The organism is Arthrobacter sp. N199823, assembly GCF_002929705.1.
Classification (GTDB): domain Bacteria; phylum Actinomycetota; class Actinomycetes; order Actinomycetales; family Micrococcaceae; genus Specibacter.
The window spans coordinates 230,687-288,357 of the sequence record NZ_PJIN01000001.1; the positions used below are offsets into that span (position 1 = coordinate 230,687).

General features: G+C 59.5%; 44 protein-coding genes. 24 read left to right on the plus strand and 20 right to left on the minus strand.

Annotation, left to right across the window (positions count from 1 at the left end):
* Nucleotides 1-6 precede the first annotated feature (6 nt).
* From CXQ93_RS01030 to CXQ93_RS01045, 4 genes are all read left to right on the plus strand, one after another.
* Nucleotides 7-855 carry a TetR/AcrR family transcriptional regulator gene (locus CXQ93_RS01030; protein ID WP_181035999.1) on the plus strand — a complete coding sequence of 283 codons (849 nt, stop codon included), beginning with the start codon at nucleotides 7-9 and terminating at the stop codon, nucleotides 853-855.
* Nucleotides 856-893: 38 nt separating this feature from the next.
* Nucleotides 894-1,622 carry a hypothetical protein gene (locus tag CXQ93_RS01035; protein WP_104108637.1) on the plus strand — a complete coding sequence of 243 codons (729 nt, stop codon included), beginning with the start codon at nucleotides 894-896 and terminating at the stop codon, nucleotides 1,620-1,622.
* 151 nt (nucleotides 1,623-1,773) lie between these two features.
* Entirely contained in the window at nucleotides 1,774-4,740 is a 2,967-nt protein-coding gene (locus tag CXQ93_RS01040; RefSeq protein ID WP_104108638.1) for a glycoside hydrolase family 2 TIM barrel-domain containing protein, read from the plus strand.
* Nucleotides 4,741-4,850: 110 nt separating this feature from the next.
* The gene (locus CXQ93_RS01045; RefSeq protein ID WP_104108639.1) at nucleotides 4,851-5,672 is read left to right on the plus strand and encodes an SDR family NAD(P)-dependent oxidoreductase; all 822 of its coding nucleotides are present in this window, start codon (nucleotides 4,851-4,853) and stop codon (nucleotides 5,670-5,672) included.
* Nucleotides 5,673-5,702: 30 nt separating this feature from the next.
* Here the strand turns inward: CXQ93_RS01045 and idi are convergent, their stop codons facing one another.
* The 8 genes from idi to xylA all read right to left on the minus strand — a co-directional run bounded on the left by idi (nucleotide 5,703) and on the right by xylA (nucleotide 16,489).
* Nucleotides 5,703-6,251 carry an isopentenyl-diphosphate Delta-isomerase gene (idi, locus tag CXQ93_RS01050; RefSeq protein WP_104108640.1) on the minus strand — a complete coding sequence of 183 codons (549 nt, stop codon included), beginning with the start codon at nucleotides 6,249-6,251 and terminating at the stop codon, nucleotides 5,703-5,705.
* Nucleotides 6,252-6,283: 32 nt separating this feature from the next.
* The gene (locus CXQ93_RS01055) at nucleotides 6,284-7,393 is read right to left on the minus strand and encodes a thermonuclease family protein (protein WP_181036000.1); all 1,110 of its coding nucleotides are present in this window, start codon (nucleotides 7,391-7,393) and stop codon (nucleotides 6,284-6,286) included.
* 67 nt (nucleotides 7,394-7,460) lie between these two features.
* On the minus strand, nucleotides 7,461-9,275 hold the full coding sequence (locus tag CXQ93_RS01060; protein WP_146073124.1) for a hypothetical protein: 1,815 nt from the start codon (nucleotides 9,273-9,275) through the stop codon (nucleotides 7,461-7,463).
* A gap of 191 nt (nucleotides 9,276-9,466) precedes the next feature.
* The gene (gene mmsB / locus CXQ93_RS01065) at nucleotides 9,467-10,669 is read right to left on the minus strand and encodes a multiple monosaccharide ABC transporter permease (protein ID WP_104108643.1); all 1,203 of its coding nucleotides are present in this window, start codon (nucleotides 10,667-10,669) and stop codon (nucleotides 9,467-9,469) included.
* A gap of 4 nt (nucleotides 10,670-10,673) precedes the next feature.
* Entirely contained in the window at nucleotides 10,674-12,221 is a 1,548-nt protein-coding gene (mmsA, locus tag CXQ93_RS01070) for a multiple monosaccharide ABC transporter ATP-binding protein (protein WP_104108644.1), read from the minus strand.
* A gap of 92 nt (nucleotides 12,222-12,313) precedes the next feature.
* Entirely contained in the window at nucleotides 12,314-13,432 is a 1,119-nt protein-coding gene (chvE, locus tag CXQ93_RS01075) for a multiple monosaccharide ABC transporter substrate-binding protein (protein ID WP_104108645.1), read from the minus strand.
* 404 nt (nucleotides 13,433-13,836) lie between these two features.
* Nucleotides 13,837-15,294, minus strand: coding sequence for a xylulokinase (gene xylB, locus CXQ93_RS01080; protein ID WP_104108646.1), 1,458 nt, complete (start codon nucleotides 15,292-15,294; stop codon nucleotides 13,837-13,839).
* A 4-nt stretch (nucleotides 15,295-15,298) separates the two neighbouring features.
* On the minus strand, nucleotides 15,299-16,489 hold the full coding sequence (gene xylA, locus CXQ93_RS01085) for a xylose isomerase (RefSeq protein WP_104108647.1): 1,191 nt from the start codon (nucleotides 16,487-16,489) through the stop codon (nucleotides 15,299-15,301).
* A gap of 333 nt (nucleotides 16,490-16,822) precedes the next feature.
* Here xylA and CXQ93_RS01095 point away from each other — a divergent pair, with 333 nt between their 5' ends.
* From CXQ93_RS01095 to CXQ93_RS01115, 5 genes are all read left to right on the plus strand, one after another.
* Entirely contained in the window at nucleotides 16,823-18,046 is a 1,224-nt protein-coding gene (locus CXQ93_RS01095) for an ROK family transcriptional regulator (RefSeq protein ID WP_104108649.1), read from the plus strand.
* A gap of 504 nt (nucleotides 18,047-18,550) precedes the next feature.
* Nucleotides 18,551-19,534: an ABC transporter permease gene (locus tag CXQ93_RS01100; protein WP_104108650.1), complete on the plus strand. Its 984-nt coding sequence runs from the start codon at nucleotides 18,551-18,553 to the stop codon at nucleotides 19,532-19,534.
* Between the two features lie 2 nt (nucleotides 19,535-19,536).
* On the plus strand, nucleotides 19,537-20,463 hold the full coding sequence (locus CXQ93_RS01105) for an ABC transporter permease (protein WP_104108651.1): 927 nt from the start codon (nucleotides 19,537-19,539) through the stop codon (nucleotides 20,461-20,463).
* Nucleotide 20,464: 1 nt separating this feature from the next.
* Nucleotides 20,465-22,567 (plus strand): ABC transporter ATP-binding protein, encoded by a 2,103-nt coding sequence (locus CXQ93_RS01110; RefSeq protein ID WP_104109146.1) that lies wholly within the window; start codon nucleotides 20,465-20,467, stop codon nucleotides 22,565-22,567.
* Between the two features lie 100 nt (nucleotides 22,568-22,667).
* Nucleotides 22,668-24,392, plus strand: a complete 1,725-nt coding sequence (locus CXQ93_RS01115) for an ABC transporter family substrate-binding protein (protein ID WP_104108652.1) — start codon at nucleotides 22,668-22,670, stop codon at nucleotides 24,390-24,392.
* Nucleotides 24,393-24,455: 63 nt separating this feature from the next.
* Here CXQ93_RS01115 and CXQ93_RS01120 read toward each other — a convergent pair whose 3' ends face one another.
* Together CXQ93_RS01120 and CXQ93_RS20565 are read right to left on the minus strand one after the other, a co-directional pair.
* Complete coding sequence (locus CXQ93_RS01120; RefSeq protein ID WP_104108653.1) at nucleotides 24,456-25,067, minus strand: PH domain-containing protein; 612 nt, start codon at nucleotides 25,065-25,067, stop codon at nucleotides 24,456-24,458.
* A gap of 74 nt (nucleotides 25,068-25,141) precedes the next feature.
* Entirely contained in the window at nucleotides 25,142-25,309 is a 168-nt protein-coding gene (locus tag CXQ93_RS20565; RefSeq protein ID WP_181036001.1) for a hypothetical protein, read from the minus strand.
* A 357-nt stretch (nucleotides 25,310-25,666) separates the two neighbouring features.
* Here CXQ93_RS20565 and CXQ93_RS01125 point away from each other — a divergent pair, with 357 nt between their 5' ends.
* From CXQ93_RS01125 to CXQ93_RS01160, 8 genes are all read left to right on the plus strand, one after another.
* Complete coding sequence (locus tag CXQ93_RS01125; protein WP_219817308.1) at nucleotides 25,667-27,199, plus strand: alpha-N-arabinofuranosidase; 1,533 nt, start codon at nucleotides 25,667-25,669, stop codon at nucleotides 27,197-27,199.
* Between the two features lie 207 nt (nucleotides 27,200-27,406).
* The gene (locus CXQ93_RS01130) at nucleotides 27,407-28,354 is read left to right on the plus strand and encodes an aldose 1-epimerase family protein (protein WP_104108655.1); all 948 of its coding nucleotides are present in this window, start codon (nucleotides 27,407-27,409) and stop codon (nucleotides 28,352-28,354) included.
* Nucleotides 28,355-28,459: 105 nt separating this feature from the next.
* The gene (locus CXQ93_RS01135; protein ID WP_104109147.1) at nucleotides 28,460-29,467 is read left to right on the plus strand and encodes a LacI family DNA-binding transcriptional regulator; all 1,008 of its coding nucleotides are present in this window, start codon (nucleotides 28,460-28,462) and stop codon (nucleotides 29,465-29,467) included.
* A 142-nt stretch (nucleotides 29,468-29,609) separates the two neighbouring features.
* Nucleotides 29,610-30,947 carry an extracellular solute-binding protein gene (locus CXQ93_RS01140; RefSeq protein ID WP_104108656.1) on the plus strand — a complete coding sequence of 446 codons (1,338 nt, stop codon included), beginning with the start codon at nucleotides 29,610-29,612 and terminating at the stop codon, nucleotides 30,945-30,947.
* A gap of 72 nt (nucleotides 30,948-31,019) precedes the next feature.
* A complete protein-coding gene (locus tag CXQ93_RS01145) occupies nucleotides 31,020-31,958 on the plus strand; it encodes a carbohydrate ABC transporter permease (RefSeq protein ID WP_104108657.1) in 939 nt (312 codons plus the stop codon).
* Nucleotides 31,959-31,961: 3 nt separating this feature from the next.
* On the plus strand, nucleotides 31,962-32,858 hold the full coding sequence (locus CXQ93_RS01150) for a carbohydrate ABC transporter permease (protein WP_104108658.1): 897 nt from the start codon (nucleotides 31,962-31,964) through the stop codon (nucleotides 32,856-32,858).
* 64 nt (nucleotides 32,859-32,922) lie between these two features.
* Entirely contained in the window at nucleotides 32,923-34,461 is a 1,539-nt protein-coding gene (locus CXQ93_RS01155) for an alpha-N-arabinofuranosidase (protein WP_104108659.1), read from the plus strand.
* A 138-nt stretch (nucleotides 34,462-34,599) separates the two neighbouring features.
* Nucleotides 34,600-36,114: a SulP family inorganic anion transporter gene (locus CXQ93_RS01160; protein ID WP_181036002.1), complete on the plus strand. Its 1,515-nt coding sequence runs from the start codon at nucleotides 34,600-34,602 to the stop codon at nucleotides 36,112-36,114.
* A gap of 33 nt (nucleotides 36,115-36,147) precedes the next feature.
* Here the strand turns inward: CXQ93_RS01160 and CXQ93_RS01165 are convergent, their stop codons facing one another.
* From CXQ93_RS01165 to CXQ93_RS01175, 3 genes are all read right to left on the minus strand, one after another.
* On the minus strand, nucleotides 36,148-36,948 hold the full coding sequence (locus tag CXQ93_RS01165) for a TspO/MBR family protein (RefSeq protein WP_104108660.1): 801 nt from the start codon (nucleotides 36,946-36,948) through the stop codon (nucleotides 36,148-36,150).
* A 114-nt stretch (nucleotides 36,949-37,062) separates the two neighbouring features.
* Nucleotides 37,063-37,542: a DUF6941 family protein gene (locus tag CXQ93_RS01170; RefSeq protein ID WP_104108661.1), complete on the minus strand. Its 480-nt coding sequence runs from the start codon at nucleotides 37,540-37,542 to the stop codon at nucleotides 37,063-37,065.
* Nucleotides 37,543-37,673: 131 nt separating this feature from the next.
* Nucleotides 37,674-40,196, minus strand: a complete 2,523-nt coding sequence (locus CXQ93_RS01175) for a sigma-70 family RNA polymerase sigma factor (protein ID WP_104108662.1) — start codon at nucleotides 40,194-40,196, stop codon at nucleotides 37,674-37,676.
* A gap of 241 nt (nucleotides 40,197-40,437) precedes the next feature.
* Here CXQ93_RS01175 and CXQ93_RS01180 point away from each other — a divergent pair, with 241 nt between their 5' ends.
* Nucleotides 40,438-40,857 (plus strand): hypothetical protein, encoded by a 420-nt coding sequence (locus tag CXQ93_RS01180; protein WP_146073125.1) that lies wholly within the window; start codon nucleotides 40,438-40,440, stop codon nucleotides 40,855-40,857.
* Nucleotides 40,858-40,887: 30 nt separating this feature from the next.
* On the opposite strand, the gene CXQ93_RS01185 is transcribed toward CXQ93_RS01180, so the two are convergent.
* Nucleotides 40,888-41,847, minus strand: a complete 960-nt coding sequence (locus CXQ93_RS01185) for an RNase H family protein (protein WP_104108664.1) — start codon at nucleotides 41,845-41,847, stop codon at nucleotides 40,888-40,890.
* Between the two features lie 166 nt (nucleotides 41,848-42,013).
* On the opposite strand from CXQ93_RS01185, the gene CXQ93_RS01190 reads away from it, so the two are divergent.
* The gene (locus CXQ93_RS01190) at nucleotides 42,014-42,700 is read left to right on the plus strand and encodes a DUF6308 family protein (RefSeq protein ID WP_104108665.1); all 687 of its coding nucleotides are present in this window, start codon (nucleotides 42,014-42,016) and stop codon (nucleotides 42,698-42,700) included.
* Between the two features lie 144 nt (nucleotides 42,701-42,844).
* Here the strand turns inward: CXQ93_RS01190 and CXQ93_RS01195 are convergent, their stop codons facing one another.
* The gene (locus CXQ93_RS01195; protein ID WP_104108666.1) at nucleotides 42,845-43,747 is read right to left on the minus strand and encodes an NAD(P)-dependent oxidoreductase; all 903 of its coding nucleotides are present in this window, start codon (nucleotides 43,745-43,747) and stop codon (nucleotides 42,845-42,847) included.
* Nucleotides 43,748-43,784: 37 nt separating this feature from the next.
* Complete coding sequence (locus tag CXQ93_RS01200; protein ID WP_104108667.1) at nucleotides 43,785-45,254, minus strand: four-carbon acid sugar kinase family protein; 1,470 nt, start codon at nucleotides 45,252-45,254, stop codon at nucleotides 43,785-43,787.
* 160 nt (nucleotides 45,255-45,414) lie between these two features.
* On the opposite strand from CXQ93_RS01200, the gene CXQ93_RS01205 reads away from it, so the two are divergent.
* Together CXQ93_RS01205 and CXQ93_RS01215 are read left to right on the plus strand one after the other, a co-directional pair.
* Nucleotides 45,415-46,119 (plus strand): FadR/GntR family transcriptional regulator, encoded by a 705-nt coding sequence (locus tag CXQ93_RS01205; protein WP_104108668.1) that lies wholly within the window; start codon nucleotides 45,415-45,417, stop codon nucleotides 46,117-46,119.
* A gap of 656 nt (nucleotides 46,120-46,775) precedes the next feature.
* Nucleotides 46,776-47,552, plus strand: a complete 777-nt coding sequence (locus tag CXQ93_RS01215; protein ID WP_258068509.1) for a hypothetical protein — start codon at nucleotides 46,776-46,778, stop codon at nucleotides 47,550-47,552.
* Nucleotides 47,553-47,811: 259 nt separating this feature from the next.
* On the opposite strand, the gene CXQ93_RS01220 is transcribed toward CXQ93_RS01215, so the two are convergent.
* Nucleotides 47,812-48,864: a hypothetical protein gene (locus CXQ93_RS01220; RefSeq protein WP_258068510.1), complete on the minus strand. Its 1,053-nt coding sequence runs from the start codon at nucleotides 48,862-48,864 to the stop codon at nucleotides 47,812-47,814.
* A gap of 77 nt (nucleotides 48,865-48,941) precedes the next feature.
* A complete protein-coding gene (locus CXQ93_RS01225) occupies nucleotides 48,942-50,597 on the minus strand; it encodes an NERD domain-containing protein (protein WP_104108671.1) in 1,656 nt (551 codons plus the stop codon).
* Between the two features lie 242 nt (nucleotides 50,598-50,839).
* Between CXQ93_RS01225 and CXQ93_RS01230 the strand changes: the two genes are divergently transcribed.
* Both CXQ93_RS01230 and CXQ93_RS01235 read left to right on the plus strand, forming a co-directional pair.
* On the plus strand, nucleotides 50,840-51,943 hold the full coding sequence (locus CXQ93_RS01230; protein ID WP_258068511.1) for an HNH endonuclease: 1,104 nt from the start codon (nucleotides 50,840-50,842) through the stop codon (nucleotides 51,941-51,943).
* A 750-nt stretch (nucleotides 51,944-52,693) separates the two neighbouring features.
* A complete protein-coding gene (locus tag CXQ93_RS01235) occupies nucleotides 52,694-53,482 on the plus strand; it encodes a glycosidase (protein WP_258068512.1) in 789 nt (262 codons plus the stop codon).
* A gap of 53 nt (nucleotides 53,483-53,535) precedes the next feature.
* Here the strand turns inward: CXQ93_RS01235 and CXQ93_RS01240 are convergent, their stop codons facing one another.
* Nucleotides 53,536-56,046, minus strand: a complete 2,511-nt coding sequence (locus tag CXQ93_RS01240) for an excinuclease ABC subunit UvrA (RefSeq protein WP_181036003.1) — start codon at nucleotides 56,044-56,046, stop codon at nucleotides 53,536-53,538.
* Between the two features lie 197 nt (nucleotides 56,047-56,243).
* On the opposite strand from CXQ93_RS01240, the gene CXQ93_RS01245 reads away from it, so the two are divergent.
* The gene (locus CXQ93_RS01245; RefSeq protein ID WP_104108673.1) at nucleotides 56,244-57,212 is read left to right on the plus strand and encodes a site-specific DNA-methyltransferase; all 969 of its coding nucleotides are present in this window, start codon (nucleotides 56,244-56,246) and stop codon (nucleotides 57,210-57,212) included.
* Here CXQ93_RS01245 and CXQ93_RS01250 read toward each other — a convergent pair.
* Complete coding sequence (locus tag CXQ93_RS01250; protein WP_104108674.1) at nucleotides 57,190-57,588, minus strand: hypothetical protein; 399 nt, start codon at nucleotides 57,586-57,588, stop codon at nucleotides 57,190-57,192. The two genes, CXQ93_RS01245 and CXQ93_RS01250, sit on opposite strands and share 23 nt — an antisense overlap.
* Nucleotides 57,589-57,671 lie beyond the last annotated feature (83 nt).

Genomic DNA, 57,671 nt, shown 5'->3' on the forward strand with positions numbered 1-57,671 from the left:
GGGGGTGTGAACACTCGGCCCGCAGCACCGCATTCCAGTCTTCCGGAGCACCCACGCGCCGGGGCCGAATGCGGGCGTGTGTATTCCGGGTTGCAGCCCGCAGAGCGGACTCGGGAACGGTACCAGAAATTCATAGACGCCGGCATTGAGCTGTTTGGCACCGTGGGCTATGCCTCGGCCAAAATCAAGACCTTGTGCCATTGTGCGGGGCTGAGTGAGCGCTACTTTTACGAGTCCTTCGATTCCCGCGAACAGCTGCTGACCGAGGTGTATGAGACGGTGTCCACCGAGCTCATGGTCCAGGTGACCGAGGCCTTGTCAGATCCTGAGGCCAACCCCAAGGATGCCATCCGCGCAAGCCTGGCCGCCGTGGTCAACTTCATGCTGGGCGATCCCCGCCATGCCCAAATCATCCTCGTGGAAATTGTTGGGGTTTCCGAAGAGCTGGAAGCAAAACGCCACCAGGCCATGAGCAATTTTGCAGGCCAATCGATGGGTGCCCTGTTGATACTGGCCGGGATCAAAGCGTCCGTGGTTAAGCAGCTACTCGGCGGGGACCTGGGCAGTCACGGTGGCGGTAGCAACCCCGGTGACAGTGCAGGAGCGCGTCTGCAGGCCGTTGACCCGAACCACCCCCTTGCCGAGGCGCTGGAATTTGCCCGCCTGACGTCCATCTCCATGGTGGGTGGGGTGAACAATATGCTGCTGGACGCCGTGATTGGCGGAACTACCACTAACTCAGAGCGCATCATCGAGGTCTCTTATCAGTTGCTGTGCAACGCCTCCTCCGGGATCAGGGCATTGTCTGGCACCGATGCAACTGCTGCTGCTCCGAAAGTAACCCCTGCAACGTAACTATTGGTTGCATAGCGGCAAAGTGACACGATGGAACCATGACCTTCCCTGAACTCTTTGCCGGTTATTGGTGGTTACTCTTCCCGCTGGGAGGTATGGCGGCCGGCGGCTTCAAGGCCTTGTTTGCATCCCGTGAACGTGCGCAGGAACGCGCCCATGCACGCCAGATCGAGATGTACAAACTCCAGCACCCGGAAGCGGCGGCACTGGATCCTGCCAACCGCCAGCAGCCGTTTGCGAATACCGTCAGTCTGGCCAAGGACGGGTATTCAGAAGCTGATGTTGCCAGGGTCAAGGGTGAACACGATTCCGTCAACAAGCGGTGGCTCAGCTATGAGTTGGACGTTGGCAAGCTGATCGACTTCCCCATGATGAGCGATGTCCGCCAGCCGTTGACCGTTGCATTCTTACGGGCCAAGCGCGACGCCGATGCTCTCCGCCCTCTCGAAGGCGATGAGATCTCTGCCAAAAGCCGTTGGGACGATTACCGCAACGCCGTGAACGCCTTCGCCGTGGCCTTTGATATCGCGGAAAAAGAAGCCCACAGGATCAAGGACTCTGCGTTCAATGATGGGGAACGCCAGCGCCTTGGCACTGCGCGCAAGCTGGTGAACATTGCCGAGGATGACGCCGCCAGCCCTGCCGAGCGTCAAACGGCCTATAAGCGGGCACGCAAGGAACTCGACGGTCTGATCGTTCTTCCGGACGTCACCATCGCCTCGCTCGAACAAAAAGTGGCCCGCATGCTTGACGGCACCGCAGGCTAACAAACGTCTCTCGCGGTGCGTCGCCGCGCTCATTCTCCTCCCACAGCAAGGATCCGAACCCGTGAACGCCCCGAGCACCGCCTCCACTGTTAGCGCTAACCTACCCTCTGCACTGACCGCCAACCTGGCCGAGCACCCCTAAGAGAGCGTTATGGACCTGAAAAATCCAGGTCCTGGCACTGGCGGGATCCGTCCGCGCGCGCACGTGGAGACTGGCTTGCCCACTCTCTCGCTCAATGGCGACTGGCGCTTTCATTACGCACCAACCCTGGCTGCGGCCCCTCTGGGTGTTGAGTCCGAGACGTTCGACGACGCAGCCTGGGACACGCTGACCGTCCCCTCGAGCTGGAACTTCCATGGCTACGGCGCTCCCGCCTATACCAACGTGCAGTTCCCTTTCCCGTTGGATCCGCCGTACATGCCGGATGCCAATCCGGTAGGAGATCATCGCCTCCACTTTGATGCAGGGGATCAGTTCCTCAACGGCGCCATCTTACGGTTTGATGGTATCGATAACGCTGGAACGATCTGGCTCAACGGAGTGCTGCTGGGCACCACCCGCGGATCCAAGCTGCTCCAGGAGTTCGATGTCAGTGAGGTGCTGCGGGCCGGTAAGAATCTGCTGGTGGTGCGAGTGTCACAATTTAGTGCCTCCAGCTACTTAGAGGACCAGGACGCGTGGTGGCTGCCGGGGATCTTCCGCGACGTGACCTTGCTGGCCCAGCCGGCCAGCGCCGTGCGGGATGTTTTTGTCCACGCGGGCTTCACCCCCAGCAGCGAGGGGACTGGTACCGGCACCTTGCGCGTGGAACTTGATCCACCGCTACCGGGAACCGTCGTGGAGATTGCCCAGCTGGGCTTTTGCGAGACCCTTTCGTTTTCTGAGGCCTCGGCAGAGGCCTCAGCGGAAAACGCCGGCAGCGTAGCTTCCGCCAGCACCGCGGGAACGTCACAGACACTCAACGTGAGCGGTGTGGAGCCTTGGAGCGCCGAATCGCCCACCCTCTACCAGCTGCGGATCACCACGCCTGTGCAAACCCTGAGCCTGAACGTAGGCTTTAGGAGCATCACAGTGGAGGACGCGCAGATCAAACTCAACGGCGAGCCACTGCTCTTTAGGGGCGTCAACCGGCATGAACACAACCCGGATCTGGGCTGCGCCGTTCCGCAGGAGCAGGTGCTGCGTGAGCTGCACCTGATGAAACAACACAACATCAACGCCATCCGGACCTCCCACTACGCCCCGCATCCATTCCTGCTGCACGCCGCAGACCGGCTGGGCTTCTACATCATTGACGAGTGCGACTACGAAACGCACGGCTTTGAACATGGTGATTGGGCCGGCAATCCCAGCGCTGAACCGCAGTACCGGGACGCCCTGCTGGACCGTATGCAGCGTCTGGTGGAGCGGGACAAGAACCACCCCTCGATCATCATGTGGTCGTTGGGTAATGAGGCAGGTAAGGGAGCCAATCTTGAGGCCATGGCACAGTGGACCAAACAGCGCGACCCCGAGCGGTTGGTCCACTATGAGGGTGACTGGGCCTGCCCCTACGTGGACGTGTATTCACGCATGTACGCCGCCCCTGCCGAAGTAGAGCTGATCGGCCGCCAACAAGAACCGCCCCTGGAAGATCCTGAGCAGGACAGCCACCGGCGCACCTTGCCGTTCATCCTCTGCGAATATGTGCACGCCATGGGCAATGGGCCCGGTGGCCTGCAGGAATACCAGGACTTGTTCGATAAATACCCGCGGCTCCAGGGAGGCTTCGTGTGGGAATGGATGGAACACGGCATCCGCCAACACACCCTGGACGGAGAGGCCTACTTTGCCTTCGGAGGCGACTTTGGCGAAAGGGTCCACGATGGGAACTTTGTCATTGACGGCTTGGTGTCTGCGGATTTGGAGCCGCGCCCGGGCCTGTTGGACTTCAAAAAGGTAGTGGAACCGCTGAGCCTGATCATAGATCAGCACTGGCAGAGCCTGAGCGTTCGCAACAAGTATGACTTCCTTGATACCTCTCATCTTTCGTTCATCTGGAAGGTTGAGGGGACCGAAGGTTGCGTGGCACAAGGCACGCTCGAGGTGCCCGTGACAGCGGCGGGTGAGGAGTCCGCCGTCGTGCTTCCGGCGGAGCTGAGCGGCCTCTTGGGGGAACAACGAGTGGTTTTGATCAGTGCAGTGCTCGCCGCCGAGCAACCGTGGGCGCCATCCGGGCATCAGATCGCGTGGGGGCAGCAGGGGCAGGTTGCCGCGCCGCTTCCTGAAGTGATGGCTGATGGGCACGCAGAGGTACAGGGGCGGAAGGTGCACTTTGGACCAGCCGTATTTAGCCTGGACACGGGGGAGCTGAGCGAGTTCAAGGGCGTGCCGCTCAATGGCCCGCGGCTGACCGTGTGGCGCTCGCCTACTGACAATGACAACGGCAGGAATTGGGCGCTGCCGGGCGCTCCCCGTGATGCGGACACGTGGATTGCTGCCGGCCTGCCGTTACTGGAGGGCCGTTTGCAATCGATGGAGCACGGCGGCGGGAAGCTGACGGTGCGGGTGCGCTACGGTACGCCAATTCTCCGGCACCATGTGGATGTTGAGTATGTGTGGAGCACCGACGGGCTCAGTCTTGAGCTGGCGGCCACGGTGGAGCCGGGGCCGGGATGGGGCGTAAGTTGGCCGCGCGTCGGCTTTGATTTCGAGTTGCCGGGCGAGTTTTCACAGGCGTCGTGGACCGGATTCGGGCCGGGACAACGGTACCCCGACACGGGTATGGCTGCGCGGCTGGGCTGGTTCAGTGCCTCCATTGAGGAACTCCAAGTACCGTACGTGCGGCCGCAGGAGAACGGGGCGCGGGCGGGAGTCTCGTACTTGCAACTGGCGGCACCCGCGGCCGGGCAGAGCATCACCTTCCAGAGTGAATCGATGGCATTCACGCTGCGTCCGTGGTCCCAGACTGTGCTCACGGCGGCCAGACACACGCCGGATTTGGTGGCTGATGGCATGAGCCACCTGACGCTGGATGCAGCAGTGCAGGGAATTGGCACGGCGTCATGCGGACCCGGCGTGCTACCGGCCTACCGCTTGGCACCGGGAACGGTGAGTTTCACAGTGGTGCTGTCCTAAACGGGTTCTGTCCTGAACGGATGCTGTCCTGAACGGATGCTGGGCAGCTCTTACCCAGCAACGCTTCAGCGTCCGGGGGTATGCTGACACAAACTTCTAAGGGGTCTTTTATGAAACGAACAGTAGTCATCACCGGTGCCAGCGACGGGATCGGGGCGGCAGCGGCAAAAATGCTGGCGTATCCGGGGGACACCTTGGTTTTGGTGGGACGCTCGCCGGAGAAGACCCGCGCCATCGCGGAGGAACTGGACGCCGACTATTCTCTGTGCGATTTCAGTGAGCTAGAACAGGTACGCGCGCTAGCTGCCTCACTTGCACAGAAGTATCCGCGCATTGATGTCCTGGCAAACAACGCCGGCGGCATCATGGCGGACCGGGAAGAAACCGTGGACGGGCATGAGAAGACGTTTCAGGTGAACCACCTGGCCCCGTTCCTGCTCACCACCTTGCTCATTGACAATTTGGTGGCTAGCCGGGCCACCGTTATCAATACCTCAAGTGCGGCGCACAAACTGATGGCGAAATTCGACATTGACGATCTGGACGCTCGCAAGCACTACAGTCCCAGCACGGCCTATGGCAACGCCAAACTCGCGAACATCTTGTTCACCAAGGAGTTGCAGCGCCGCTACGGGGACCACGGCATTAACGCAGCTGCCTTCCATCCGGGCGTGGTGGGCACCAATTTTGCCGCCGAATCAACTCCCCTGATGAAGCTTGGCTACGGACCCATTGCCAAGCGCCTGCTGCTCTCTCCGGAACAAGGTGCAGACACGTTGCTGTGGCTAGCCACCACAATCCCCGGAGTTGTTTGGACACCGGGGGAGTACTACGCCAAGCGCAAAATAGCCAAGACGAGCCGGCAGGCGCAGGATCCCGCGTTGGCCGTGCAATTGTGGGAGCACAGTGACGCCATGGTGACGGCGGTCTAGAGCCTCAAGCTAAAGCTTTACGCTAAAGGCTCACGCCTGGAGGTGACCTCCGGTATACACGCCTTCGGCCAGCTGCTGGACGAGCCAGGGGCTGAAGGCAAAAGGTGTGGCCGCCACCGCTTCTTCAACGTCCACAACGTCGGCCCAAGCCCAGTCACTGACTTCGGCGGGGTTGGGCGCGATGGTGGCATCGCCGCTGAACACGGCGGTGAAGACGGGGCAGATCTCGTTCTCCACAATGCCGGAGGCGTCAACGGCGCGGTAGCGGAAATCCGGAAGTGCCGGCTGTATGTCGGTGACCACAAGGTTCAGTTCGACGGCGGCGCGGCGGATGATGGCGTCCTGGAAGGACTCCCCGGGTGCAGGGTGGCCACAGAAGGAATTGGTCCACACGCCCGGCCAGGTCAGCTTGGACAGCGCCCGGCGGGTCAGCAAGGTGCGGCCCTGAGCGTCCAACAGGTGGCAAGAAAAAGCAAGATGAAGGGGCGTCTGCTCGGTATGAACCAGCGCCTTATCTGCGGTGCCGATCTCCGCTCCGCTTTCATCTAGCAACCTGACCAGCTCAATCTCTTGACCCATGATGGGCACAGTTCCTTCCGCTCGCAGCATTTCTAACAGGGCCGATATGTCTTTCCCCCGGGCGCATAGCACCGAGGACCAGTGTATCCGGGGTAGCCGCCACCTGAGTCTTGCGCAGGGGGTTCGTAGACTGGCGGGACATAGACAGGAGGTAGATTCCTGATGCGCTCGGCTTCGGCAGCAGCCTCTGCGGCGGCCGCAGCTTCAGCTTCAGCTTGAGCTTTGGCTGCTGCGGCAGCTTTCGTGACCCTGGCCGCTTCCTCTTTTTGCGCCTTGGCATCTGCGGCTTTCTTCTTGGCCGCCACTTCTGCTGCGGCTTTCTTGGCTGCAGCCTCGGTCTCAGCTTTCCGCAGTGTGGCCTCCGCCGAAGTGAGAGACGTCAGATTGGACTCGGCCTGCTCAACCTTTGTTGTCAGGAGCCCGATCTCAGTTTCTAACTCGATGGCGGTGTACGCGGACCATCGGACAGTATTCGCGCCGCTCTTACCAGCCAACAGTAAAGCCTTAACGGACTTGGCTGTTGCTATGGCTGCAGCGGCAACTGTCATGACAGATCCAGTGGCCGCAGCAGTAGACCTAGGTTGGGCAGCAATTGCCGTCTCCAAGGCGGTGGTTGATGCAGCAAGTTGGCCAGGCAAAGTGCACTGAACCTCGGGATCATAAATACCCCTCGAGCTGGCTTTTGCCTCTTTCTCCGCATCTTGAACTGGGGGAAGGAACTTTGAGTTCTTCCCGAAGACGACGGCCGTGCCGAATCCAGCTCTGGCGATTTCGGCGCTGACAAATTCGTCGACGGAAGTGAATACTGCTGCCAGCGTCCGGTCATATTGGTCTGTTCGTTCGACGTCGTACATCAATTTGATCGGCGAGTCGACGGGAAGTAAGCCGCGGAGAAATTCGGTGGCTTCCTCGCCAAGGCATTCAGGCGGGGTAGTCGGATCCTTGGTTTCAGGGGTGTCGATGTTCAGCAATCTGATGGTCTGGTTCTTGCCGTTCACAGAGGCTACCAAGGTATCACCATCGGTGATGGAGACTACTTTTCCGGTGTCTGAATTCTCATTTGTGCAGGCTGTGGTGCTGAGAACGAACGCGGCAGTGAGCCCCATACTGAGCAGCAGTCTTCTTCCAGCGAAACTATTCATGAGTGCTATTGCAACATCACGCCCCATCAATCACGGGAGCCGTAGGCGGCTCGGTCAATAGGATAGTTTACGGTTTAACCACGTCGTGCGGGACCACGGCATGGAGCTCCACACCGCCTGCCTGTAACTTCCAGTAGTGCAGCCGCAGCGCCCCCGCTGTCCCCTTCTCAACATACAAGCGCCAACACACGTCATCGCCACGCAGGGTGGGCTGCGCTTGGGCACCCTCATTGAGCCGCAACATGTGCGGTTCCCGCTTGCGCAGCGGACCCTGCCAGTCGGCCACCAGATCCACCACGGCCCGCAACGTCTTGGTGCGCTGATGCTCCGTGAGCATTCCCCACGAGTCCAAAAACAGTGGACTGACACTGAATTTTCCCAGCGGGTACAAGGACTTTTCGGCAGCCGGAACCACTCGTGCCCAGACTTGCTGCAGCTCAAAGGTGAATTGCTGCGCCGGATCCATGAACAGCGCGTCCAGCGAGTTTTCGGTCCGTGAGGCTGCCGATCGGCGCTGTTGGCGCAGCTGAACCAGTGTGGCTTTGGCCTTGGCCAGCTCTGTCTTGAGCGCCTCCACCTGATGGGTTGCCATGTTGTGTTCGCGCGCCAGCTCGGCGGCCGCCCGCCGCTCATCCTCCAGCTGGTCCTGGAGCGCCCGCGCCACCTTGTCAATGGCACCCTGCCGTTTCGCCGCAGCCATTAACTCGGCAATGGTGTGGCGGGCCGATTCCAATTGCATCTGCGTGGTTTGCAGCGCGCTCCGCCGAGCAGCAGGGGTGAGTAAGGATTCTGGCTGAGCCGGTTCCGCGTCGGAGGATGTGGATTCCTCGCCATCGTCCGGGTTCGCGGGGGTTGGGGAGGAAACGGGTGAGCGGTTGGTGAAGATAGAGGCATAGGGCCTCTCCAGATCGAGCCAAGGTGGGCCACCGCGAAGGAGTGGCGGCGTCAGGACGGCCGGTTCGTCGTCGTCCACGTCCAGCATGGACAACACTACGGCACCGTTATGGTAGAGCACCCGCACCCGGACCACCTCGCCCTCGGTTAGGAGGTCAACGGCAGAGTCCAGGTCATTGGAGGAGATGTGTTCCACACCAATGGGGAACTCGCTGCCGGGCCACAATTGAACCGTGGCATGGCGGGGGAAGACGGATTTGATGCGAGCCAACGCCACATCGCCGTGACTGTAGACGGTGACGGGGGATGGGCGGGGGAGCAGGAGCGCTGCGATGTTGAGAACGTGCGTGGCCGGATCCAGTGTGCCGGAGAGTCTCTGGCCCTTGGCCATCAGCCAGTCCAGCGGGATCCCCGGCAGCAGGTCTTCGCTGCGAATCAGTGCCTGTTCGCCGCTGGGAAACAGCTCAACCATGGCCCTGTCCTCGGCCGGAAAGCCCTTGACTACGGCCTCAGAAATCACGCTGATGGGCGCGGTGATGGGCCGGGGCGCCTCAAAGTGTTGAGCCGCGAGGACCTCATTCTCAAGTTTTTGGTACAGCTGCGGCAACGCAGAGGGATGGTGCGGCACGTGCGGGCCAGGTACCCGTTCCAGCCAACGCTCGCCATGGGGATAGACCCGGGCACCCGTGCCGAAAATGTGCAGCTGTGCAGGCAATCGGTCTTGCAGATGGCGGGTTTCAATCCCGTTGCTCACCTGGATGACGCGGGCTTCAGCTCCCAGCCGGACCGCCAGCGCCGCCGCATCGATATGAAAGCCCGCATCTGCCCTGCGGGAGATGACAAGCACCGTTTCATTACGCAGTGGATCCAGCAGCTCACGAGCCAGGGCGGCCCCGCCCATGGTCACAACCTCAGGGGTATCCGGCTCGCTCGGAAGGGACGGCGCTGCCTGCGAGAGCCGATTCCTGTTCTTCTGTGCAGGCATCATGGCTCCTTTGCCATCGGAAAATCCGGATCGTGTTAGTGACCCACCCTACATCCCGGCAGCCAGGGGAACTTGTCAAAGCCGTTTGAGTTACGCCAACACTGTAACAACCACAAATGGCCCGTAGCAGCCGGTAGTTGTTCGCACAGAATCTGGCGAATTTGTACCGGCGGCTACGGGCCGCAGTGCAGAGACTAGCGGGCGGAGCGCCTCTTGTTGAAGATATCGAAGGCCACAGCCAGCAACAGCACTAGGCCCTTGATGGCCATCTGCCACGCAGCATCGACGGACAAGATGGACAAGCCCATGTTGAGAACACCCATCACCAAACCACCAATGACAGCCCCCACCACCGTGCCTACACCGCCTTGAACCGCTGCGCCACCAATAAAGACGGCGGCAATGGCATCGAGCTCATAGTTCTGGCCGGCCGAGGCCACTGCGCCACCGGCGCGGGAGGTTGCCACGACGCCGGCAATAGCCGCCAGGACACCCATATTGACGAAGATGTAGAAGTCAACCCACTTGGTCTTGACGCCACTCATCATGGCTGCAAAACGGTTGCCACCCATGGCATACACGTGGCGGCCAAAGACGGAATGGTTGAGCACAAAGCTGTAGAACAAGACAATGAAGGAGAGGATGATCAGAATAATCGGAGTTCCGCTGTAGTCGGAAAGCGTCCAGGCGAACCACAAGATCGCCACAGCTGCGATGACCAGTTTCACGGTGAAGGAAAAAGTGGATTCCCTGGGGAGGCCCAGCTTGCCCACGGCAACACGGGAACGCCATAGCTGAACGCCCAAGGCCAGAACGGCCAGCACTCCAAGGAGCAGTGTCAGAACGTCGCGTCCGGAACTTTCGCCAAAGATGCCCGGTAGCCAGCCAGCGCCGATCGCCGTGAACTGATCGGACAATCCGCTAATGGTGCCACCCGTCAAGAGGACAAGGGTCAGGCCGCGGAAAAGCAGCATCCCGGCCAGCGTGACAATGAAGGCCGGTATGCCCACGAAGGCCACCCAGAATCCCTGCCAAGCACCAACCAAGGCACCGACCACAATGGACAGGGCAACCGCGGCCCACCAAGGGAAGCCCCATTGGTCCATGCTGATGGCGGCGACGGCGCCAACCATCGCCACGACGGAACCAACGGAAAGGTCAATGTGCCCGGCGATGATGACAATGACCATTCCGACGGCGAGGATCAGCACGTAGGCGTTCTGCTGGATCAAGTTGTTCACATTGCCTGCCATGAGCAGGCGGCCGTCGGTCAGGTACTGGAACAGTATGACGATGATGCCGAGGGCCCCGAGGATGCCGTATTGGCGGAGGTTGAAAGGAATCCGCGCGGATTTAGTGGCTGCAGGCTTTTTACCTGCTTGAAGTGTGGTGCTCATTGGGTCAGTCCTTTCCCATGGTCATGTATTTCATCAGGCCTTCTTGAGTAGCCTCGGCTCGTGCCATTTCGCCGGTTAGTCGGCCTTCTGAGATTGCCAGGATCCGATCGGAGAGACCCAGTAGTTCCGGTAGTTCGGAGGAGATCACAATGACAGCCTTGCCCTGCGCGGCAAGATCGTTGATGATGCCGTAGATCTCGTACTTGGCTCCAACATCGATGCCTCGCGTTGGCTCATCCAGAATCAGGATGTCTGGACCGGAGAAGATCCATTTGGACAGGACCACCTTTTGCTGGTTTCCGCCCGAGAGGTTTCCGGTGATGGAGGAGACACTGGGTGCCTTGATATTCATCTGCGTGAGGAAAGAATCGGCCACCTGGTATTCCCGGTTCCGGTCAATGATGCCGAACTTGGCCAGTTTGGCCAGGGCCACGGCGGAGACGTTGACAGTGATGTTGCCAATAAGGTTCAGGCCGTATTGTTTGCGGTCCTCCGTGGCGTAGGCGAAGCCATGCTTGATGGCCTCGTCAACGGTTCGCATCTGGATCTTTTGCCCGTTTTTGTACACGGTGCCGCTGATGTTGGTGCCATAGGAATGGCCAAACAAGCTCATGGCCAGCTCGGTGCGTCCGGCACCCATGAGTCCGGCCAGACCCACAATCTCCCCGGCTTTGACGGTGAAGGAGACGTTGTCAACAACTTTTCGGGAGGTGTCCACTGGGTGGTGTGCGCTCCAATTCTCAACGCGCAGCACTTCCTCACCGATGTCGGGCTCGCGGGGTGGGAACAAGCTGTTCAAGTCCCGGCCAACCATGGCCCTGATGATCCGGGCCTCTGTGGCGTCGGGCCCTGCCATGTCGATGGTCTCAATGGTCTTGCCGTCACGGATGATGGTGACGGTGTTGGCGATGCGCTTAATTTCCTTGAGCTTGTGGGAAATGATGATGCAGGTGATGCCTTGATCCCGCAACTGTTCCAGGAGGCCTAAGAGGTGTGCGGAGTCCTCGTCATTGAGCGCCGCAGTGGGTTCGTCAAGGATGAGCAGTTTGACTCGCTTGGCCAGGGCCTTGGCAATTTCCACGAGCTGCTGCTTGCCCACTCCTAGTTCCAGGACGGGTGTGGTGGGATCCTCCTGCAAGCCAACACGTTCAAGCAGCAGGGCGGCTTCACGGTTGGTTTTGTTCCAGTCGATGACGCCGAACCTGGATTTTTCATTGCCCAGGAAGATGTTCTCGGCTACGGAGAGATAGGGGCTCAGTGCGAGTTCCTGATGGATGATGACAATGCCATCATGCTCACTATCATTGATGGTTCGGTAGGCCACAGCCTTGCCATCGAAGGTGATGGAGCCGTCGAAGGAACCCGCCGGGTAAACACCCGAGAGAACCTTCATGAGCGTGGATTTTCCTGCGCCATTCTCGCCACAGATGCCGTGTACTTCGCCGCGCCGGACATTGATGGATACGCCGTCTAAGGCGCGCACCCCGGTGAATTCTTTGACAATGCCGGCCATCGAGAGAATGGGTGCTTCTGCTGGCGTATTTTCGGTCATTGCTTCCTCCTTTACAGCGTGGGTAGTAAATGCTGGGGCCGGTCCTGCCAAAATGCGGGACCGGCCCCAGAAGTGCGGACCAACTGAGCCGTTTACAGGCCTACGTCTGAGGCCTTGATGAAGCCGGAATCAACCAGCTTGCTCTGCACGGTGTCCTTGGTGACAACTTCGGGATCCAGCAGGAAGGAGGGAACAATCTTCTTGCCGTTGTCATAGCTCTTGGTGTCATTGACTTCCACCGTTTTGCCAGCGGTGATTTCCTGGATCATGGTGAAGACCCGATCGCCCAGGGCACGGGTGTCCTTCCAGACGGTCATGGACTGGGTGCCGTCAAGGATTGCCTTGACGTTCGCCTTATCAGCGTCCTGTCCGGTCAGGATGGGGAAATCGGTGCCGGCCTTGTAACCAGCCGACTTCAGTGATGCGCTAATGCCGATGGCCAGGCTGTCATTGGGGGAAAGAACCACATCTACTTTGCTGCCGCCGGTGTAGAAGGAGGAGAGGCGGTTGTCCATCTCGGCCTGTGCCTTATCCGAAGCCCAGCCCTGGATGCCGATGGATGCCCAGTCAGCATCTGAGGCCGGAGACTTTCCACTGGGAACAGTGAGCTTGCCGGACTCGATGTACGGCAGCAGCACGTCCCAGGCGCCGGAGAAGAAGAACTTCGCATTGTTGTCATCGGGGCTGCCGGCGAACGGCTCAAGGGTGAACGGGCCCTTGGCGTCCTTCAGACCCAGCTTCTCCTCGATGAACTGGCCCTGAAGCTGCCCCACCTTGTAGTTGTCGAACGTGGCGTAGTAGTCAACGTTCTCGGAACCGTTGATGAGGCGGTCATAGGAAATGACCACGGCATCTTGCTTCTTGGCCTCAGCCAGAACAGGGGTCAGGACCTTGCCATCAATGGCGGCGATGACCAGAATTTTGGCTCCTCCAGCCACCTGGTTCTGAATCTGGCTGATCTGCTGATCGGTCTTGTTATCCGCGTACTGCAGGTCAACCTTGCAGCCGGCATCCTTGAGCGACTTCTGCAGCTGTTCGCCGTCATTGATCCAGCGCTCAAGGCTGCGTGTGGGCATGGAAATACCCACATTGCATTCGACAGCTTTGTCTCCACCGGAACCTGCAGTGTCTGCGCTGGAACCGCACGCGGCCACAGACAGTGCCAGAACACCTGTCGCTGCGAGTGCAACGACCTTCTTGGAAATGAACATGTTGATATACCTTTCAATGTGCCGGCGGTAGGTCCTCGAACGGGCGGCAGGCGGTTTACATCGGAAAGGGAACGCGAAGATTCGCAGTTACTCCCTTGTAACAAATCACTCAATATATGTTGATGAAGAGAACATAACCCAGTTACGTTCGGGATGTCTAGAGTGGTGGGACGCTAGTTTTGCATGCTGTGGCCGAGAATTTACGCTCAAATTCCGCGTTATATCGGCGAAAAGCAGCCCTTTGTGACAATAAGTTGTTTATAGTAACAATCAAGTTACAGTTATGGCGGGCGTCACAGGATGTGGTGATGGGCAGTGTTAAATACGGCCGCCCGGCACCCCAGATCATCACGAGGAAGTAATCTGGTGTGCCGGGCTTGACGGCAGTGCTGGAGAGCGGCGGATTAGGCGCCCGAATGTACACCGTACTGTTCGCGAATAACCGGGTGGAAATCGCTCACAGGTGCGGCATCCAGCTCCAGCTCCCAGGTGGGGCGGGAGCCATTGAGTGCCCAGGCCGCCTGAACGGCTGCGCCTCTTGCCACATACTCACCGGGCGCCGGAACAATCACCGGAACGCCAAAGACCTGTGCAGCAACGGCCTGAACGGCGGGATTTTGCGCCGCACCGCCAATGAGCAACAATCGCTCGGCCGTGACGCCGGTGGCAACAACAGCATCTAGGCCATCGGCCAGGCCACACAACATCCCCTCGATCGCGGCCCTAGCCGTGTTGGCCCGGGTCGTTGAGGAAATACTCAGGCCATGGAAACTTGCCTTGGCGTTGGGCAGGTTGGGTGTGCGCTCGCCCTCAAAATACGGAACCAGCACGACGCCGGCGCTACCGGGTTCGGCGGTCAGCGCCAGCTCCGCGAATTCATCGAAGGAGACGGCCAACAACTCGGCCACCGAGCTCAGGATACGTGCCGCATTGAGCGTCACGGCGATCGGCAAATACGCACCAGCCGCGTCGGCAAAACCGGCCACGGTTCCCGAAGGGTCGTTGACCGCGGCAGGCGCCGCGGCAAATACCGTGCCACTCGTTCCCAAGGAGATGACCACGTCACCGGATGCGACACCCAAACCGAGCGCGCCAGCGGCGTTGTCGCCGGCGCCGGCGCCAACAATGATCTGGCTGCCGTCGGCGTAGTCGGCATGGACCGTACCGGTGTTGGCCTCGGGTGCTGCCACCTTGGGCAGGACAACCAAGCTTTCGCTGGGTTCTCCCGAGCCGGCCTCGCGGGCCGGACGGCCAAAGGCAGTCTCGAACAAGTCCAGATCGTAGGCCTCGCGCTCCGGAGACCAGTAACCGGTGCCACTGGCATCGGAACGGTCGGTGACGAGCTGTTCCAGATCCGGGCCCAGCGGGCTCTCATCGGCAGGCCCGTAACCACGGAGCCGCCACGACAGCCAATCATGCGGGAGTGCAACGGCAGCAACTCGTGCGGCAATGTCGGGCTCGTTGTCTCGCACCCAGCGAACCTTCGTGCTGGTCAGCGAGGCGACGGGGACCGAACCTGAACGCTCAACGAGGGCCGCAGCGCCGAACTCGGCAATGAGAGCCTCGGCCGAGACAGCAGAGCGGGTGTCGTTCCAGAGCAGTGCGTCGCGGACGACGCGCCCTTCACTATCCAGGAGCACCATGCCATGCTGTTGTCCCGCGATGGCGAGGGAGGACACATCAGCCAGCCCTCCGGCGTCGTGCAGTGCTTCTAGTAAGGCAGTCCACCAGAAGCTGGGGCTGACCTCCGTTCCATCCGGGTGGGAGGCCCGGCCGGTGCGGAGCGTGGCTCCGGTGCCGGAATCGACAATGACAACCTTGCAACTTTGGGTCGAGGAATCGATCCCGGCAACCAGTGCCATGGGGTTACCGGGCGCCCAGCAGGTGCTCGATGAAGAGCTGCTGCAGCTTGACGAAGCCGAAGCCCTTGCCGCCGAAGTAGGCGTCGGTGTCGAAGTCTTCGTAGGAGGCCTTGTCGGCACGGAGGGCTTCCCAGCCCTCGCCCGGGTTCAGGGTGGGCTCGTTGATCTCTTCCACGCGGGAGGCGAGCAGCGCGGCCTGGACCTCGGGATCGGCGCGGAATGCGGTGGCGCGTTCCTTCAGCAGTAGGTAGGTCTGCATGTTGGCGGCCGCGGAATCCCACACGCCGTTGATGTCCTCGGTGCGTGAGGGCTTGTAGTCGAAGTGACGGGGGCCGGTGTAGGACGGGCCACCGTTGGGGCCACCGTTTTCCAGCAGGTCAACGAGGGAGAACGCGTTCTGCAGATCGCCGTGGCCGAAGACCAAGTCCTGATCGAACTTGATGGAGCGCTGGCCGTTGAGGTCAATGTGGAACAGCTTGCCCTGGTAGAGCGCCTGGGCGATGCCGTGGGTGAAGTTCAAGCCGGCCATCTGCTCGTGGCCGGTCTCCGGGTTGATGCCCACCATTTCGGGGCGTTCCAAGGTTTCGATGAACGCCATGGCGTGGCCCAGGGTCGGCAGGAGGATGTCGCCGCGGGGTTCGTTCGGCTTGGGCTCAATGGCGAAGCGGATGTTGTAGCCCTTGTCGGTGACGTAGTCGCCCAACAGGTTTACGGCCTCACGGTAACGCTCCAGTGCGCCGCGGATGTCCTTCGCGGAATCGTATTCGCTGCCTTCGCGACCGCCCCACATGACGAAGGTTTCGGCGCCAAGCTCGGCGGCCAAGTCAATGTTCTCGATGACCTTGCGCAGTGCAAAGCGACGCACGCCGCGGTCGTTGGAGGTAAAGCCGCCGTCCTTGAAGACGGGGTGGCTGAAGAGGTTGGTGGTGACCATCGGCACGATCAAGCCGGTGGAATCCAGGGCACCCTTGAGGCGGTCGATCTCGTGCTGACGCTCGGTGGCCGTGGCGTCGAAGGGGAAGAGATCGTTGTCGTGGAACGTCAGGCCGTAGGCGCCCAGGTCGCTGAGGCGGTTGACGGCCTCAACGGTGTCGAGCTTGGGGCGGGTTGCGGAGCCGAACTGGTCCTGTGCTTCCCATCCAACGGTCCAGAGGCCGAATGAGAATTTGTCTTCGCGGGTTGGCTGCAGTGCCATGGGATTCCTCCGGGTGATGTGAGTCTCAAATAAATAAGTTCTTAGTAAAAACATATTGGAGATATTGCCGCACGTCAAGCGTCGACTCTGAGAATTTTCTTGGACTGTGAGGTCAACAGTATGTTTTGTTGCGTGGTCATACTGACCCGTGTGCCTATTAAGTTGCTAATGTAATCAAATGTGGCTGCTTCAGCCTTTCCGTGCACGACGCCGGAACGTGGCTCAGGTGCGCAGCGGCGGAACCCGGCGGCCAAGGCGGATAACGCAGGGGCTTGAATGGTGCGGAGCGCAGTACGCTTACTGGCAGTGAAAGAGGTGAATTGAGTGGCATCCATGGATCAAGCACGCCCGGCGCAACGGGGCAACAATCTCGATGACGTGAGGCGCAATAACCTGGCCATCGTGCTAGGTCTTGCCCACGTCCGGGGCAGGGTTTCCCGGGCCGAGGTCACCAAGGTGACAGGACTGAACCGCTCAACGGTAGGCGGCCTCGTGGCCGAGCTGGTGGATCTGGGGCTGGTAGTTGAGCAGGAGCCGGATGCTGCCAGTCATGCCGGGCGCCCCAGTGCCATCATCGCCCCGCGTCCCGACATTGTTGCCATTGCCGTCAATCCTGAAGTTGACGCTGTCACTATCGGTCTGGTGTCACTCTCTGGCAAGGTGCTTAAAAGAATCAGGTATGACACCGCACGCGTCCCCACTCCCGAAGAAGTGGTCAACATAGTCACCGCCGTAGTTGCCGGAATGCGCGGCGAGCTGGAGCGATCCTTTAGAACCGTTGGCGTTGGGGTTGCTGTCCCGGGCCTGGTTACGGCCGAGGATGGTGAGGTGGTTGTTGCACCCCATCTTGACTGGCACAACGTTCCCTTCTCGGCCATGCTCAGCGATGCTTTGGGCTTGCCCGTTGTCTCGGCGAACGATGCTTCTGCCGGGATTACCGCAGAAAGTACCTTCGGGTCCGGCCGTGAGGCGAATGACCATATCTATCTCAACGGAGGTGCTAGCGGCATTGGCGGCGGCATCGTCATCAACGGGGCCTTGTACCCAGGTGTCAGTGGTTTCGCAGGAGAGTTTGGCCATTCACTGGTGAACTCGGGCGGAGTTCTGTGCCACTGTGGCGCATATGGCTGCCTGGACACAGAAGTTCGGCAGTCCGCACTGCTGGCAGCAGTTTCCTTGGATGCCGCAGACAGTGAGCAGCTGGAGAGTGTTCTCGTGGCCCAATTCGCCAGATCGGAAGGCCCTGACGCTGCTGTGCTGGAGCTGGTGAACCGTCAGATCGGTTTCCTCGCGGAATCGTTGCGGGGCACCGTGAATATCTTCAACCCGGAGCTTGTCATTCTGGGTGGTTTCCTTGGAACGCTCTATGCAGTAGCCCCGGAGCTGTTGGAATCCGGCGTGCGTGACAGGGCATTGAAGGGCCCACGCGAAGACGTCAGGTTTGCCAGGTCAGAGCTTGGCTTGGACCTGCTCATGATTGGTGCTGCACAGTTGGCGTTTGCCCCCATGCTTGCCAACCCGGCCAGCATCGACAAAGCGTTGGGCAAAGCCAGCTGAGCTAGGGCATCAACTGGGGAGCCGGTCTAATCGCCGGACCTTCCCGTAGCTGGGCTTCGGGCAGTGAGGCTGGCCCCGGGCACGTGCCGGTCTGACTCCCGACGCGCGTGCCTGCCCCAAGGCAAATGTCCTTGGCCAGCGCAAAGCCGTGCGTGTAACGCTTCTATTACGGTTCGATAACTGCGCCGAGTCCACTTTTGCGAGTATCCGCGGATTCTTGCGGATGTGCCGTAAAGCGCAACGTTACTGATGAGTAGTCCTTTTGGATAGGACCCCCAATTCCTGCACCGAACGGACTGGGGGCTGCTGTAGATTGGCCTGAATGAGTGTGAGCGGGATAACATTTCCGCTCCCTCAAAGACCAAGAAAATCTCGATGAGGAACGGCCGTCACCCATGGCCGCCACAGCGAGCCAGCTCAAAAGGATGACTTAATGCCACTGCACTCACCCACGCAGCGGAGGCCGCATCTTGTTGCCATCGCTGTATTGCGGAGGCTGATTTCATGATCGGCTTCATCGCAAAACGGTTTATCAATTACGCGATCCTCTCAGCGATCGCCACCTTGAGTGCCTACGTTTTAGCCAGCCTGATTTTGAACCCGGCCAGCAGATACCTTGGCCGTAATCCCCGCCCCTCGGATGAGACCATCAACGCCATCCTGGACGGCCTGGGCGTCAACCCCAACACTCCCGTCATTGAGCGGCTCTGGGCTTGGATCGTAAATCTGGTGACCCACGGATCCCTGGGCGACACCATCCACAACACCAGCGTCATTTCCGAGATGACAGTACGCGCCGGCACCAGCCTGCGCCTCCTGATCTTGGGTACCATCATTGCCGCATTGATCGGGGTCTTCCTGGGTGTCTGGGGCGCCGTGCGGCAGTACAAGCTCAGCGATCAAGTCATCTCCTATGGTTCCTTCACCGTCTTGGCCATGCCGTCGTTTGTGATCGGCATCTTGCTGATGATCTTGGCGACCTCGCTCAATAATGTTCTGGGCATCCAGTTGATCAATTTCACCGGCGAATACACTGCCGGCCTGGAAGGCGGTTGGTGGGTCCATTTCTGGGACCGTGCAGCCCACCTGCTCCTGCCCACCATCTCCCTGGCCCTCATGGGTGCCGCTGGATACTCCAGATACCAGCGCAGCGCCATGCTGGATGTGCTCTCGGCTGATTACATCCGCACGGCCCGCTCCAAGGGCCGCACCCGGGGCTCGGCCCTTGTCCGCCACGGAGTCCGGGTGGCCTTGATCCCCATGTCCACGTACTTTGCCTACTCCTTCGCCACCGTCCTGGCAGGCGCCGCCGTTACCGAGCTGGTCTTCAGCTGGCACGGTATGGGCGAGATGCTGGTGCAGGCCATCCAGCAAAGCGACATCAACGCGTTCACCGGAGCCATCTTGTTCAATGCCATCTTGATCCTGATTGCCGGAACCCTGGCCGATGTTGTCTATGCCGCCCTTGACCCGAGAGTGAGGGTGTAGCCATGTCCATGCTTGAAGAAGTTTCCATCCCTGATGTCACCGCCGCCAATCCTGACATAATTCGATCAAAGAAGCCGGTATCCCGGTTCAAATTGGTCCTGTCAAGACTGCGCAGCACACCGCGTTTCTGGGTAGGCATAGTGGGCCTTGGAGCCATCATCCTGTGGTCCATCTTTGGTCTGATTCCCAATGCCTGGAATTACACGGACTTGGATGTCTACAACATGGGCTCCAGCCCATCGGCACTTCACTGGTTCGGCACTAGCGACATTGGTGAGGACATTTACGCGCAGACCATAGTGGGCCTGCGCAAGTCACTCATCATTGGTCTTTTGGTTGGCCCGCTGGCCGCCATCATTGCCGGGATCATCGGCGCAGTTGCCGGCTACCTTGGCGGCTGGTGGGACCGGGTACTTGTCTGGATCATCGATCTGCTGCTGGTTCTGCCGAGTCTGTTCCTGTTCATCCTGATTGGAAGTGCTTTCAAGGGCTTGTCATGGGTGGCCTTGATATTCCTCCTCGCCGGCTTCGGCTGGATGATCATGGCCCGCGTGATCCGGGCACAGACCAAATCCTTGCGCGAACGCGATTTCATCAAGGCAGCCCGTTTCATGGGAGTGGACACGTGGACCATTATTCGGCGCCACGTGCTCCCGAACGTGTCCTCACTGCTGATCATCGATGCCACACTCGGCATTGGCGGGGCCATCTTGAGCGAAACCACCCTGAGCTTCTTCGGCTTTGGCATCCAAGCTCCGGATGTCTCGCTGGGAACATTGCTTTCCGCTGGCCAAACCGCGGCAGCAACCCGGCCCTGGCTCTTCATCTTCCCCGCGGCCATCCTCGTATTTACGGTGCTCTCGGCCAGCCTTGTTGGCGATGCCTTGCGCGACGCCGTGGACCCTACCTCCGGAGTCAACCGTGACTGACATGCTTACTTCTGCAACAACCACACCCCACCAGCCCACCAGCCATCTCTTGGAAGTGCGCGATCTGCACGTCACCTTCCCGCAACCGGGAGGGGCAGTCACGGCCGTTCGCGGCGTCAACTACCACGTGGACAAAGGCGAATTTCTTGGCATTGTGGGGGAGAGTGGCTCCGGCAAATCAGTCTCCTCGCTAGCCGTGATGGGACTCCTGCCGTCATCGGCCAAGATCTCCGGGGACATCCTCTTCGAAGGAAAGTCCCTGATGGGCCGCAGCGATAAAGAGCTGTCAAAGCTGCGCGGCGAGGGTATCTCCATCATCTTCCAGGATCCACTGTCAGCACTGACACCGGTGTACACCATTGGCACGCAGATCGCCGAGGCGCTGCAACTCCATGACAGCAAGCTCTCCAAGCTGGCCGCTAACTCCCGGGCCGTGGAATTGCTGAAAATTGTGGGCATCCCCAACCCTGAGCGCCGCGCGCAGGCCTTCCCTCATGAGTTTTCCGGCGGCATGCGTCAGCGCGCCATGATTGCCATTGCCATCGCCAATAACCCGCGCCTGATCATTGCCGATGAACCCACCACGGCGTTGGACGTCACCATTCAGGCGCAGATCTTGGAGGTGCTCCAGAAAGCGAAGGATCTGACAGGTGCTGCAGTGGTGCTGATTACCCACGATCTTGGTGTGGTGGCCGGTAACGCTGACAGGCTCGCAGTCATGTATGCCGGCCGCATTGTGGAAACAGGCACGGTGGATCAGGTGTTCCGGGCTCCGTCCATGCCGTACACCATTGGGCTTTTGCGGTCCATGCCGAATCTTGCCACGGCCGGACACACCCGTCTGGTCCCGTTGGAAGGGCGCCCGCCGCAATTGAGCAACCTTGCACCAGGGTGTCCTTTTGCTCCCCGGTGTCCTGCTGTCATTGATGCGTGCCGCACCACGGAGCCGCCGCTGACCATGATCAACAATGAACCGTTGAATGCCTCTGCCTGCCTGCGCGTAGGGCAAATTGCCAGTGGCGAATTGAGTCGGAGCACCTTGTATCCTGTGCCGGAGCCCGTGGCAGCCGCCCAGCGCGCCGAGGTACCCCCGGAACACGTCATGGCCGTTTCCGAACTCAAAAGGCACTTCCCACTATCCAAGGGATCCATCTTCAAGCACACCATTGGCACCGTGCGTGCTGTGGACGGCGTGAGCTTCCAGATCAGGGCCGGCCAGACGCTGGGTTTGGTGGGTGAATCGGGCTGCGGCAAATCCACCACCATCATGGAGGTCTTGGAATTGGCCAAACCCCAAGCGGGTCAGGTGGTGATTAATGGCCGTGATGTGGCGAGCCTTTCCGCTAAGGAACGCCGGGCGTTGCGCAAAGACATCCAAGTGGTCTTTCAGGACCCCATGGCCTCGCTGGATCCACGGCTTCCGGTCCAGGACATTGTGGGTGAGCCCCTCACTGTTCACGGAGTTCCTGCCAAGGAGCGCCTGAAAAAGGTGGCAGATGTGCTCGAGCTTGTTGGCCTTGATCCGTCCATGGCATCGCGCTACCCCCATGAATTCTCCGGAGGTCAGCGTCAGCGCATTGGCATTGCCCGCGCCCTGGTGACGGATCCTAAGATTGTGGTGCTGGATGAGCCGGTGTCTGCGCTGGATGTTTCCATTCAAGCCGGCGTCATCAACTTGCTCCAGGATCTGCAGGAGAAGCTGGGGCTGTCCTATTTGTTTGTGGCACATGATTTGGCTGTGGTGCGGCAGATCGCCGACGACGTCGCTGTCATGTACTTGGGGCGGATTGTGGAAAGCGGTCCCACAGAGAACATTTTTGACAACCCACAGCATCCCTACACGCGGGCACTCCTATCAGCCGTGCCCGTCCCTGACCCAGCCATAGAGCGCAGCCGCACCAGAATCATTCTGGACGGTGATCTGCCCAGCCCCACCGAGGACATCACCGGCTGCAACTTCCGCACCCGCTGCCCCCTGTTCCGGCTCATGGATGAGGCCGCACAACAGAAATGCCGCACCAGCGATCCCCAAAACCGCTCAGTCAACGGCAGCGACGTAGCGTGCCATCACGCCGAACATATAGACCTCATGACTCCTGCATAAGCAGGGATACCTGACCACCAAATCCGACGACTCACCAAAACCACAGAACACTCGGAGTGCAAGATCTGTAACTCGAGTGTTCACCCACTGGGAGGAAACAATGAAACACATCAACAAAATGCTGGGGGCGGGCGTTCTGGCGCTTGCTCTCACCGTCACCGGCTGCAGCGCTGGCGGCGGCGGAAACACACAGTCAACCGCTGACAGCAGCAAGGGTGCGGGGGGCTCGGCAACTCTTCCCACAACGGCGTGGACCGCGGCCGATTATGCCGCGGTCAAGGACGGCGGCACACTCACCTTGGCTGTTGATCAGCTGCCGGATAACTGGAACACCTTGCAGGTGGACGGCAACGTCAAGGCTGCCGCTCAGATCACGGACCCCACCACGGGTGGCCCGGTTCGCAACACAGCTGACGGTGGCTGGGAGCTCAACAAGGACTACGCCACCGACGTAAAGCTTGCCAGCGAAGATCCTCAGGTTGTCGAGGTCAAGCTGAACCCGAAGGCCGTGTGGGAAGATGGCACGCCCGTCACCTACAAGGACTACGAGGCCACCATCAAGGCCAATAACGGCAGCAACAAGGACTACCAAATTGTGGGCGACAACGTCTTCAAGGACATTGAATCGGTGACCAAGGAAGACACCGACTTCAACTTCAAGATCACCTTCAAGAATAAGAACGCTGACTGGCCCTCCATTCTCGGCGGCAGCACAGCAGGTTCATCCCAGACGGCAGTGCTGCCCGCAGCCATTGCCTCGGATGTGAAGGCATTCAACGAGGGCTACAAGTCCAAGCCGTTGCCGTCCAACGGACCTTTCAAGGTTGGCAACGTTGACACCGCCGGCCAGGTTGTCACCTTGGTTCCCAATGACAAGTGGTGGGGCCAGAAGCCCAAGCTGGAAAAGATCATCATGAAGGTTATCTCCCGCGATGGCTTGGCTCAGGCCTACGCCAACAAGGAACTCGATGCCATGAGCATCGGCACCAGCAAGGACAACTACGAGACGGCCAAGAAGCGCACCGACGGTGCCGTCCAGCAGTCCGGTGGTCTGACCTGGAACCACGTCACGATGAACGGTTCCAAGGGACCTCTGGCCGATGTCAAGGTTCGCCAGGCCGTGGGCCGCGCCGTTGACCGCGACACCATCTCAGCTAGCCGTCTGGCCCCCATCGGTGCTCCGGTGGCCAGTCAGAACAGCTACATCTTCATGCCGGGCCAGAAGGGCTACGAGGACAACGCCACAGCAGTCATCGGCTTCGATACCGCCAAGTCTGAAGAGCTTCTCAAGGAGGCTGGCTACACCAAGGCAGCCGATGGAACGCAGGAAAAGGACGGCGCAAAGCTGGAATTGACCTACACCCTCGATGCCAATAACCCCGTGTCAGAGCAGATCTTCAAGCAGATCCAGGCCAACCTGAAGGTCGTGGGCATCACCCTGAAGAACAACACTGTCCCGGAGGACAAGTTCTTCTCCGACTACGTGCTCAAGTCCAACTTTGAGCTCACCGGCTTTGCCTGGTCGGGTACGGCTTACCCTATTGCCGGCACTGAATCCATCTTCTACCCGGTGGATGCCGGCCAGAACTTCTCCGGTGTCACTGATCCTAAGTTGGGCGAAATGTGGGCTGCGGCCAACGCTGAGCTCGATCCCGCGAAGCGTCTGGCTCTTGCCAATGACATTGACAAGGCGATCTTCGCCGTGACCCCCGTTATCCCGTTGACCCCCACCCCTAACACCTATGGTGTGAAGACTGGGCTGGTCAATTACGGTGCGGCACAGTTCCAGTCGATCGACTGGACCACAGTGGGCTTCAAGTCCTAAGCAACTCCAAAAAGTGCGGCCCGGTCAGCTCGTAAAGAGCTGACCGGGCCGCGCTTTTGCGTGCTAGCTCAGGGTGCTGATAACACCCAGAACCAGCAGCAGGACACCGACGACGACGGCAGGTACGTTCCAGCGGATCGTCACTTTGCTGGGGTGAGCCGGCTGGGAGTCGGGGGAATGCTGGGAGGAGGTCTCGGCGTCGTGCATCATAAGGCTGTGGCTGCGTTCCCAGAGATCCCACTGATTTTGGATGACAGTTTGGGTGTGGGGGAGTGAGGGCAGATTGGCCGGGCCGGTTCTGGCGAGGCGGGGGCCGATCTTGCCGGCGCCAGGTGCGCCCCAGCTGGAGATGCGCCCGGCGGAGGTATCCAGCATGACGGTGTGGATCACGCGCAGGGATGTCAGCTCGCTGAACGGAATGGTGTGCTCGCGCAGGATGTTGCGCACCGTCAGGCCGTCCGGGGATACCAGCAGGCAGGGGCGCCAGAGGAGCAAGAATATGCCCCACCCGACAAATAACAACCACGGCAAAAAGTGCCAGATGGAGCCGGGAGTGCCGGCCGCTATCAGGTTCACGGCGAGGGCTGCGCAAATGGCCAGCCCCACGGCGGCGAGCACGCGGGTGGGGGTCGAATAGACGGACACGGTACGCGGGGCGTCGGAGGCTGATTCCATGGTCCTTCTAGAATGCCAGACTTTCACCACGTCAGATCCGGTGACCCCCAGCTGGCGCGCCGGAGCCCTAATTCCTAGAGTGAGTCCGGCTCTATTTGAGCTTCCTTGGCCAGTTCCTCGGCGTGCTCATTGATCTCTGCAATGTCTGGGCTGACCATCCCGGAGTACACCTCAGCCAATGGATCGTGGTCAGTGGATTCGCGGACCAGGTCTTTTTCGTCAAAATCTGGATTTTTGCTCATGGCTTCACCTTAGTCGTGGCGTAGCGAGGCTGCTAGAGGTCGTGGAGGACTGGTTAGGGCACGGTCCTGAAACCACGGCTTCATGACGCGCCAGCCTGCCGGGCAGAGTGGGTCGGGTCGCTGGTAACTGCCGCCACACACACCGCCTCCACCGCAGGGACATGTGACGCGGGCCACTTGACGGGCTGGGTGTGGCGTGAGACGTTATTACAACGATGTAATTGTAAGAAGGGCCCGGGGGACGCTGTGGTGTTGAGTTCACAGCTGACTGCGGTCTTGCCGCAAGGCGGCCAGTAGTGCTGGCCATTGCGAAGTGATGGAGGGACGTGTTGCTTCCCCCAGTCAACGGATGACCACATGATAAACACTAAGAAAGAGGAATGCACCGTGACGAAGGCAGTAATCGCCATAGACAGAACTTCAGTGGTGGCCCCCATTGACCGACGCATCTTTGGGTCATTTGTTGAGCATCTGGGCCGATGCGTCTACGACGGAATCTACGAGCCCACCCATGCTACGGCTGACGAAGACGGCTTCCGCCGCGACGTGGTGGACCTGGTTAGGGAGCTGGGCACCACCACCATCCGTTACCCAGGTGGCAACTTTGTCTCGGGGTTCCGCTGGGAGGACAGTGTGGGTCCGCGCGAAAACCGGCCCGTGCGCCGCGATCTGGCATGGCACTCCATCGAGACCAACCAGGTGGGGATGGATGAATTCTCCCGCTGGCTGAAACTGACAGGCTCTGAGCTGATGCTCGCTGTCAATCTGGGCACCCGAGGCATTGAGGCTGCACTGGATCTGCTGGAATACGCCAACCACCCCTCTGGGACGGCTTTGAGTGACCAGCGGATCAAGAACGGCACGGAAGAGCCGCACAATGTGCGCATGTGGTGCTTGGGCAACGAGATGGACGGGCCTTGGCAGACCGGTTATATGTCTGCTGACGATTATGGAAAGATCGCCGCCCGCACGGCTCAAGCCATGAAGGCTGCCGATAAGGATCTGGAACTGGTGGTGTGCGGCTCCTCCGGTTCCTCCATGCCCACCTTTGGCGACTGGGAACGCACGGTCCTGGAGCACACCTACGAGCATGTCGACTACATTTCCTGCCACGCCTACTATCAGGAGCGCAATGGCGATCTGGGTTCCTATCTGGCGTCCTCTCTGGACATGCAGTACTTCATCGAGACGGTGGTGGCCACGGCTGACCATGTAGGCAACAAGCTGCGCAGCGACAAAAAGATCAAGCTCTCCTTTGACGAGTGGAACATCTGGTACCTGGATGAGCACAAAGCCTCTGAGGAGGTTAACGAGGAATGGCGCGAGGCCCCCCGCCAGCTGGAGGATGTGTACTCGGTGGCCGACGCCGTCGTCCTGGGCAACCTGCTGATCACCTTGCTGAAGAATCACGACCGCGTGGCGTCGGCCTCACTGGCTCAGCTGGTCAACGTCATCGCCCCCATCATGACTGAGCCGGGCGGTGCCGCCTGGCGCCAGACTACTTTCTTCCCGTTTTCTGTTACGTCCAGACTGGCTCGGGGTGAGATCCTGAACCCGCGCATCACGGTGGACAGTTACACCACGGCAGTGCACGGCAACGCCCCGCTGGTGGACTCGGTTGTCACGGTGGACGCAGACGCAGCCGCGGTTTTCCTGGTCAACCGCAGCACCACGCAGTCTATTGAGGTTTCCATCGATGCCACCGGACTCGGTGCCACGGGCATTGCCGAGGCGGTCACCTTGCATGACGCGGACGCGTACGCCAAAAACACTCTGGAAGACCAGAACCGTGTGGGACTGAAAGTCCTGGAAGATGCCGTGTTGCTCAACGGCATCCTGACAGTAGTCCTGCCGCCGGTGTCCTGGTCTGCCGTGGCCCTGACGCTGTAGGGCGGCGCTGCCAAATAAGTTGCCAAGTAGCACGGGAGGCATCCACGAAGGGGTTTGCCCTTCCTTGCACCATTCGGAACCCGCCCACTCCTGAACCCGGCGCTGGAGTGGGCGGTCCTTGACAGGCGAGCTGTTAGCGCTAACACTGGATCGGAAGACTTTCTGGGTCGCCACGGGGACACGGCCCACATTCACCAAGGAGATTTGATGGAATCCAATGTACTTCTCGCCAACCCGGTGCAGCAGTCGAGCGCAAATGGGGCCGTATTCCGGATTGCCGCGGGGGAGTATTCCGCGGCCTTCACATCCCGGGGTGCTGCTTTGTCGGAACTTCAGTGGGCCGGGCGGGATCTGGTTGTGCCATTTGACCCAGACCTGCCTATACCTGACTACCGGGGCATCATTGCCGCTCCCTGGCCCAACCGCATCGCCGATGGGGCCTACCGTTGGGAAGGCGTGGTCCAGCACCTGCCGCTGAATGAGCCGGACCGTGGTACGGCCCTGCACGGGCTGGTCTTTGACAGACTGTGGGACGTGGAGAAGCATTGCGCCGATTCCCTTATACTGCGCTGCGAGATTGAGCCCTCCAAGGGCTATCCCGGGCCGCTGTTGCTCGTGGCGGAGTACCGGATCGATGCCGATGGGCTGCACACTACCGTGACCGCCAGTAATCCGGGCGTGGGGCGGGTCCCTTACGGTGTGTGCCCGCATCCTTATCTGGTGGCCGGCCCGGCCCCGCTCGACGAGTGGACGCTGCACCTCGATGCCGCCGAGTTCCTTGACGTCACTCCTGACAGGTTGCTGCCTCTGGGGTTGCGCCCAGTAGACGGGCATCCCTTCGATTTCCGGGCCACTAAGAACATTGGCGCCACGGAGATCGATCACGCGTTCACAAGCATTGCTGCAGACATTACAGACACCTCGGAGCTGACCATCACCGACCCCTCCGGCAGCCATGTGGGCATGCGTTGGGATGCGTCCTGCAAGTGGCTCCAGATCCACACTGCGGACAAGCCTGACGCTGCCATCAGCCGCCGGGGCTTGGCCGTGGAGCCCATGACCTGCCCTCCCGATGCTTTCAATTCTGGCACCAGCTTGATTGCGCTGGAACCGGGAGCAGCACATTCCGCCAGCTGGACCATTTTCGGCGGCTAGGCGGCACGGCTTCTAGCTGCTCTAAGCGGCCGTCTGCATCTTGTAGCATCGAGGAATGGTGCCATGGCGGTGCCATGCAAGTTTTTGGCAAAGAGCGGGTGGAAGATGCGGGCCACGGTGAAGGATGTCGCTGCTCGGGCAGGTGTCTCCCCAAAGACTGTCTCCAATGTGGTCAATGGTCTTGTCCCTGTCAGTTCGGCCACCCGCGCCAAAGTGGAGGCGGCCCTGGCGGAGCTTGATTATGTTCCCAACCTCTCTGCCCGCGGTCTGCGCAACGGCCGGACAGGGCTGATTGGTTTGGCCCTGCCCGATCTTGGCACCCCTTACTCTGCTGAGTTGGCTCACCATGTGGTGGAGGCTGCCCATGCTCTGGGCTGGGCTGTGCAGATCGAGGAAACCGGGAAGGATCCCCAGCGGGAATTTGAGCTGGTGTCCAGGGCGCGGGCCAACATGGTCGACGGCCTGATCCTCAACCCGGTGGCGCTGAATGAGAGCGCCATTCGCACCGGAGGAAGCCTGCCTCCCATGGTGTTGCTCGGCGAGGTTTCGCAGCAGAGCGTGGACCAGGTTGCGGTGGACAATATTGCGGCTGCACGGGAAATGACACGCGCACTTGCCAGACATGGACGACGGCGGATTGCCGTGTTGGGTGCCAATGGAACCCGAGGTTCGGCCACTGCTTTGGTCAGGACGCAGGGCTACCGGGAAGCCATGGCCGAGCTGGGACTGCCTACCGGGCCGGAGCTGGAAATTGTTTGCGATGCTTGGAGCCCGGCCGGCAGTGCTGCGGCGCTGCGAAGCTATCTGGCCGCCGGTCATCCGCTGCCCGAAGCGATTTTCTGTTTCACCGATTCCCTCGCCATCGGCGCCCTGAGCGTGCTGCATGCTGCCGGTCACCGGGTTCCCGAGGACGTCATTGTTGCCGGCTTCGACGACATTGCCGATGGCCAGTTTGCTGTGCCGGCCCTGACCACCGTGGCTGTGGACAAGGCCGCTATGGCCCAGACAGCGGTGAGACTGTTGACGGAGCGCATGGCCGATCCTGGGCGCAGTCCCGTCCACGTGCAGATGCCCCATCGCCTGATTGAACGCGACAGTACCGGCCTACGCTAGGCGTGCCACCAAAGTCCTGTCAGAAAATGATTGTTCGCGCTAACAATTCTCTTGCGCTTGTGATTACAACGATGTAATCTGTGTCTGGAGTCACATTGTGGCCCAGTTTTCCGCAGTGATTTCGTGTCCAAAGGAGTGACCGATGCACCAACCGCGAGATAATTCCAGCCCCGGCCTGAGCCGCCGGCAGCTGCTGAGGGGTGGAGGGCTTGCCCTGGCCGGCCTTGGCGCCGCAGGACTGTTGTCCGGATGTGGCGGGAGCGCCGCAGCCTCGGAAACCGCCCAGTTGCGATTCTGGCACCTGCTGTCCGGAGGCGACGGCATCAAGATGGCGGCCATGATTGATTCGGCCAACAGTTCCCAGTCCGCCTGGCACGTCAACCCCACCGTGTTGGCTTGGGGAGCACCGTATTACACCAAGCTGGCCATGGCTTCAGCCGGCGGACGGCCGCCGGAACTTGCCATCATGCATGCGGCACGGGTTCCCGGCTATGCCCCCGGTGGTCTGCTGGACCCATGGGATCTGGACCTTCTGGCCGAAAATGGCGTCACGCCCGAGGACTTTGCCCCGCGTATTTGGGAAAACAGCCAGGTAGACGGTGCTGTCTTTTCGATCTCCCTGGACTCCCACCCCTTCATCCTCATGTACAACACCGAAGTCGCGGACAAGGCAGGTGTGCTCGGCTCCAATGGACAACTGGAGGAGATAACCAGCCCCGACCGATTCAAGGAGGCGGCCCTTGAAATGTCCAAGGTGACTGGCCAACACGGCTTGTCTTACGGGTATCTCAATGATGGTGCCCAAATGTGGCGCATGTTCTATACCCTCTATTTGCAGCACGGTGCGGCGATCGAGCTTGTTCCAGGTCAGAAGGCAAAGGTAGACCGCGACGTGGCCGTGGACGTCCTGGAGTACATTGGCTCCCTGCTGGATGACAAGATAGCGACCGCGAGCGGTGATGGCGGAACAGCCATCGCAGAATTCGCCGGTCAGGACTCGGGCATGATCGTCTCAGGCGTCTGGGAACTGCCCACCATGATCAACGCAGGGGTCCCCTTGGACGCCATGCCGATTCCGACCCTCTTCGGCACGCCTGCAGCCTTTGCGGATTCGCATGCCTTTGTGCTGCCGCACCAAAAATCGCTGGACGAGCAAAAACGCCGGGATTCCTATGCCTTCGTGGCCGCGCTACTGAAGGGATCCATAAATTGGGCGCAGGCCGGCCACATCCCCGCCTACCAACCCGTTGTGCGCTCGGCCGCCTACAAGGAGCTCATGCCCCAGGCCCACTACGCCGGTGCCGCCGACATTATCAATTACGATCCCAGGGCCTGGTTCACCGGCTCAGGATCCGATTTTCAAGCGTACTTCGCTGACAACATCCAGAACGTCTTCCTGGGACGCACCGCGGCAAAAGATGGCTGGGATTCCTTCGTCAAAAGGCTGGACACGCTCCTCTCGAAACCCAATCCGGTATAGGGGAGTCATGAAAATCAAGGCAACCCCAGCAGCAACCACCCCAACCACCATCGCGCCAAAGGAGTCTGGACAATGAGCGCATCGACAAGCATCCGCAGCGTCAGCACGCAACAGGCACCAGCGGCGGAAAATAAGCATGCAGCACGCAGCCGGCGGGACAGGATTCACGGCTGGTCCTTCATGGCCCCGTTCCTGCTGTTCTTCGGATTGTTCCTGATCTGGCCGCTGATCCACGGCATCGTCATGAGTTTCACCGGGAAGTCACTAACAGGCGCCAACAGCAGCTTCCTGGGCTTCGCCAACTACGCCGAAGCACTCGGCGACGTCGACATGTGGCATGCGCTGGGCAACACGCTGTACTTCACTGTCATCAGCACCGTTCCCTTGGTTCTCGTGGCACTGCTCATGGCCGCCCTGGTCAACATGGGCCTTCCAGCACAGTGGCTGTGGCGGTTGTCCTTCTTCGCCCCGTTCTTGCTGGCATCCACCGTTGTCTCCCTGTTCTTCGTCTGGATGTTCAACCCTCAATTGGGTTTGGTTAACGAGGTCCTGTCGAAGGTGGGCATCGCGCCCGTTGACTGGCTGAACAACCCCGACATCGCCATGTGGTCGATCGTCATTGCCACCCTTTGGTGGACTGTCGGCTTCAACTTCCTGCTGTATCTCGCAGCCATGCAGAACATTCCGCAGGCACACTTCGAGGCTGCCTCGCTCGACGGTGCCGGCGGCTGGCGCCAGTTCTTCTCCATCACCTTGCCGCAGATCAACCAGACCACCATCATGATCGTGATCCTGCAGGTGCTGGCCTCCCTGAAAATCTTCGACCAGGTCTACCAAATGACAGGCGGCGGTCCCGGCGGCACCACCCGGACCATTGTGCAGTACATCTTTGAAACCGGATTCACCGGTTACCGCCTGGGTTACTCAGCAGCCATTTCATACATCTTCTTTGGGCTCATCGTCGTTGTCTCGATCGCCCAATTCGCCATCACCCGCAAGAGGAGCGCATAGGACATGGCCACAACCCTTACGACGCCGGCCCTCACCATCTCGCCTGCATCCTCAGTTCCCGTGCGGCGCAAGAAGCGCATCGCACCCTCCCGCATCATTGCCACCGTCATCGTTGCCATCCTTGCGGTGACGTGGATGGTCCCCTTCGCGTGGGCCGCCATCACCGCACTGAAAAGTGAGACTGAGGCGGCGGCAACACCCATCACCATCGTGCCCGAATCAGGCTTCACCTTCGATGCATTCGCCAAGGTTCTTCAACAGGGCAACATCCCGCAATGGACCTGGAACTCGCTGTTCACCTCGGCGGCCATCACTGTCGTCACCCTCGTCATCTCGGCGCTGGCGGCCTATGCGCTCTCACGCATCGACTTCAAGGGCCGCAAGGTGCTCATGGTCGTCATTGTCGCCTCGCTCATCGTCCCGCCGCCGGTGCTGATCATCCCGTTGTTCTACCAGATGGTCGCCTTCAACATGATCGATACCTACTGGGGCGTTATTCTGCCGCAGGTGATCTCACCGGCCATGGTGTTCGTGCTCAAAAAGTTCTTCGACCAAATTCCGCGTGAACTCGAGGACGCCGCCCTGGTGGATGGTGCCGGACGGATCCGTATCTTCCTGCAGGTGGTGCTGCCCCTCTCCAGACCCATTCTGGCGGCTGTTGCAATCTTCGTTTTCATTGGAGCTTGGAATAACTTCCTGTGGCCCTTCATCGTCACCAATGACAGTTCCATGCTGACCCTGCCTGTGGGGCTGCAGACCATCAAGAGCGCCTACGGAATTCAGTACGCCCAGAACATGGCCTCTGCCTTGCTCGCGGCGCTGCCTCTGATCGTGGTGTTCCTGTTCTTCCAGCGCCAAATCATCAAGGGCATCTCCACCACCGGCCTCGCCGGAACCTAAAACTGCGCCAACCCGAGCAAAACAAGAAATCAGACCAACACCAGTAAGTAGGAGAACAAGCCACATGTCTCGTGCACGGATCAGTATTGACCGCGATTTCACCGTCTCAGAGGTACCCCACCGTCTGTTTGGTTCGTTTGTGGAACACATGGGCCGGTGTGTTTACACCGGGATCTATGAGCCCGGGCATTCCCAGGCGGATGAGCAGGGTTTCCGTAAGGATGTTCTGGCCTTGACCAAGGAGCTGGGTGCCACGGTGATCAGGTACCCCGGTGGCAACTTTGTGTCCGGCTATAACTGGGAAGACGGCATCGGCCCGGTCGCTGACCGGCCTCGGCGTCTTGACGGTGCCTGGCACACAGTGGAATCCAATGCCTTCGGCCTGCACGAGTTTGTGGACTGGTCCAAGAAAGCTGGCACGGAGATCATGGAGGCCATCAACTTAGGCACTCGCGGTGTTGAGGCAGCCCGGGAAATTGTGGAGTACGCCAACCATCCCGGCGGAACTTATTGGTCGGATCTGCGGGCCAAGAACGGGCACAAGGATCCCTTCAACATCAAGCTGTGGTGCCTGGGCAATGAGATGGATGGGCCGTGGCAGATCGGCCACAAGACCGCGGACGAGTACGGCCGGCTGGCGCAGGAGGCTGCGAAGGCGATGCGATTGGTGGACTCGGGCCTCGAGCTCGTGGCCTGCGGATCCTCGAACTCCGGCATGCCGACGTTTGGGGCGTGGGAGCAGACGGTGCTGACCCACGCCTATGACGAGGTTGATTATGTCTCCCTTCACGCTTACTACCAGGAGCACGACGGCGACGCGGCCAGTTTCCTGGCCAGTGCCGTGGACATGGACTACTTCATTGAGTCTGTGGTGGCCACCGCCGATGCCGTGCGTGCCAAGGGTAAGCACAAAAAACACATCAATCTCTCTTTCGATGAGTGGAACGTTTGGTATCAGCGTGGTCTTGACACCGAAGACCAGCCTCACAATGTAAACAACTCCGGCTGGCGCGAACATCCTCGGGTCATCGAGGACAAGTACAACGTCACCGACGCCGTGGTGGTTGGCACCCTGCTGAACTCGTTGCTGCGTCACGGTGACAGGGTGAAAATTGCCAATCAGGCCCAGCTGGTCAATGTCATTGCACCCATCCTTGCGGAGCCCAACGGGCCGGCCTGGCGCCAAACCATCTTCCACCCGTTCGCGCGGATGGCGGAGCTGGCGAAGGGCCAGATCCTGCGCACAGTGGTGGATTCGGACAAGGTGGAAACCTCACAGTTCGGTGATGCAGACCTGGTTGATGTCAGTGCCACTTGGAACGAGGAAACCGGTCGGATGGCATTGTTCTTCGCCAACCGCGGACTGGAAGAAGCCGCCGAGGTGGAGGTGGCGCTGCGCGGCTTTGATGCCACGAGGGTCACCCGCGCCGAGGTTTTGGCCGTTCCCGAGGGAGGGGACCGCTTCACAAAGAACACCCTAGAAATGCAGAATCAGGTGGGTCTGCTGCCGCTGGACGGGGTCAAGGCAGCCGGGGACGAACTCAAACTCACACTGCCCGCACTGTCCTGGGCCGTCGTCGAACTTGAAGTGGGAAAGAACTAGGGATAGCAAGGAAACTCCCGGGCATGGCAAAGGGGCGGCACCTCGGGTGTTGCCCCTTTGCCATGCCGAATCAGCCGAGCACGGCTGGTGCGTTACGGTGGAGGAGCATCAACGAACTAATCCTGAACGGAGCCAACATTGGCCGCCAGCACCAAGCCAGCAACGGCCACCCTCACACCGGAGCAACGCCAATCCGTGTGGGGCACGCTGAAGTCTCCTCGCCGGTTAAAGACGGAAGTTCTTGGCGGGCTCGTCGTGGGGCTGGCCCTCATCCCGGAAGCGATCGCCTTCTCCGTCATTGCTGGCGTGGACCCGCGGGTTGGACTGTTCGCAGCCTTCACCATGGCTGTGACCATTGCCTTCACGGGTGGGCGGCCAGCCATGATCTCGGCTGCAACGGGGGCAGTGGCGTTGGTGATCGCCCCGTTAGTGCGGAGCCATGGCGTGGACTATCTGATTGCTTGTGTGATTCTGGCCGGGGTCATCCAAATCATCTTGGCGCTGGCTGGCGTGGCCAAACTGATGCGGTTCATCCCGCGTTCGGTCATGGTGGGCTTCGTCAACGCGCTGGCAATTCTGGTCTTCATAGCTCAGCTACCAGAGCTTATTGGTGTGCCGTGGCTGGTGTATCCACTAGTCGTAGCCGCCCTCGTGATTATGTTTGTCCTGCCGCGATTCACGCAAGTGGTGCCGGCGCCACTGGTGGCGATCGTGGTGCTGACAGTGGTGACCGTGATGACCTCGATGGTGGTGCCCACCGTGGGGGACAAGGGGGATCTGCCCAACTCGCTTCCCACCGCGCTCATCCCCAATGTTCCGTTCACGTTTGAAACCTTGCAGGTGATCTTCCCGTTCGCGCTGGCCATGGCGTTCGTGGGCTTGTTGGAATCGCTCATGACAGCCAAATTGGTGGATGACATCACTGACACTCGCTCCAACAAGACCCGTGAAGCCTGGGGCCAGGGCGTGGCCAACATTGTGACCGGGTTCTTCGGCGGCATGGGTGGCTGCGCCATGATCGGCCAGACCATGATTAACGTGAAAGCCTCAGGGGCCCGCACCCGGATTTCAACCTTCTGTGCTGGCGTTTTCTTGCTGCTCCTGGTGGTGGTGCTGGGCGATATTGTCCAGCTGATCCCGATGGCCGCGCTGGTGGCCGTCATGATTTTTGTCTGCTGGGCAACGTTTGATTGGCACAGCATCCGCCTGCGCACCCTCAAAGCACTGCCCAAGAGCGAAACGTTTGTCATGGTGGCCACCGTCATCGCGACGGTTGCCACGGACAACCTGGCCGTCGGCGTGGGTACCGGAACGGTGCTGGCCATGGTCCTGTTTGCCCGGCGCGTGGCTCACTTTGTCACCGTAGAACGCGTGGTGGTCCAAGGCGGGGAGAGCGTCACATATGTTGTGAACGGTGAACTGTTCTTCGCCTCATCAAACGATCTTTACACCCAATTCGAGTACGCCCTAGATCCGGATCACGTGGTCATCGACCTGCGCGAATCTCATCTGTGGGATGCCTCCACCATCGCTACCTTGGACGCCATCACGGATAAATACCGCCGCCACGGCAAGGACGTGGACATCGTGGGCCTGAACGACGCCAGTGTTCAAATGCGCCAGCGCCTCGCCGGGAAACTCGGTGGGAACTAACCCATCAATAGGGGAAGCTCGACGGCGTCTGCCTCACCGTGCGCTGGTGGTCACCGTGCGCAAACGGATGATCAAGGTGACGGCAACTACCACAATGGCTCCCACCAAGGCCGCCGTAGCCGCCGGCGTTGACAGCAGCTCACCGCTGAAACGTGCCACGGCTACCCAGGCTAAACCCCAGCTCAAAGATGCGGCCGGAGCCAGGCGGCCCTTGCCGTAAATGGCCAGAGCAACTCCAACGGCAGCAGCGACTGCTAGAACAAAGACTGCCCAGGCGTTGGGATTCAGGCCGAAGCCGTTGAAGCCAGCGGCCACCAAGACGGCAGAAATGTTAGCTGCTGTTGCCACACAGACCCAGCCCAGGTACAAGCCCATGGTGCCATCTGTGACGATGGCGTCCACAGTGTTGCTTGGCCGGTGGCGAAGGATCAGCACAAAAATGTAGGCAAGTACGGCTAGTAAGACGGCAATGATCGGCACACTCAACGGCAGGAGATCAAATTGAACGCTGAGGATCCATGCGGCGTTCAACAGTAGTGATGCCGCCACGGGGTAGCCCAATAAGCGATGCCTGTGCTCGGTTTTCTGCTGAGGTAGAAACTGCCAGACGGCGTAGGCCACTAGCCCCAAGTAAATAACGCTCCAAATGGAGAATGCCGGACCGCCCGGTGCAATGAGCGTTGAATCCGCTGAAAGCGCGCCGTTGGAGGCGTTCTGAATTTGGGTGCCCCCGGCCGCGCCAGAGCCAATGAATGAGCCGATGATAGCCGCCACGGCGCTTGCGGCAACTACTATCTGGCGTAGGGTGTCGTTCTTTGCTGGTGTCGGGTCCATTTTTCCAGCCTAGCGCCCGGCCGGCGTCTGCGTGATGGAGTTGGATCTTCTCCAACACAGAACCGTCCGTTTGTATAGGAATGTTGATTAGCTCGCGGTCAGATGAATGCCCGTCTACTCCGCAGCTCCGGGCACAAAGAATGTGCTCGAGGTAAGCCGCGAACCGTCCAACACCACTACCCATTCATACGTGGCACTCGGTGGCAGCGGCAGCCCGCCGGGGAAGTTCAGCACAATATTTGAGGTCCCAGGGAACCCCATGGGCGGTGGCTGGGTTTCAGGGTTGGCAGGATGGCGAAAATCCACGTCTTGTTGGAACATCATGGTGTTCTCACCCTCGGGCCCGCCAAGGGTGACAGGCTGCCCATCGGCGTCCACCAGCAGCACCTCCACCGCGGCCGAGGTCTCCTCAAACAGGGGAATAGTGACAGTAATATTCACAAACACGGCAAACGGCGCGGTCAGTCCAGTCTGCGGATCGGAACCGAGGAACTGGATCCCGCCGCCAATAATGTTGACCTTGCCCGCGGCGTCCACGTTCACGAAATCGGCAATCAACACCGTTCCGCTGCCACTGCTTGAACTCATTGTCATGCAAGATTCTCCATAGCGCTCAGGGCCGGCTGGTTCCTTAACCATAGGTCCTTACATGCGGTGCCTCGGTTGCCGCTGGTGTTTATGAACTACTCCTGTGAAGTTCGACGCCGGACTCTCACCTTGGGTGCTTAGCTCACCTGCTCCTCGGGCGTCGGAATATCTAAGAAGCTCCCAAGTGATGTGCAGTATCCGGGTTCCCTGAGCTTCTTCATGGTTAGTGATTCAATCTGACGGATGCGCTCACGAGTCACGCCGTAGACCTGCCCGATTGCGTCAAGGGTCTTGGGTTCCCCGTCGTGGAGGCCGTATCGCATGGATAGAACTCCGGCCTCGCGCTCACTGAGGGTATCGAGGACGTTATCCAAGGCGGCCAGCATGTCAGTGCGCTCGGCGTATTCGTGAGCGGTTGCCTCTAGCGGGTCGTACATTTGCTCTGACAATGGTTCGGATCCGCCATGACCGTCGGGAACAAGCATGTCTAGGGAGAACACTGGGGCCGCGTACTTCATGATCTTGCGAACATCTGCAGGGGTTGAATCGAGTGGGTTGGCCAATTCTTCTGGAGTTGCAGGCCTTCCCAACTCCACTGAGAGTTGTCGTCTCACGGAAAGAAGCTTGTTGATCTGTTCCGTCATGTGAACTGGAACACGGATGGTGCGCCCCAAATCTGCAATGGCGCGGGTAATTGCTTGACGGATCCACCAGGTTGCGTAGGTCGAGAACTTGTTGCCCAAGGTGTAATCGAACTTATGGACGGCGCGCAGCAGGCCCAGATTTCCCTCTTGGATGATGTCAATAAAATCGAGGCCGCGATCCAGATACTTCTTCGCAATGGAGACAACGAGCCGCAGATTTGCGTTCATCATCGTGTCAAGGGCACTGGCACCAAGCCGGACCAGCTTTTCCAAGTCATGGCGTTCGCGGCGGGAGCCCAACACGCAGTTTTCTAATTTGTAGGTAGCCATCAAACCAGCCTCGATAGTTTGACCTAGGTCCACCTCGGCAGCTGCGTCAAGAAGAGAAAACTTTCCAATCCGTTTGAGATAGTCGCCCACAATATCGTCCGTCAGGCCTGTAGTGTGGGCCAACAACTCGGCCGGCTCATCATCATCGTCCTCCGACAGCTCAAACAGGGGAGCAGCCGGTTCTGGAACCACAGCGTCAGGTTCCAGTTGCGGCGATGGAGTGGAATTCTCATCACCGGATGTTGCCTGACCTTCACCGCCAGCCGATGGGGCATTAGCCGAGACTTCAATATCCGGATACCTCAGGAAATCTTCGATCTCCTGCAGATCGGTGGCGATTTCAAAGAACTCATAGCGACGCGCAAAGGGAAGTACGCGGCCCAGGAATTCTTCCCCCTGCACATCAGGGTCTTCCACCGTATTGATCGCAAACAGCACCACGAGTCGACCAACACGCCCGTCCTTCTTTTTACGGATCACACGGCCCAGACGCTGCACCATCTGGCGCTGGCTGCGATTGGCGGCCACGATGATGCCCAAATCTGCCTCGGGCACGTCTACGCCTTCATCGAGAATGCGTGGTGCAGCCAATACTTGGGCATCGCGATTGCTGAAATCAACGAGTCCCTGCTTGCGCTCTTCGGGCCGCATGCCGCTATAGATTGCTGTGGCGGTACATCCCACCGTGCGGTAAATGTCCTGGGCGCTACGAGCTGAGGCTTGGGTCTGGGTGAAAACCAGTGTTCCTCCGGACTCTGCAACAGGTTGATGCAGAGCGGCCAGCGCCAACCCCTTGGTCTTGGTTTCGGCCAATAGGGACAAGCGTGCGGACATAGCCTTCATGTATTTGCGGGCCAGACCAGCCTCGGCTGTGAGCCCTGCCGAAGCTGCAAGTGCAGCGACTGCGGCAATGAACGCGGGAAAGGGAGTTGGTGGCACATTGGCGTACTGCTTCAGATAACGGGCGGCCTCGGACATGGTGTCGGAGAACTCGTCGTAATTGGCCCGCTCAGCTGGTGTGAGCTCAACACCGATCATAGCGATATCGAACGGGGCAATAACGTCGTCACGCAACGCCCTGTCATACCAAAGGTTGAAGACCACTCCGCCAAAGTAGGGCGACAACATTTCGTGATGGCCGCCGTCGTTCCTCTCATACGTGGCAGTCAATCCCAAACGCCAGTTGTATCCCTGCCCCAGAGCCGCGGCGAAGAGAGGAGCAGCGTAGCGGTGGCACTCGTCGGCGATCAGTAGCCCGGCTTTGTGCGCACGCAGTGTCTGGTGCGTAGCTGCCGAGTGCACGATGGCGATGAGGACATCCACGTCGTCCAGAGAATCCTTGCGACCGTTGCCCAGTAGTCCCGTGGATGCGGAGGGAAAATCACGCTTGAGGGTAGCGAGCCATTGACGCTGGAGCTCTGCGGTGGGGACCAGAATGAGTACTTTGATGCCCTGCCGGACAGCCTCATGAGCAGCCGCAACACCTAGGCGGGTCTTGCCGGAACCGGTGACAGCCTCAATGACGCCACGGCGAGCATTGTTATGCCAGGCGTCGAGCGCCTCCTGCTGCCAGGGGTAGAGGAAACCGTAATCGGCTGCCGCAGGAATGCTCCGGAGGATGGGAGGCAAGCTGTCATGAAGGACCTCGTCGGCACGTGCCAATGGTGTGTCCACTACCTGTGTCATGATGACTCCTTTTCCTGCGCGATCCACCGGAACGTGATGGTGGTCTCAGGCTAGGAGGAGGGTCTGACATTTAAGAGTTACAAAAATTTTGTAACTCTTGATTTGACAAACGGAGAGTTACAAAAGTTTTGAGAACTCGTTTGACGGGCCAGATTCTTCCGGTGAGAATCAACAGACATCCTGCAACTTTGCATGGATGGCCTGCCGAGAATGGACATGCTATGTGGACTATGGACGCAACTTGGGGAAGCCTAAGGGCGACGCGGCGACGCGGCGACGTATGGCGGAGACACCGGATATGTGGAGCTCGATAGACCACTTGGCACTCGAGGGAGCCTTGGATTCGTCCATGGAATACCTCGATGATGAACCGTACTTTTCCTATGATGCGCGCAAGCACTACGTGCCAAGCGCGGTGAAGTACTACTTGACCGGTGCCAATGGTCGTGCCATCCGCCTCACCAAAAAGGACGAATCTGCCGGCATCAGCGTGTATCGCCTCGACGGGGAATGGGTAGCCCACGACCACCTAGATGTTCCTGCTGACGCCGGCACTGCTCACGTCACCGAAAATGCGGTTGACGTGTGGGACCGTTTCAAGGGGAAAGCGTCTGTGCGGGCTTTTGCCAACACCAATCTGGACAACCCGGTAAAAGGCTGAGCCGCCTCGCCTAGGTGGCGCGCAAACCCCCTACGCCGCCAGGGCCAGCGAGCCTTGGCCAGCCAGCCCCAGAACCGACTCCTGAATACTGCACAGCAGCACGTTCCGTTGCTCGTTTGTTAGTTCTGCTTCCTTGGCGCGGCGGGCCAGAACAGCGAGCCGGTCAGCGGTGTTGTTGAGGTGGTTACTCCCGTGTCCCTTGACCCACTGGAACGCCACCAGAGACTTCTCTGTCAGGGTGCGGATAACGGCGACTTCTTCCCGGCACGCAGCGTTGAGGCCGGAGGGACGAGAGGACGGGTTGGTGAGCAAGCGGACCGCTGTCTGATTATCAGAAAGGACAGTGACGGCGCACCGGCCGTCTAATGTCCCAGAAAACCGGGAACGTGCGGCCAACAGTCCTAGATGAATGGAATGCAGCTCGGCCTCCAGAATGGTTCCATGTTGACTGGCCCGCAGTCCCAAGATGACTGGACTGCCCAAACCGAAGTCCATGGCCCAGCCGTGGCCCCGCCACGAACTACGGGATCCCTTGGACGCATCAGTGGCGATGACAAGGTTGGTGAGCAGGGATTCAAGGTGTTTGGGAACGGCCCTCTCAATGGCCGCGGTAGCGGCCGCCGGTGCGTACAGAGGGCTGACCATGACACCAGCAGCTTCTAGGAGACCAGCAAGAGTGTCAGCATAAATGGGTACCTCAACCGTTGGCTGGAGCGACTTGATGGCAGCCAGAATTTCTGCGAGCTGACCGCCGCACTGGTCTTTGATCCGCGGCACCAACGCGGAACCGACAAGCATATCCACAACGTCCGGTCCCTGAGTCCGTGCAACAACCCACACGCACCGGCCCCCACGGAACTTCACCGCGGCAGTGATGCCGTGCCGGGACCCAACTTCCACGAAGGCTGGCCGCAGGCGAAGGAGCCCGGGCCCGGGCAGCGGTAGCTTGCGGCTCGGTGTCGCGACTGTTGCTGATGCGCTGCTGTCCATGGTGGCACTCCTTGAATTGTCGATGTGGCTATTGAGTGTGAGCCTAAGGGCAGGGACTGACATTGAGAGCAGAAGGGTTGGCGACTATGTAGAGCGATGGGAGGCATCTCGCCCTTAGCGGCCGTAACAATCTTGCGATGTCGGGCCCCTGTGGTTCATTGAGACCATGAAGCTACCCAAGATCCTAGATTCCGCCCATGTCGAGCAGGCCGCAGCGCTAGTCAATGGGTACTACACCAAGACCTATAAGCGTGGCGAAGTGCAGACTGGTGCTCGCTTCGAATCTTGGATGGGTGGCGGTGACGCATCTGAGGTAGTCAACACCATCACGGCCGATGACCTGATTGCCGTCACGTTCCTGTCCGTTGAAGTCCCCGCACCGGCAGCCATTGGAATTCTGGAAACTCACAAGGACAAAATTTCGGAGTTGCTGGAACAAATCCCGGCCGATCTTGACCTTGCCGGGGTATCTGCTGAGAATTTCGCCAAGACACTGGGGCAGGATAGTGCGGCCGTGCAGCTCTGGCGGCTCCTGCGTCAATCTGATGCGAAGCGGTGGGGCATTGGCCAGACCACGGCGAGCAAGATCATGGCCCGAAAGCGCCCGCGGCTGATTCCGATTTATGATTCCGTGGTGGGCCCGTTGATGGGTCTGAAGAATTCAAATAAGCAGTGGAGCGCATGGCACGAGGTCCTGGCTGACGGTTCAGGGCTGCCCGAACGGTTGAAGCAAATCCAGGAGAAATCGGCAGTTGCTCATGACGCTTCAGCTCTGCGCATCATGGACGTAGTGCTCTGGAAGCACGGCAAGAATCTGGCCAAATCGAAGTGGGGCGCCGGCCGCCGGGACTAAGACGCAGGCCTCACCCAATCGGTGAGGCCTGCGCATTGTGTGGACGTTGTGGTCACCGGGTGCTGAGGGTTCCCAGCGTACTTGCCATGAGGGTGTCCATGTTTAAGAGGGCTCCTCTGACACGGCGTTGTGTGGTTACGGGGCTTAGCTTGTGTGGCGCTGGGTCGGGGCAAGAACCTTGATGACAGCGGAGTCATCCTCTGCAGCCAATCCCTGTGCCTGTCCCAAGAGGAAGAGCTGTTCTGCGGCTGCGGCAACGGGCGCGGCTAGTCCTGCAGCGCGGGCTGCCTTGCCGACGATCCCCATGTCCTTGACGAAGATGTCCAGGCGGCTGAGCACCTCGGCGCCGTCTTCGGTGTAGGCCTCCAGGATGCGGGGGCCGCGGTTGGAGAGCATGAAGGAACCGGCGGCTCCTGCTTCGAGGGCGGCCAGAGTCTTCGCTTGGTCAAGACCCAGGGCATCAGCCAGAGCCAGCGCCTCAGCTGCTGCAGCAATGTGAACGCCACAGAGCAGCTGGTTGACGGTCTTGAGCGCCTGACCATCGCCGGGGTTATCGCCCACAATGGAGAGTGTGGAAGCGAGCAGTTCAAGCACCGGGGCAGCCTGACGCTGGGCTGCCGGCGTAGAGCCAACCACAATCAGCAGATCGCCCTCACCCGCACGGACAGGGCCGCCGGACAGCGGTGCGTCAACAAGTTCCACACCGAAATCGGCCAGCCTTGCCACTGTGGCCGGAATAGCCTCGGTGCCCACGGTGCTGGTGAGGATAACCACTGAGCCCTTGGACAGGACGGGGGCTACGCCATTTGCGCCGAACAGGACCTCGTCGAGCTGTTCGCCGTTACGGACTGCCAGCAGAAGGGCGTCGGCCCCGCGCGCTGCGGCCTGGGCCGAATCAAAGATGTTGATGCCAGCTTCTTTGGCCAGTTTCAGGCGCGGCTCGGCGATGTCAAAGCCATTGACAGTGAGCTTGGACGCCAAGCGGGTGGCCATGGGCAGCCCCATTGCGCCCAGGCCCAGGACTGCGACGGTGTACTTGTTGTTCATGGTGGTCTCCTTGAAAATCTGCAGTGTAAAACGAGGACTAAAAAGTTGTGCTGAGCTTGCGGGTGACGTCGGCCAGGGATTGATCGTCGCCAACGTTGCCGGCGAAGACAATGTAGGGAATGCCCGCGGCCGGGCCATCAACGGGTTCCCAGAGTGAAACGATGCCCGGGAGCATGGGGCCGCGGACAATGGCGTGGCGAATCTCCAGCCCGTGCGCGGCAACGTCGGAGGAGGTGATGCCACCCTTGGCGATAACGAAGCGCGGGGGAGTGGACTTGAGCGTCTGGTTGACCACATCGACGACGGCGGCCGAGACTGTGCGGGCAATCAACAGGCTCGCTGCGGCGTCGTCAGATTTGATCAGCAAGCGGCTGGTATGGACAATCACGTCACCCGTTGCCAGCGCCTGGGCAATGTCGGCGACGACGTCGGACACGTGGGTGGCGCCGTCGTCGGCCAGTAGCTTCTGAACATCGATCTCAACGATCCGAGCCGAACTGTGCGCATCAGTGAGGGCCTTGAGCTGGCGGGTGGTGACGCCAACGTGGGAACCCACCACGATCAGCCCGCCGCGAGCCGAAGCTGCCGGAACGGTGCGGTCGGCATGGAAGATTTCCTCCGTGGCCAGTGGGGCGTGGATTTCCTGACCGATACGGGCGCGGACAAACGGCGGCCCAACGCGGTAGATGAACGACTTTCCGCGGCGCTCGGACTCTTCCAGGCCCAGGGCGAGGACGCGCAGGTCATTTTCCGTGACGGCGTCAACCACAATCGGGTTGGATGCGGTGGCTGCCTCGAGAGCGTCGGCGATGGCAGTGGCTCCGGCTGCGGGGGTGCCGCGGCGAATCAGGGGCAGGTCGAGGGTGATGACGCGGGAGGCAGGGATGCGGCCGTGGGACTTTTCTTCCACGTAGTCCGCAAGGGAGGAGTGCGTGAAGCCGAAGCTGGCATCGTTGGCGAACTCGGTTTCGGCCACCGGGATGAGTGTGCCGTTCTCGCCGCGGGTGAAGTGAATGCCGCCAATGGTGATGCGGCCGGCGTCGGGAAAGGCCGGGACGATGACAACACCGTCAATGGTTCCACCATTGTTGGCAGCGATTGTTGCGGCAATGGTGTCCGGCTCGAGGGGGAAGTGTCCGCGAAGAGTTGAATCGCTGCGGCTGACAAAGCCCACAGAAATGCCTGCAGTCTGGGCGGCAGCCAGAGCGTTGAGAACAATCTCATCGTTCCGGGCCGCAGCCTCGGCGGGATCCAAGCTGCGGGTGTTGGTGAGAACGTATACGGCCTTGGCCAGAACACCGTCGATCCTGTGTCCGAACACCCAATCGAAGTCTGCAACGTCCCACTGTGTGAGAACGGGCAGGTTTGCAACGGACTGAGTTCCGGTGGGGTCGTCGTCGAGCACAATGAGCACTCGGTCTGCGGCGGCAACCTTGGCGGAGACCAGAGCCGCAGGTACGGGGACCTCTGCCGGGTAAGCAGCCAGGAGTTCGGATTCAAGGATCATTTCTTCACACCTCTTTGTGGGGAATTCTTTTGTAAGATGTCTGACATCTAACATTTGACTGCTATTGTGGCACACGACACGTCACGCTTGCAAGCCGCTACCGGAACGCCCAGCAAGAAGGCCCTAAACTGTAGTTTCATTCGTGTGGGGAAAGGAAATCATGGCACGCAAGTCATTGACCGATGTGGTGGCTGATGATCTGCTGGACCGAATCGTCGCCGGTGAGTTCGCGCCGAACTCGCTAGTCCCGGGTGAACTGGAGCTGAGCTCCCAGCATGAAGTGAGCCGGATGACGGTACGTGAAGCCATGAAAACACTTGTCGCGCAGCGCATTCTCAGGGTGGAGCGGGGGCGCGGAACATTCGTCAACCCCCTCGCCAGCTGGGGTTCCCTCAACGCCGTGCTCCGGGCCGTCTCGGAGGGTGAGGATCACGCCGTCGTAGCTGTCCAGCTGATTGAGCTGCGGCGCATGCTGGAAACCGGCGCCTGTGAACTGGCAGCATCGCGCATCACCGATGAAGACCTCGAAGATATGGGCCAGCAGCTCAGCAAGATGAAGGCTGCCCATGAGGCGTCTGATGTGCCGGCGTTCGTGGCATCCGACCTCGCATTCCACGACATCATTTTGCAGGCGTCCGGCAATATTTTCGTGTCGGTGCTCTTTGACCCCCTGCACCGCATTTTGGAGAGCCGTCGCGCTGAAACGTCACAGGTTCCGCAGATCCAGAGCAACGCCATCGCCATGCACGGGGCCATTTTGACGGCGCTAAGCCAGCGCAAGCCGGAGCTTGCCCGGGTAGCCATGGACAATCACATGGCCCAAACGCTCGATGACCTCAAGAGCTACGTGCTGCGCTCGCAGTAAGGGCTCCACCGCAAGAATGCACGACGACGGTCAGCTCGCCTACCGTTGTGGGCGCAGCAGCAGCGGATGGTGTTCAGGCCGGGCAGAGATTTCCAACCCGGGCTGAACCTTGATTATCTAGCCTTTGGCGATGCAGAACTTGCAGCGCGGGTTGCCCCCAGTACCGGACATGCGATTCTTGGCCGGAATCAGTTTGCCTGCCTAGCAGTCATCGTGATCGTGGTGGACATCAGGATCTGATGGGTTGGACGAGTGATAGGCACTAACTTTCACAATAAACTCCTTGTGCGAATTGCAGTTCAACGATGAAGCCAATTGGAGACCATCGGCAGGCTCTGACGTTTCGCCTAAGATGGGATGAGATATGAATGAAGTCCCGGCTATAGTCAAAGTCGATTTTGGGCAGATTTTCCGGTGGAGTCCGTTTTCGTCCATTTATGTTCTCGTGGGGTTCCGGTGTAGCCGAGGCTTTTCCCGTAATGTCTTGTCTAGGAATATGAGTGGCATCAATAAAATGTCATAGTTAGATTATGACAACACCAGAGCACCCTGAGATGGGCTCGCAGCAGACCGCCTCATTTCAATCGCATCAATCAGACTTGGCACAGCCGGGCCTTGGATCGCCAATGCAGGGGCTTCCGCCCCAGCCGACAAAGGTGAAAAAACAGCGGAACGTCGTCGGCCTAATTGCACTCATTGTGGGGGTGATTGGGTTTGTTTTCGCTTGCATCCCCGGAGCCCTCATCCTTGGCTGGATTTTGCTGCCGATCGCATTCGTCCTGTCACTCGTATCTTTGTTCCTCAAGGACAAGGCAAAGTGGATGGGCATCACCGCTCTGCTCATCTCGATCGTGGGTACAATCGTAGGAGTTGCAGTCTTCGTCTCCGTTCTTGCCACCTCGGTCGACAACGCTATCGGCGGCGGAGACACCACCGTTGTCCAGCCGTTGGCTGATGCGGGCGCCAACAGTGGAGCAGCGCAGGAAAAGCCGGCATCGAACGCAGGAACCCGCGAGAACCCCCATCCAATCGGATCTGTTATCGAATCTGACGATTGGCGCGTCGTGGTTAATTCTGTCACCTTGGCTGCCACAGATGCAGTTATAGCCGCCAACTCCTTCAATGAGCCTGCAGCGGCAGGTTCCGAGTACATAGTCGTGAACTACTCCGCTACCTACCTAGGCGATGACCCCAACGGTCAAATGCCTGCCTTTGTTTCAATTGAGTACGTCACCGCGGACGGAAAAACCGTCAACGGACTCGATAAGATGGTTATCGCGGCAGATGCCATGGACACCACAAGCGCGCTATACAAAGACGGTACAGCAACAGGCAACGAGGCCATTGAAGTACCGACTGCCACGGCTGGCCAAGGCGTTCTTGCTGTCAGGCCCGGCATGATGGCCGACAAAATATTCGTAGCCGTCAAGTAAAACTCAGGAAAACTTTTAGTAGCTCCGATACAAAAAACAGATCATTTAGGAAAACGCAAAGCCCCCGTTTATCAACGGGGGCTTTGTCGTACCACTTCCAAGGAATCACGGCCACCAATTTGAACGCCGCTGGTGTAAAGGGTTGGTAGATAATTTGTTGGTAGCCCCGGTCGATTCTTGGGCATTTGCAATAGGCGTGTTGCAGTACGTATCCCTGAGTCACTGAATCTTGGCGGCGTTCCTCGTAGGGAAGCGGCCATTAAGGCTCGGTGTAGGTAACAACGACTTGTGGGTACCCGGGCACGTCTAACGTCCGTTGTTCAAAATCATCGAGCCGGATGAGGGTGAGGCCGTCCCAGCCCTCGTTCCGGGTGTTGCCACCCGCCACAACGGCCCACTCCGTTCCGGCAGCATCGCTCCAGGCTGTGACAGTCTCATGAGGCACGTCCAGGGGAGCGATTCGTTCGTCCCCGGTGTCCAGATTGAGCACGGAAAGGTTCGGGACGCCGTCGGCGTTGCCAAAGGATCCGGTCCCCACGGTTAGCAAGAGTCGACTGGCAAGAGCGGTGCCGTGAGCGTGCGAATTTGCGGCGCTGGGAATGGAGTTGGACTTGCCTGTCACTGGGTCAAACCGCACCACAACCTTCCCTTGCACAGGCAGCAGGATTGTCCCGTCCGCATCCACCGCTGCGTAATGGATTTTCTCCCACGAGGCCAACCCACCTTCTGTCCCGAAGGGTGCAATCTTGTGGGTCGTGGCACGCAGCGAAGCGGGATCCACCACGGTGACTGTGAAACTGTCGTGGTCTATGGTCGCCACCCACGCGCCGTCGGGGGCCACCACAACGTCAAACGGCCGCCATCCCACCCGCACTGAGCCCGTGAAAACTCCCCGCTGAACGTCAAACACTTCGAGGAAACACGTCTCAGTATCCAAACTGACGGCAACGTAAACGGCTGATCCGTCGGGCGCAACGGCCAAGCCCAGCCCACCCGGACGGTACTCGCCCTGACTAATTTCTGCTGCTGGGTGGAGGTACGGCACCAAGGAGCGGCGGGTGAACGTCGCTAAATCCACAACCGCCAAGCCCTCCGCAGTCGCCACATAAGCAGCATGGGTGGGGGAGTGGACACCGATTCCCCACGGTGCCGCACCAACAGTGATGAACTCAATCGCGCCCGGATCTTCATTCGACGGATCGATTCGCGCAATCTTGTCAGTGTGCGCCAGCGTCGCCAGCAAAAAAGAAGAGTTCGACGCCGGATGGCTCGCCGACGGCTTTGGGGCAGCAACGGTGCTGGGCTTCTGCACTGGCACACCATCTGTGGTGCAGCCGCCTAGGCCGAGAGCGGCAATTCCGGCCGCGCCTAACACCGTCCGCCGAGCGATTACGGGCTCCACTGTCGTGCCCGCGAAAGAGCTAAACGTAGCTGCGTACCGCCGGCTTCGGCGATCAGGCTCGTGTCGCCGACAACCACCAGCAACGTTCGTGCTCGGGACAGCCCAACATAAAGCAGCTCGGCTGCGCGCTCCATATCCTTGAAACCATTGACGCACAGGATCACAACGGAGCGTTCAAGACCTTTGAAGCCCAGGACGTGGCCGTAGAACTCACTTTCGTTGGCATGGAATTCACGCCAGTACTCACCGATTTCATTGCGGTCAGAGTATTCCAGATGGATTGGATGCCGGGTTTTGGTTGTCAGCAGGGCAATTTGGTTATTGGTCCAGCCGTCTTCAATGAGTGCATCAATGCAGCTACTGGCAACGTCCAAAGCGGCATCCGTAGCGCATTCGACCATCCGAACAGCCATTCCGGTGCTGCCTCGGGAGATGAACTTATCCCCGGCAAATTCCTTGAAAGTTTCGGCTATCTTCTTCGTATTGCGCAGATTCTCGTCGATGTGGATCGGGAGGAGATCGGCTATTGCATCATCGCTGGACCAGCGCTTGTAGACGTCCTGGCCATCATCCATAAAGGCATAGATTTCCGACTCGTCAGTGTCCTTCAGGCACGCACGCAGCGCTTCCCACCACAGAGGGGCAAAGTCCTGCGCCTCATCAACGATCACGGCATCGAACTTTTCATTCTCCGGAAGGTCCGCGGCAAGCTCTTTCAAAATCCGGGGCATATCCACATCGTAATAGTCCTGACCCTCGCCGTCGGGGACACCCAGGGACTTCACGAATTCATGGAACTCACCGGTGAATGCGGGCTTGGCCTGCCGCCAGCCGCTGACTTGGTTGGACAGGTACATGCCAAGGCCCTTGTTGTAGCAAAACAATCCCACGCGTTTTCTCGATTTGCACAGCTCCCTGGCCTTTTCCACCGCCAGCCAGGTTTTGCCGCTCCCGGCGCCGCCGGTGAACCTGATGCGTGGCAATGAACGTGTCGCAGAAAGCAGGACCTTCTGCCGCTCCGTCAGGTGATCCTGCTTGTCTTCATCTTCTCCATAGCCCGCTGCGTCATTGCTGGCTTGGTCAAGATTTCCCTCAAGTTTGGGGATAATTCGTTCCAAGAATTGTGCAGCTAGCGGTCCTGTGCCGTTTCCTTCGACTTGGATTGCGTGGCGGATCAGTTCGGCAGGATTCTTGAGATCGTCCTGATCCAGAAACAGCTTCCGAGGATTGCCGGACTTGACCCATTCTTGGCCAACAGAGGAGTAGGGGAATGCCGCCATGTAGACGAACCTGCTTGTCAGCAGCATTCCCATGTGGTCCTGCAGCCACAGCTTGAAGGCATGTTGGGAGCCTTGGGACTGTGCCAGCGGGTCTTTCAGTTTGCGCTTGCCGTCAGCACCACCGGATTGGAACCACTGGCCATTCTCATTGGTAACGAGGCCGCCCTTGACCTCGATGGCTGCTAGGCCTACGCCGGGCCAGAGCACCAGAATGTCGATCTCGTGTTCGGCCCGTCCGTACCGTACCTGGACCGAGTGGACCAATACAACGTCGTCAGGCAGTGATGCCTTCAGGACATCCCAGACGGCCTTTTCGGCAAGTTGGCCATCGCTGAAATCAGGTTCGGGCGGAATGAGGCGCAAGGCGAGTTCCTTTCGAAGATCATGGGAAATCCAAACCTATCGGGTGTTTCCACGAGGCGCTGATTGCTACACGGCACCGCAACGCATTTCCGAGCCAGCAGGCCGGAATGTCAACTGGAAACCTGGGAGGGGTGGTCACCGTTAGTGCCAAAGCTGCGGTTGTGGTTTCCTGGGACTGACAGATCCGCCGATTGCACTAGCAGAGTTCTCGTCGTGGACCTTAGAGCAGAGGGAGCTGACAAATGTCAGGCAGAGATATGAGCGTTGAATATTCCGTGTCGAAGGCCGCTCGGATGCTTGAAGTCAGGGATGCAACAGTCTTGGACTACATTGCAGCGGGCCAGTTGCCCAATGCCTATTTGGATCCCAGCTCAGGGCACGCATACAAGATTCCTCATGATGATCTACAACTACTCCGCCAAAAGGGAGCTCGAAATTTTGACGAGCGGCTGCGTGCCGCAGCAATGCTCTGGCTGGAGCAGAGGACAAGCGACGGAGCGGATGCGCTTCACACGTCTGACTTGGATGACTTCCAGTTTGAAGGCTCCCCATTCCGGTTGAAGGACACCACAAAAGGGATCCGGAAGCCAAAAGAACTGGACACTGCTCTCTCAATCACGACGGTTTACAGGGCGCCGGGTAAAGCCGCGCCCTATCGTGACGAAGTAGGTGCCGACGGATTACTTAGGTACAAGTGGGAGGGTGATGACCCCGACCTATATACGAACGTCGGATTGAGGAACGCCATGGAACGGAAGCTACCGCTCATTTGGTTCTTTGGCGTAGGCGCATCACAGTTTCAGGCAATCTTTCCTGTCTATTTGGTCGCAGAAGAGCCTAGGGAGCAACAATTTGTACTTGACATCGATGCAGCCAACAATCCCGCAGTTTTCAATGCTCCTGGTGTTGGCGTCGAGGCGCTAGGCCCTGTCAAGCAATATGCGAACCGATTGGCTAGAGTACGCCTACATCAAAGAGTCTTTAGGTCCTCAGTTCTTCGTGCTTACGATTCAAGATGTGCTGTCTGTAACTTGAAGCACGCAGTCCTCTTGGACGCTGCCCACATCATCCCGGATAGAGAAGAAAACGGCATCGCCTCGGTACAGAATGGCTTGGCGTTATGCAAAATTCACCATGCCGCATTTGACGCCAATATTTTGGGTGTTTCACCGAATCTCGTGGTTCACATTCGAGACGACGTCTTGTTGGAAGTGGACGGTCCTATGCTCAAGTACGGACTACAGGAGCGTCACAACCAGAAACTGATGAGCATTCCCGCAAATAAATCAGAAAAGCCCAGTGAGGATTTCCTAGCTCGTACATTCGAGAAGTTCCTTGCGAGATAGTCATGGGCTGCCTGTCGTCGAACCAAGACCGCCAGTCTTCACTTTCGACTCGGCTGATGTCACAGGAGACAAAATACTAGATGCGCTTCGGCGCCTGAGGTCGAGCCGGGGGATCTGAAATACGCAAGCTCCCTGAGCAGCGAAGCGCGTAGATAGATAGCTCCCGTCCTGGGGCCGCTCGTGCCCTTTCTTGGACTCAGCCATGTGCCAAATATGCATAGGGACGGTGACCGACGTCAAAGTGGGGCTAGCAGCAGAAGTTGGCCGACATTGAGTCCATCGTTAGTAAACAGGGGGAACACACTCCACCGAACAGCACGCAGCTTGCATTCCGAGAGGCAGAGGCCTCGGCTGTTACTTTAGCCAGCGACACGTTCACAGTTGCCTGAACATCAACTGCATTCATGGATCGGCGACCGCAACCAACTACCTGCAAATCAGATACAAACCCGGCCCCGTGTACGGCATTCGCCTTTGTCATACCCGCCGCATAGCTTGGCTTGGTGAACACTTTTGATGGGGAAAACTCGCCGGCGGCGAAATCCGAATCATGGCAAAGGGCACCGCGGACATTTCGGTCGGCGCCAAGGTGTCAGACGAAGACTGTACAGGCGAATTGGGTGGGTAGGTTTTCTTGGTTCCAGCAGGCCTAGTCACCAGGCCCCAGTGGTTGGATTTCGTCATCTACTGTCGCGTAACTTCTCCCCGTGCCACAGTGGACGTGTACCCCGCTTCCATAGGAGATCAGCCGTGAGCATTCGTGAAAACACCAACCGTCGACTCAAAGTAGTACTGGACATCATGGCCGCCGGATCGTGGCTGGACTCCAAGCCCAACGGGGGAGAGGTCCTGGCCGAGGCCGCCAAGCGTATTCCGTTCTCCAAGGAAGAATCCGAGCTTCTCAGCGGCGGCATTCCCCGTGGACACAAGAACCTCACCAAAGCTACGGCGGATCTGGTCAAGGCCGGCTGGATGACCAAGGGTCGGGGTGGTTGGGAGATCACTGACAACGGGCTGCGCGCCACCGTTGCCTTCGACACCGCTGACAAGCTGGCAGAGGCATTGAGCAACGGTACTTTGATCCCCGCTGGCACCCCGCTGCCCGAGCAGACCATTGAAAAGCCAACGGCTAAGAAGTCCGCCGCAAAAAAGGCTCCAGCCAAGAAACCGTCCACCAAAGCAACCACGGCCAAGGCCAGCGAGGCGAGCGAAACGGAAGCGTCCGGCGTCGTACAGGCCGAGCAGCCGGCAGCGGTGGCTCTGGCCGGGACCTTCGGCGAAGCGCTCGGTGCGGCTAACTGGGATCCCAGCCACTCCAACGTCCAGATGCAGCTGGACTCTACTGCTGGCGTTTGGCAGCTATCTGCCGAGCTCCCTGCCGGGCAATACAGCTACAAGGCTGTGCTGAACGGCAACTGGGATGAGAACTATGGTGCCTTTGGTCTGCTGGATGGTGCCAACCACGAGTTCGCCCACGCCGGTGGACCGGTGACTTTCCACTTCAACCACGCCACGAAGGACGTACTGCGCGGCGAGTAAAAGGCGGCAGCCCGCCAGGAGCGATTCACCGAGCGGCAGCTAACTTGCAGCAGCTACCTTGCGGCGGAGCCGTTGCGACGCCGCAAGGCAGCGGCCAAGTAGGTGGCAGTGCGGCTCTGCGGGACACCCGCTACTTCCTCAGGTGTACCAGCAGCCATGATGCGGCCGCCGTCGGCTCCACCTGACGGTCCAAGGTCAATGACCCAATCGGCGGAAGCCACCACGTCCATATCGTGTTCAACCACCACGACTGTGTTTCCGGCCTCGACCAAGCGGTTGAGCTGATGCAGCAGTAACTGCACATCGGCCGGATGCAGGCCGGTGGTCGGTTCATCTAGCAAATAGAGGCAATGGCCGCGCCGGGGCCGCTGCAGCTCGGTCGCCAGCTTGATCCGCTGGGCCTCACCACCGGACAGCTCGGTGGCAGGCTGCCCAAGCCGCAGATAACCCAAGCCCACTTCGCGCAGGGCCGCTAGGCTTCGCACCGCCGACGGAATGTCCTCCAACACCTCAGCTGCCGCATCCACCGTCAGCCGGAGAACCTCGGCAATGGTTTTCCCGCGGTACTTCACTGTGAGCGTCTCTTCATTGAAGCGGGAACCGTGGCACGCCGGACACGGTCCGTAACTACCTGGCAGAAACAAAAGCTCCACGGCGACCGAGCCCTCGCCCAAGCAAGTTTCACAGCGCCCGCCCGCAACATTGAAGGAAAATCTAGCCGCTGTGAATCCCTTAGCCCGGGCTTCGGGCACCGCAGCAAACTCACGACGGACGGCGTCGAACATCCCGGTGTACGTGGCCAGATTTGACCGTGGAGTCCGGCCAATAGGCCGTTGGTCCACCTGAACCACTCGATCAACCCCATCAAAGCCTGCACGTGTCACACTCGCGGCAAGTCCTTGATCGTCGGCATCGGTCTGCCCGCCAGCAGCGCTGTTGAGAACCTGCAACAGCGTGGATTTCCCGGAGCCGGAAACTCCCGTGAGAGCCACCAACGCGTGCTGCGGCACCCGAGCCTCAAGCTCCTGCAAATTGTGTTTGGTGATGCCCCGCAACTCCAACCATCCGCCAGGGGCCCGCCTCGCGTCCGTGGTCGCAGCGGACTGCGTTGACAGTGGCGCAGCGGGGGATAGCTCGCCCAGCAGAAATGGTCGCGTCAGCGACTCTGCAACATCGGCAAGTCCCTCCACGGGCCCGCTATAGACAACATGCCCACCCTGTTCCCCGGCCAGCGGGCCTACATCCACCAGCCAGTCCGCCCTACGCACCATGTCCATATTGTGCTCCACGATGAACACCGTGTTCCCTGTTGTTTTGAGCTGTTCCAGTACTTCCAGGAGTGGTTCCGCGTCAGCCGGATGCAGGCCCGCGGAGGGTTCATCCAGCACATAGATGACACCGAACAGGCCAGAGCGCAATTGTGTGGCGATCCGCAGTCGTTGCATTTCCCCCGGGGAAAGCGTTGGCGTGCTGCGTCCCAGGCTCAGATATCCCAAACCCAAGTTCAGCAGCACGGCAATGCGGTGATTTAGATCCTGTGCGATTGCCGCGGCGACAGCTTCACGGCTGCCGTCCTCTCCCACTGGGCCCGAGCTGAGGTTCTCCAGAGTGGCGGAAAGTTCCGTTAGCGGCAAGGCGTTCATGGCGGAAATAGTGCGACCCGCCACTGTGACCGCCAGCGCTTCAGGCTTCAGCCCGCTCCCGCCGCAGACTGGGCAAGGACCCGAATGCATAAACGCTAATGCCTGCTCACGCATGGGTGCACTCTTGGAATTGGCCAGGGTGTGCAGCACGTGACTGCGGGCGCTCCAAAATTTGCCCTTGTAGGGTTTCGCCACCCGATCCCTTTGCGGCGTCACTTCCACAACAGGCTGTTCTTCAGTGAACAAGATCCAGTCACGTTCGCTCTTTGGCAGCTTCTTCCAGGGACGGTCGACGTCGTAGCCTAAGTGCGTGAGGATGTCCCGCAGGTTTTTCCCTTGCCATGCGCGTGGCCATGCTGCAATGGCACCGTCCCTGATGGAGAGATTGGGATCAGGTACCAGCAACTCCTCGGTGACCGTATGGGCTGTGCCCAAGCCGTGGCACACGGGGCAGGCTCCGGCCACAGTGTTGGGCGAGAACGAATCCGAGTACAGGATGCCGGCGCCTTCCGGATAGTCGCCCGCTCTGGAGAACAGCATGCGCAGCGAGTTCGACAGTGTTGTCACGGTTCCCACAGAAGAGCGCGTGCTGGGACTGCCGCGTCGCTGCGCCATGGCAACTGCCGGGGGAAGCCCTGAGATTGATTCCACATGAGGCGTATTACCTTGTTGGATGAGCCGACGGGCATACGGTGCCACCGACTCAAAGAAGCGACGTTGGGCTTCAGCGAAGATGGTGCCGAAGGCCAAGGAGGATTTGCCGCTCCCGGAAATACCGGTAAATGCGACGATGGCATCTCGAGGAACATCCACATCTACGTTCTTGAGGTTGTTCTCGCGGGCGCCGCGCACCTGTAGAAAACCTGCGCGTTCCTTGTTCGTTGTCATCAAGTGCATGTCTGATTCGTGGTGAAGAGCCATCCTTCGACCATAGACCGAATCTCGTAGCTGCGCTGTGGCCTGTGGCATGTTGTGGCTGCCGTGCATTCAACAATGCGTCACCTTTTAGGGAGCGACCGAGCCTGAACCGTGGGCTAGAACATGCGTCAAAGTCCAGGGCGCGTCACCGAGGGAGGTAGCGTTTCGCCGCAGGCGCGCAGCACCGCTAGCCTTGAAGCATGACAACCGATGCGAGCGATTCCACCCTGAGCCCCGCCTCGGCGACAAAGCATGTCAGCGCCTGGCATGCGGAGGGTGGAAACCTGGTGGCTGAGGGTGACAATCTCAGCTTCCTGCGGACGCTTCCGGATGAAAGCTTCCGGCTCATCTACATCGATCCGCCGTTCAATACCGGCAAGGTCCAAGCCCGCAACAACATGACAAACGTGCGCAGCGAAACCGGCTCACGCGTGGGGTTTCAGGGCCGCAGCTACGAGACCATCAAGGGCCTGACGCTCAGCTACAACGATTCCTTTGGCGACTACTGGGAGTTCCTGGAACCCCGGCTTGAAGAGGCCTGGCGTCTACTCAAGGACGACGGCACACTCTACCTGCACCTCGATTACCGCGAGGTCCATTACGCCAAGGTCCTGTTGGACGCACTCTTTGGTCGCGAATGCTTCCTGAACGAAATCATTTGGGCCTACGACTACGGTGCCCGCTCCAAAAAGCGCTGGCCTGCCAAGCATGACAACATCTTGGTCTACGTTAAAAACCCCAAGACTTACTACTTCAATAGCGCCGAAGTGGACCGCGAACCGTACATGGCTCCCGGGCTGGTGACTCCCGAAAAGGTAGCGCTGGGCAAGCTGCCTACCGATACTTGGTGGCATACGATCGTCTCACCCAACGGGCGCGAAAAGACGGGGTACCCCACGCAGAAGCCTGTCGGCATTCTGCGCCGCATCATCTCCGCCAGTACCGAACGTGGTGACTGGGTACTGGACTTCTTCGGAGGCAGCGGCACTACCGGAGCCGCAGCTCTGGAACTTGAACGCCACTTCGTCATGGTGGACCAAAACCCGGAGGCGATCGAGGTCATGCGGACTCGCCTAGACCCTGAGCAGGTCACCTTCATCAAGCATGAGGCCATTGCGGCGATCCCAGCCGTTCAGCAGGAAGCCGCTACAGAGATCCCAGCGGGATAAACCACTCCACGGCGAGGTAGATACACGCGCCGATAGTCACAACTCCGGTGAGGCACGCCGCGATCCAGAGTGACCGGCGTCGTGCCTTCACGGCAAGACCCAGCAGGAGCGGGAACGCGAGCATGGCCAGCGTGGCCAGGAAACCCAGAAGACCCAGAGCAATGGCTGGTGTCGTGGTTCCGGAACCCGACGCTCCCGTCATGATGATGAACGAGACCAAGGCCAGAATAATGGCGGGATAAGCCAGCGAAGCCCAGCCCACGATCGCAATGACAATGCCCAACCACGGTGGGCGATGCGGCTTCGGGGATGCGGCCGACTGAGCCACAGAGGTGGCCAAACGCTGGGACGGGATCTCACGATGAGGGCGGGGCATGAACTTATTCTGGCACGTACTGCTGGGCGCGGGCTGTGCCTCACATTTCTACCGGCTTTAGAGGTGGAGCCGGGAATGGTCTG

Coding starts and splice junctions, on each gene's coding strand:
- CXQ93_RS01095 (WP_104108649.1), top strand. CDS start 16,823: ATGGATCAAGCACGCCCGGCGCAACGGGGCAACAATCTCGATGACGTG.
- xylB (WP_104108646.1), bottom strand. CDS start 15,294: ATGGCACTGGTTGCCGGGATCGATTCCTCGACCCAAAGTTGCAAGGTT.
- CXQ93_RS01230 (WP_258068511.1), top strand. CDS start 50,840: ATGTCAGGCAGAGATATGAGCGTTGAATATTCCGTGTCGAAGGCCGCT.
- mmsB (WP_104108643.1), bottom strand. CDS start 10,669: ATGAGCACCACACTTCAAGCAGGTAAAAAGCCTGCAGCCACTAAATCC.
- CXQ93_RS01115 (WP_104108652.1), top strand. CDS start 22,668: ATGAAACACATCAACAAAATGCTGGGGGCGGGCGTTCTGGCGCTTGCT.
- CXQ93_RS01250 (WP_104108674.1), bottom strand. CDS start 57,588: ATGCCCCGCCCTCATCGTGAGATCCCGTCCCAGCGTTTGGCCACCTCT.
- CXQ93_RS01185 (WP_104108664.1), bottom strand. CDS start 41,847: ATGGACAGCAGCGCATCAGCAACAGTCGCGACACCGAGCCGCAAGCTA.
- CXQ93_RS01170 (WP_104108661.1), bottom strand. CDS start 37,542: ATGACAATGAGTTCAAGCAGTGGCAGCGGAACGGTGTTGATTGCCGAT.
- CXQ93_RS01135 (WP_104109147.1), top strand. CDS start 28,460: ATGCGGGCCACGGTGAAGGATGTCGCTGCTCGGGCAGGTGTCTCCCCA.
- CXQ93_RS01045 (WP_104108639.1), top strand. CDS start 4,851: ATGAAACGAACAGTAGTCATCACCGGTGCCAGCGACGGGATCGGGGCG.
- CXQ93_RS01120 (WP_104108653.1), bottom strand. CDS start 25,067: ATGGAATCAGCCTCCGACGCCCCGCGTACCGTGTCCGTCTATTCGACC.
- CXQ93_RS01140 (WP_104108656.1), top strand. CDS start 29,610: ATGCACCAACCGCGAGATAATTCCAGCCCCGGCCTGAGCCGCCGGCAG.
- CXQ93_RS01175 (WP_104108662.1), bottom strand. CDS start 40,196: ATGACACAGGTAGTGGACACACCATTGGCACGTGCCGACGAGGTCCTT.
- CXQ93_RS01105 (WP_104108651.1), top strand. CDS start 19,537: ATGTCCATGCTTGAAGAAGTTTCCATCCCTGATGTCACCGCCGCCAAT.
- chvE (WP_104108645.1), bottom strand. CDS start 13,432: ATGTTCATTTCCAAGAAGGTCGTTGCACTCGCAGCGACAGGTGTTCTG.
- CXQ93_RS01100 (WP_104108650.1), top strand. CDS start 18,551: ATGATCGGCTTCATCGCAAAACGGTTTATCAATTACGCGATCCTCTCA.
- CXQ93_RS01125 (WP_219817308.1), top strand. CDS start 25,667: ATGATAAACACTAAGAAAGAGGAATGCACCGTGACGAAGGCAGTAATC.
- CXQ93_RS01035 (WP_104108637.1), top strand. CDS start 894: ATGACCTTCCCTGAACTCTTTGCCGGTTATTGGTGGTTACTCTTCCCG.
- CXQ93_RS01165 (WP_104108660.1), bottom strand. CDS start 36,948: ATGGACCCGACACCAGCAAAGAACGACACCCTACGCCAGATAGTAGTT.
- CXQ93_RS01155 (WP_104108659.1), top strand. CDS start 32,923: ATGTCTCGTGCACGGATCAGTATTGACCGCGATTTCACCGTCTCAGAG.
- CXQ93_RS01150 (WP_104108658.1), top strand. CDS start 31,962: ATGGCCACAACCCTTACGACGCCGGCCCTCACCATCTCGCCTGCATCC.
- CXQ93_RS01195 (WP_104108666.1), bottom strand. CDS start 43,747: ATGAACAACAAGTACACCGTCGCAGTCCTGGGCCTGGGCGCAATGGGG.
- CXQ93_RS01055 (WP_181036000.1), bottom strand. CDS start 7,393: ATGAATAGTTTCGCTGGAAGAAGACTGCTGCTCAGTATGGGGCTCACT.
- CXQ93_RS01040 (WP_104108638.1), top strand. CDS start 1,774: ATGGACCTGAAAAATCCAGGTCCTGGCACTGGCGGGATCCGTCCGCGC.
- CXQ93_RS01110 (WP_104109146.1), top strand. CDS start 20,465: ATGCTTACTTCTGCAACAACCACACCCCACCAGCCCACCAGCCATCTC.
- CXQ93_RS01245 (WP_104108673.1), top strand. CDS start 56,244: ATGACAACCGATGCGAGCGATTCCACCCTGAGCCCCGCCTCGGCGACA.
- CXQ93_RS01130 (WP_104108655.1), top strand. CDS start 27,407: ATGGAATCCAATGTACTTCTCGCCAACCCGGTGCAGCAGTCGAGCGCA.
- CXQ93_RS01190 (WP_104108665.1), top strand. CDS start 42,014: ATGAAGCTACCCAAGATCCTAGATTCCGCCCATGTCGAGCAGGCCGCA.
- CXQ93_RS01060 (WP_146073124.1), bottom strand. CDS start 9,275: ATGATGCCTGCACAGAAGAACAGGAATCGGCTCTCGCAGGCAGCGCCG.
- CXQ93_RS01240 (WP_181036003.1), bottom strand. CDS start 56,046: ATGGCTCTTCACCACGAATCAGACATGCACTTGATGACAACGAACAAG.
- CXQ93_RS20565 (WP_181036001.1), bottom strand. CDS start 25,309: ATGAGCAAAAATCCAGATTTTGACGAAAAAGACCTGGTCCGCGAATCC.
- idi (WP_104108640.1), bottom strand. CDS start 6,251: ATGGGTCAAGAGATTGAGCTGGTCAGGTTGCTAGATGAAAGCGGAGCG.
- CXQ93_RS01200 (WP_104108667.1), bottom strand. CDS start 45,254: ATGATCCTTGAATCCGAACTCCTGGCTGCTTACCCGGCAGAGGTCCCC.
- xylA (WP_104108647.1), bottom strand. CDS start 16,489: ATGGCACTGCAGCCAACCCGCGAAGACAAATTCTCATTCGGCCTCTGG.
- mmsA (WP_104108644.1), bottom strand. CDS start 12,221: ATGACCGAAAATACGCCAGCAGAAGCACCCATTCTCTCGATGGCCGGC.
- CXQ93_RS01205 (WP_104108668.1), top strand. CDS start 45,415: ATGGCACGCAAGTCATTGACCGATGTGGTGGCTGATGATCTGCTGGAC.
- CXQ93_RS01145 (WP_104108657.1), top strand. CDS start 31,020: ATGAGCGCATCGACAAGCATCCGCAGCGTCAGCACGCAACAGGCACCA.